Below are 57671 nucleotides of genomic sequence, written 5' to 3'. Positions count from 1 at the left end.
GAATGCCTAGCGGCCTTATTACCTGTTAGAGATGCTCTGGAAGTGTTAAGCGGCAGATGGAAACTGCCAATTTTGATTGCCTTATCGAATAGACCAAAAAGATTTAAGGAAATTTCTAAAGACATAAACGGAATTACCGATAAAATGCTTTCTAAAGAACTTAAAGATCTTGAAATCAATAAATTGATTACCAGAACAGTTTACGATACTTTCCCGCCAACTGTTGAATATGCCAGAACAAAACACAGCCACACTTTATATAATGTCATTAGTGCATTAAATGAATGGGGAACTTTACACCGAAAAGAAATTATAGGAAAATAGAGTATTGTTTTTTGTTTCTCGCAGATTTGTCAGATTAATAAGATTTTCATTCTCCCAAACTTTAATTTCTAACAAAAAAACCTTTGCACCTCTGTCCCTCTGTCTCTTTGTCCCTTAAAAAAAACTCCTCAATCGTTATCGTAAAGAAATTTTAGTAAACAAAATAATTATACAGAAAAAGTTTAAATTTGGTTGTCCCAATCACTTAAAATTCTGAATAATTATGAGAAAAAATCTACAATTTAACATTAAAAAGCGATTGTTTAATTACGTCTTACTGGCTTTTGCATTATTGATTTCATCACAATCCTATTCACAATACATAACGCAAAACCTCGCTCCTACAGCCGTTATTAAAGAAGGATTAGCTTTGGAACAATCTTCTGACGGAAGAATTTTTATTGCAGAAAGAGGCGGTATTGTAAAAGTATTTCAAAACAATACTGTTTCGACAGTTTTTACAGTAACAACTGTAACAGACAACGAACAAGGTTTATTAGGATTAACTCTTCATCCTGATTTTGCGACAAACGGTTATATTTATGTTTTTTATTCTATAAATGATGGTGTTATCAGACACAGAATCGAAAGAATAAAAATCGACAATAACAATCAGGTAGTCAGCAGACAGGAAATTCTGCTTTTAGAACCTATCGGCGGCGGATTTCATAACGGAGGAGATTTAAAATTTTTTAACGGCTATCTTTATGTAACCGTTGGAGACAGTCAGCAAAATACCAATTCTCAGGATTTAGATACTTACAAAGGAAAAATTCTTCGTTTAACAGAAGACGGACTTCCGGCACCGGGAAACCCATTTTATGGAAGCGGATCTGTACAAAGACAAAGTATCTGGGTATACGGATTTAGAAATCCGTGGCGATTAGTAGCCAATACAAAAGCCAATAAATTATTTGTTTTAGACGTTGGAACTTCCTGGGAAGAAGTAAACGAAATAAGTAATCCAGCTATTCGTAATTATGCCTGGGGACATCCACAGGGAGGTGACGGAAAACAAACTGAAACTAATTTATTTACCAATCCAATATTTACTTATGCAACCGGAAGTATCGGAAACGCTTTAACAAACGGTTTACTTTATAACCCGGATATACCTCGTTATCCTAATCTTGAAGGAAAATTTATTATTAAAGATTTTGTTCGAAATGCCATTCGCTGGTTTGATCCTAATATTGCAGATCCGGTTTCAACAGAATTTTATTCAGCACCACAACAGCAGGCTCTTGGTATGATGTTAGGAAATGACGGCTTCATTTACTATTGCGCTTACGGAAATAACGGTGCTTTAATTAAATTAGATTATATAGAAACGGCTGCGCCAACAATCGTCAACCATCCATTGTCACAAACCATAATGGAAACTACTCCGGTAACTTTTACAGTTTCGGCAAGTGGTACAGGTTTAACCTATCAATGGCAGTTTAATAATGCAGATATAAATGGCGCTACAGGAGCCAGTTATACCATTCCTAGTGTAACCAATGCAAATGCAGGATCATATAAAGTAATTGTAACCAATACAGCAGGAAGTGTAACCAGTAATGCGGCTACATTAACGGTAACTCCGTTTAACAATACACCAACCGTAACCATAGTTTCTCCTCTTCCATCATTAAAATGGAATGCTGAAGATGTGGTGCATTTTGAAGCCACAGCAACTGACGTAGAAGACGGAACTTTACCAGCAAGTGCTTTTTCATGGAGTATTGACCTTTTTCACGAAGATATTCCGGGAGCGGGACACTCACACCCCGGTGCAAGTCCGCAGGGCGTAAAATCAGGAGACTTTACAGCATCTAACCAAGGTGAAAAAACACCAAATGTATGGTACAGATTCACAGTAAAAGTAACCGACAGCAATGGTTTAGTTGGAACTACTTTTGTTGACATTAAACCAAATTTAGTAGATGTTACAGCGACAAGTTCTCCTGTTCCGCTTAATTTAGAATTCAATCAAAAACCAGTTACAGCACCTTCAACAAAACAAGTTGTAGCCAATGCTGCATTACAAACCTTAAATGCTCCAACACCGCAGTATATTGACAACAAACGTTATGATTTTGATCATTGGGGTCAGGGCGGAGCAGCAAATCAAACTTTTCAGGCTCCTGCCACAGGAACTATAACATACACAGCATTTTATACCGAAACAGTTCTACAAAACGCACCATATCAAGGAATTGTCGCTCAAATTCCAGGCATTATTGAAGCTGAAAATTATGACATTGGACCAGGTGCTTATCATGACATAAACGGCGGCGGTGATAATGCATACAGAGCCGGTGACGGTGTAGGAACTGAAGCTTGTAATGAAGGCGGATTTAATCTTGCTTATGTTGCAAAAGATGAATGGCTGAAATACTCTGCAAAAGTTAGCACGAGTGGAAATTATACCATCAATTTAAGAGTGGCGACACCTTATAATACCCGAAAATTACATCTTGAAGTAGATGGTATAAATGTAACCGGAATTCTTAATATCCCAAATACAGGAGGTTTTCAGGCATGGCAGACTGTTACAGTTCCAAATATTGCTTTAACACAAGGCGATCACGTTATTACTTTATATTTTGATGAAAACGACATTAACGTGAACAAAATGGAATTTATATTGTCTGGAATTACTGCTCCGGTTGCTGATTTTGAATTTACTCCACAAATGGGATGCGTAAATGAAACCGTTACTTTTACATCGGTATCTGTTGGAAGTATTGATACTTATTCATGGAATTTTGGTGAAGGTGCACAGCCCGCAACCGCAACCGGAATTGGTCCGCATTCAGTAACTTATTCTACAGAAGGAGACAAAGAAGTTTCACTTACCGTAAGTAATTCAGAAGGAAGCAATACAAAAGATGTGACATATATGGTTCACGATTGTCATCTTGGTGTTGAAAATCCGAATGCAGAATCAAATAAAATTACCGTTTATCCAAATCCATCAAAAGGAATCTTTCATTTATCGAAAGAACTTGAATGGTCTGTATATTCAGTTTCAGGAAGTAAAATTAAACAAGGTTCAGGAAATGTTATTTCAATTTCTGATCAGGCAGCGGGAATTTATTTCATAAAAACAAAATCTGCCAGTAAAGCAATCCAAATAATCAAACAATAATTTGTTTTATAATATTTAAAAATAAACCCGACAAGAATTTAAAAACTTGTCGGGTTTTGTTTTTTTGGGAAATAACAATTTTCTGTTTATTTCCTAAAAAAGAGTTTTCTCAGGAAGAATATTTTCCGTTTTTGCAAAGTATATTTGTGTACGGCTATCTAAATAAAATACCACACAAAAATGAACAAAAATCTAATCTTACTTTTGATGATACTCCCTTTCATCAGCAGTAAAATAATTTCCCAAAACAAAAAAGAAAATTCAAAACCCAATATCGTTATCATTAATATGGATGACATGGGTTACGGAGATACAGAACCTTTTGGAATGACCGGAATTCCGACTCCAAACTTCAATAAGGTAGCACAGGAAGGCATGAGATTAACCAACTTTAATGCCGGACAAGCTATATGCACAGCATCAAGAGCAGCTTTATTAACAGGCTGTTACCCAAACCGAATCGGAATGTCGGGTGTATTGCTTCCGGGCGCTAAACATGCTCTCAATCCCAAAGAAGCAACAATTGCCTCTCTTTTAAAAAAATCAGGATATAAAACTGCTAATTACGGCAAGTGGCATTTAGGAAATGAAATGCCGTACTGGCCTACTAATTATGGCTTTGATGAGTTTTTCGGAATTCCCTATTCGCATGATGTCTGGCCGATTGATTATGATGGATATTCTCTCGTAACCGATCCAAAAGACATGCGTTCGGGCTTCCCTCCGCTTCCATTAATCAGCAATACAACCGTAATTGATACGATCCGAAACATTAAAGAAGCTTCAAAACTCACCACAATGTTTACTGAAAAAGCAGTTTCTTTTATCAAAAAAAATAAAAAAGAACCGTTCTTTTTATACCTGACTCATCCTCTTCCGCATGCACCTTTGGCTGTTTCGGATAAATTTAAAGGCAAAAGTGAATTAGGTTTGTTTGGAGATGTTATTATGGAAATTGACTGGTCGATAGGTGAAATATTAAAAACACTCAAAAATGAAGGTTTGGAGAAAAATACGGTTTTAATTGTTACAAGCGACAATGGTCCGTGGCTCGTTTTTGGCGATAATGCAGGATCTTCAGGAGGTTTTAGAGAAGGCAAATCGACTAGTTGGGAGGGCGGCACCAGAGTTCCGTTTTTAATTCGCTGGCCAGGGAAAATTAACGGCGGTATGGTAAATGGATCTTTAATGACCAATATGGATCTTCTGCCTACTATTGCAGCCATAACGGGAGCTACTCTGCCGGAAAATAAAATCGACGGACTGAATTTTCTGCCTTTGCTGGAAGGTGAAACCAATAAAGGTCCGAGAGATACTTTTTATTATTATTTTGGCGTAGGAAGCAACAATCTTGAAGCGATTCGATACAAACACTGGAAACTGGTTTTTCCACATAAAGGCACAACTTACAATAAAAACCTGCCCGGAAAAGACGGTTATCGCGGAAAAGGTGCTGCAGCAGAAATTCCGATGGCGTTATACGATCTCGCACACGATCCGGGAGAAATTCGCGATGTACAGGAATTATATCCTGAAATTGTTCAGGAAATTCAAAAAATTGCCGAAACTGCACGTGAAGATCTTGGCGATGATTTGACCAACAGAGTTGGAAAAAATATGCGAAAACCTGCGATTGTGAATTGATGTTTGTTAGATGTGAAATGATTTTAAATATCAATTGCCTCCTGCTTTAGCTGGAGGTTTACTTTTTGAAATATAGAAAAGGGCTTTAGCCAAACTCGTTGTAGTTTGGCTAAAGCCCTTTTCTGAATCATCTTATTTTCCCCTAGCTGAAGCTAGGGGCTATTGAAAACCTTTGTATCTCTGCACCTTTGTACCTTTGAACCTCAAAAAACTCTACAAAGCAAAATAAGGCGATAAAATATCTTCAAAATTATACAATCCTTTTTTCTTGTCTTTTAAATTTTCGGCAACAAAAACAACTCCATTTCCAAAAGCTTCTCTTGAAATAGATTCGTGAATTAAACGAACCGTTTGATATGGAAACCCAAAGATAACTTCATGTTTACCTACGATTCCTCCTGCCCTTACTGAGTTAATATTTTCTTTTTCAATATCTAAGGCCTCAGCAATTTTAACTGCAGTTCCGGATGTTCCCTGTTTCTTTTTAAAATGCTCTTCATTTACTTCAATATCAACCCAGGGCGCTATTTTCTTTAAAAATTTGGCCGCAAATAATAAGTAATTCACTCCTAATGTGATATTTGGCGACCAGAATACAGTAGTTTTACTGGATAATTTTTCAAGTAGTTTTAATTCATTTTCTTCGTAATGTGAAATTGCTGAAATTATTTTAACGTTTTTCTGAGCTGCAAATTCGCCGTATGTATAAATACCTTCATTAGACGAAAAATCAATAATAGCGTCAACAGGATGTTTTTCTAATAATTCTTTAACAGTTGTGTTTGAACTTGAATAAATTAATCCGGGTTCTTCTGACTCAATTCCAAAAAATTCAGGAACTGATCTGTGTTCTAAAACTTTACTTTGTCTTAAAACCCACTCAAGCGAGAATTTTTTATTTTCCAGCAGTATAGATGCGACTGATTTTCCAGTCTTTCCGAATCCGATTAATCCTATTTTCATATTTTATTTTTTTAATTGAGTATGAGACTCGTTAACAGAAATTGGCATTTTTAAGACAAAATATAATCTGAGAAATTGCACAAAAAAATGTCTTACCAAATACCCTAATAGCATAAAAATAGAAAAAATGTAACAGGATAACTAAGAAAAATTTGAATATATAACAAAAAGGAGACTTGTTAACAGGAAATATTTTGCTAATTAATTTTTATTGAGCCAGAATTATAAAAATCCTTCAAAACCTTTTTCGGCTCTTTTGCAGCTAAATTTTTATGGTAATTTTTTCAACAATTTTTGTTCGTAATATTCACAAAAAATAGCAGTAAAAAAAAGATTTAGTAATGTACAACTAAACATATTTTCGTTAGTTTTATGACCTGATACCCCCAAATCAATACAGTAAAGAATGGCTTACAATAATAATGGATTACTTCGTTTTTTAGATGCACAAAACAAATTGTATCTAACTGCTCTTGAAGAGGTTAAAAAAGGTAAAAAAGAATCTCCGTGGATGTGGTTTATTTTTCCGCAGATAAAAGGAATGGGTTCGAGTGATACATCAAAATTCTACGAAATTAAAAATGCCGATGAAGCAATTGCTTTTTTAGAGCATCCCATTTTAGGAAAACATCTTATAGAAATTACGAAAGAACTGATTAAAAAGGAAGAATTAGAAGCAGCCGATATATTTGGAATGACCGATGTCGAAAAATTACAGTCCTGTATGACTTTATTTGCCAGCATTCAAAATACGCAGCCGGTTTTTCAGGAAGTCTTACATAAATATTTTGACGGATCGTCTGATTTTCATACGCTTCAATTGTTATACAGCAATTTATAAGAAGTAAAAATTCGCTTTTCGGATATAGAAATCTTTTAAAAATAAAGTAGATAATACGCCATTTTTAAATAAGATAGTTATATTTGCAACACTGTTGCGATTATTTAACTGATAAATAAACATTTAGATATCGGGACAGAAATACCACGAAATGAAAAAGAAGATTATAGTAGTGAATTTCTTCCTGTCTTTTGCAGTATTGCTTGCCATGCTGTTTCAGACGGTTCACTCCTATGAGCATATTTTAAGACAGGCTTCTGAGAAACATTGTCATCATAAATACACTGCGGGCCAAAAAGAAATAACTCACAGTCATACTGTCGATGCAAATTGTCATATTTGTCATTTTGCCTTTAGTACTTATATTCCAAACTCGTTTCAGGCCTTTACATTTCATAAAACAATAACTGAAACCTCTTATAAATTCTTTTATTTTGAGGGAATTTCAATCTTTTTCAAAGGGAGTCTTTTTGCACTGCGCGCGCCACCCGCAATCTTTTAATTACTACAATTTTACATTCTAAAATTAAAATAACTTTTTGCCTTTATTCAAATTGGCAAAGGGAATTTGTTTTGTTTTTTGTCTGACATTCTTAAATACTCTGATAAATAAGCATTTATAATTGTAGTAAATCTTCATTTTACAATTCATTTTCAAGCTTTTAAAACTCTTTAAAAGCCTGATGTTTCTATACTTATTTTAAATTTCTCAATACATAAACCTATGCTTACAGCAAAAAACCTAACCAAAAAATACGGTGATTATACAGCTTTAAATGCCTTAAACTTAACTATAAAAGAAGGTGAAATCTTTGCTCTTTTAGGACAAAACGGCGCCGGAAAAACCACAACCATTAATTTGTTTTTAGGCTTTATAGAGCCTACATCGGGAGAATTGGAAATTAATAACATCTCAGTTACCGAAAATAATCCGGAAACTAAAAAACAGGTTGCCTATATCCCTGAAACGGTAATGTTATATCCAAATCTTTCCGGAATTGAAAACCTGAAATTCTTTTCATCATTGGCCGGATTCAAATATTCTGCCGGAGAATTAACTTATTTTTTAAACAAAGCAGGATTGCAGTCAAAAGTTCACCATCAGGATTTAGGCGGATATTCTAAAGGAATGCGTCAAAAAGTAGGAATCGCCATTGCTATTGCCAAAAAAGCAAAAGTGCTTTTATTAGACGAGCCTACAAGCGGTTTAGACCCAAAAGCGTCTAACGAATTCTCGCAGATTTTAAAAGAACTTTCTGCTGACGGAACGGCAATTTTAATGGCCACTCACGATATTTTCAGAGCCAGAGAAGTCGCTTCGCACATAGGAATCATGAAACAGGGAAATTTAGTTACGGTAATCGAAGCTGATAAAATATCGGCTAATGAACTAGAAAACCTTTATTTACAAACCGTTTAAGGGAAAAATTAAATTTTCCGTCTCTTCATAAAATGAAATATTTATATACCATTCTATTTTTAATCATCAGCTTATATCAATTACAATCTCAAACAGTTAATTACAAAACAAAAGATAGTACTGCTCAGGATTCAGTAAAAATGATGAAAAAAAACGAATTACAAACTGTAGAAATTGTGGGACGATCTTCCAGAAAATACAACAGTGATTATTCGTTTGCTGCGACAAAAACAGCCGCTTTAAACAAAGATATTCCGCAGTCTATTTCGACTATAACCAAAGAATTAATTGCTGATAAAGGTGCTTTCTACTTAGGCGATGCTGTAAAAATGGCAAGCGGCGTAATTCCCGCAAGTTATTACAACCAATATACCATTCGCGGAATTAGCCAAAATGAAGAAGGACAGATCATTAACGGAATGCGTACACGTCAGTATTATTTTCTGCAGCCTTTAACGAGTAATATCGAACGTGTTGAAGTGATCAAAGGTCCGTCGAGTGCGACATTTTCTTCTGTTGATCCCGGCGGAAGCATCAATATGGTAACCAAAAAACCTCTGGCAATTGACCGAAAAGAAATCAGTATGAGCGTAGGCAGTTTTAGTACTTTGCGCGGAACTCTTGATTTTACAGGCCCGTTAAACGAATCTAAAACACTTTTATATCGTGTAAACGGTGCTTATCAGCAGGCAAAATCATTTCGGGATTTAGTTAACAATAAGTCGTTTTTGATCTCGCCGTCTTTCAGTTATATTCCAAATGAAAAAACGGCAATTAATACCGAATTAATTCTAAGCGACATGACCGGAAATTTAGATCGCGGACAGCCTATTTTTGGTGCCGTTGCCGGAAAAACAAGTCTTAGCAAAACACCGATAAGTTTAAATCTGGGTGCGCCAAGTGATTATTTTAAGTCAAAAGAAATGATTTTGATGACGAATTTTGCGCATAAATTCAATTCAAAAATAGGTTTTAATGCTTCGTACATGAAACAAACCTGGGCAGAAGATCTTCAGGAACACCGAACTACAAATGCTTTTGCCGTTGATATGAACAATCAGCCTGTTACCAGTCTAGCCATGATGCAGTTTGTACAGCGTCAGCAAAACTGGGATATCGACAATTTGAGTGCTTATTTTAATTTTGATTTTAAAACCGGAAAACTCAATCATAAATTGTTAACAGGTTATGATTTAAGCAGCTGGAACAAAAACAAAGGCGGCGGACAAAACGCTGCGAGAGGTTATCTTTTAAAAGATGGCACTGTTGCCAGTTCTTTTGTTTTGGCCAATGCCTCAAATTACCAAACTACTACTATTGACGGAGTTGTGCTTCCAAAACCTAATGTCAATTATTTTAATTTGAACAATCCGACTTACAGGTTAACAAGTCCTGAAGATTATATTTTGAATGTGCGCACTGCCCTTCCATCGGCATTAACAACTACCAATGCCATTTATATTCAGGATCAGGTTCAATGGGAAAAATTTACTTTTTTGTTGGGATTGCGAAATGAATGGTTTGAAGATATTACGAACTACGAAACCAATAACGAACTCAAAGTCAAAAAATCAGCTTTGCTGCCAAGAATCGGAATTACTTATGCGGTAAATAGCGCCATAAATGTATACACCACTTATCTAGAAGGGTATCAGCCGCAATCGAACACGGTCACTTTGATGCCTCAAACAGGTTCGTTACCTGCCGGAAGTTTATTTGACCCGCTTGAAAGTGATTTGAAAGAAGTGGGAATCAAAACTACTTTTTGGAACAATTCAATGAGTTTTAATGCAGCGATTTACGAAATCAACCAGCGCAATATTTTAATGAATGCCAATGATCCTGCAAATCCTGATTTGCTCGTAACAAGAGGTGCTGAACGAAGTCGTGGTTTTGAATGCGATTTGGCTGGTTACATTACTCCAGACTGGCAGATTAATGCATCGTATAGTTACATTGATGCCGAAATTACAAAAGACAGCAATCCGGCTTTAATTGGAGCCAGAAAACAAAATACGCCAAAAAACAGCGCCAATTTATGGACACGTTACAACTTTTCTTCAGATTCGGCTTTGAAAGATTTAGGAATTGGAGTTGGAATGCAGTATCAAAGCAGTAAAATTCCTTGGTTTACAAGAGATTTTACGATTCCTGATTTTACCATTTTTGATGCAGCATTGTTTTACAAACCTAGCAAAAGCAATGTACAGATTGCTGTAAATGCGGGCAATTTGTTAAACAAAACCTATTGGCTCGGCGCACAGAATTATTTGCGTTTATTTCCGGGAAGTCCAAGAAATGTAAGCCTTACCGTAACTTATAGATTCTAATTTATATGAAATTATTACATAAAGAAATCCTTATAGCCAGACATTTTAAAAATTCTGTTTTTAAAAATCCGGCGATTTATATTATTACGCTTTTTATTGGTACACTGCTTTTATTTGCTGCTTTTTCGGGTTGGGACAATTACAAAAGCCAAAACGAAACCAGCGAAAAATACCAGCATGAGTCCCGCGAAGACTGGTTGAAAAACCCAGATAAAAATCCGCATAGAATGGCACATTACGGCAATTTTGCTTTTAGGAAAAGTACTTCATTAAGTGTTTTTGAATTTGGAATGGAGCCGTTTTTCGGAAATGCCATTTTTCTTGAAGCGCACAAACAAAATACAGCTAATTTCTCTGAAGCCGGATTCTCAAACAGTATGCTTCGTTTTGGCGAAATCAGCATTGCTATGATTTTACAGGTTTTACTTCCTTTATTAATCTTTTTTGTCGGCTTCAATTCTGTGGCGTATGAAAGAGAAAACGGAACCTTAAAAATTCTTTTGAGTCAGGGAATCAACTGGAAACAGCTTTTGTTTGGCAAAGTTTTAGGTATTGCCAGCGTCGTTATGCTGCTTTTTGTTCCCACTATTATCGTTTTGATTTTAATTTGGTTACTGCTGCAAAATTTTTCAATTTCGGCAGATGAAACCATCAAAATGCTGTTGTTTGCTGGGTTTCATTTTATTTATCTGATGTTTTTCTGCGTTGTGGCTGTTTTGGTTTCAGCAGCCAGTAAAACTTCAAAAAAAGCATTGGTTTCCTTAATTGGAATCTGGTTGATTTTTACCATAATTCTGCCCAGAACTACTCAGGCAATTGGAGCTTATTTGTATGAAGCACCATCAAAAATTAAGTTTAACAGCGATATCGAAAAAGATATTCTAAAACAAGGTGATAGTCATAACCCAAATGATGTTCATTTTAAAGCCATAAAAGATTCTTTGTTACGAGTTTACAAAGTCGATTCGGTACAAAAACTGCCTTTTAATTATTCGGGATTTATCATGACCGAAGGCGAGAAAATCAGTTCTGATATTTATAATAAACATTTAGAAAATCTTCTGAAAATTTATGCCAGACAAAATAGTTTTTCCAAGGCTGTTTCGATCCTGAATCCGTACATCGCCATGAAGAATCTATCGATGGGATTATCGAATACAGATTATGATTCATACATCGATTTTCAAAAGCAAGCTGAAGAATACCGTTATCTAATGGCGCAGAAAATGAATGGTTTACAGATAAAATACATCAGCAATAAAAAACCAGGACCAAACGATAAACCTTTAACTGTCAGCAAAGAACACTGGGCAGATATCGAAGAATTTCATTATGAGCCTAAAGGAATCGCTGACGTTTTAAAAAGCGAAATTGTTTCTGTTATTTCTATTTTTTTATGGGTAATTCTGTTGTTTGTTTTAATGAGAATTGCTGCTAAAAACCTAAAAGCCATCTAATATGTTAGTACTCTTATTTAAAAATTTCATACGCTCAAAAGGTACCAAAATTGGCTTACTTTTTTTAGTATTTATTGGGTTAATAAGCCTTTTAATCGGTCGTCAGTTTCAGCAAAAACAACAGCAGAATATTGTCGAAGCGACCGTTTATCAAAAAGAACATATAGCGAGAAATGCTGCTTTTCATAAAGACGAAATTGGGCTTCTTCTCTATTATGTCAAGTTTTCATTGGTAAATACTACTTTGCCAATTAATAGTTTAGCGATTGGACAGCGCGATGTAAATCCGTCGATTCAAAGTGTTACAATCCGTGGTCTGGAGGCTCAGAAATACGATTCGGAACTTAATAATCCGAGTAATCTTTTATCCGGAAATATCGATTTTAGTTTTGTGCTTTTGTATTTGTTTCCGCTTTTGATTATTGCTTTTTCGTATAATATTATTTCCGAAGAAAAAGAATCCGGAACCTGGAAAATCGTAGCCTCTCAAAGTACCAATACTTTTTTCTACATTCTAAAACTGTTTTATGTTAGAATTTTAAGTTTAACAACGCTTTTAACTTTACTTCTTTTTGTAGCTGTTTTGTTTTTGCAGATTCCGCTCGACAAATCGTTTTTCGTGTTTTATATACTTTCTGTTTTGTATATTTTATTTTGGTTTGCGGTTTGCTTTTTTATTGTTTCATTACAGAAAAATTCCAACTTCAATGCTGTTATTTTATTGACAATCTGGCTGTTTTTGATTGTTATTCTTCCAGCCGGTATCAATACGTATATTATCAATAAATATAAAGTTCCCGAGGCTTTAGAATTAACGCTTACACAGCGAAATGCGTATCATGAAAAATGGGATATGGATAAACAAAAAACGCTGGACAAATTCTATAAACACTACCCTCAGTTTAAAAAGTATGCTCTCCCAGATAAAGAATTCAGCTGGCTTTGGTATTATGCCATGCAGCAAATGGGCGACGATGAATCGGCTTTGCAGTCTAAAGAATTAGAAGCAAAACTCCAGCAGCGAAACCACGCCAGCGAATGGATTGGACTATTTATTCCAACGCTTCACACGCAGATTCAGCTAAACGAAATTGCAAAATCTGATTTGCAAAACCAGCTTTTGTTTTTAAAAGAAACATCGAAATTTCATGAAAAACTTCGTCTGCATTTTTATCCAAAGATATTTGACAATGCACCCGTAAACAATCAAAAATGGGAAAGTTTTAAAGTCGAAACTTTTAAGGATAATTCCGAAACGAGTTTCATAAAAACTCTTTTGCCATTGCTGGTTTTTAATTTGCTGTTGATTGCTTTTGGATGGCGAAATTTTAATCGCAAAACGTTTTTTTTAACCGCAACACGCTAAGTTTTTCGTTTCACGCAGATTTTGCAGATTTAAGCAGATTATTTTTTTATGATTTAAAATTATTTAATTTTTTAAAATCTGCTTAAATCTGCAAAATCTGCGTGAAAAATCATTTTAATCTTTTAATCTGTGGCTATAACCTTGCGAGGTTAGCTTAAATCTTATCGTGCTTTGCAGTTAAATCAAACCTTTTCTTTTCTGAATAAAATTTCCCGAAACATTCTTTATTTGAATTTTATTTAGAATTAATATACAAATCCGTTTTATCTAACGTATGGAGAACATTGGTTTAACAAAAGCGGAACATGTGCACGGCAGACTTTTAATGCTTTTACTTTCCCGATTGTTTCAAAAGCCGACCCGAAATTAGATTTAAGCAAAGAAGAAATCAATGATTTGCTGGCTTTTATTGAGACTTTAAGCACCCTACAAGAAGAATTATAATTCCGGAAATGCCGAAATAATGTAAACTAAAATGATTTGTTTTTTTGCCCCAATAAAAACTTGCAAATCGCCAAAGCCCTTTTCAAAAAGAAAAGGGCTTTTTTATTTTATCAATGGCAATTCTTTAATTAAATTTTCCCAATAGACATTTTTAAAATATCGGGGAAGTAACCTAACTTCTTGCAATTTTTTTAATCCATATAAAACAGTCAAATTACTGCTTTCATCTTCAATTTTTATTGATAATCTTAAATATTTTAAATGTGTCAATGATTTTAATGGACTAATACTCTTAACTCCTTTTCCAGTACCACTCATTTTGCCGTAATCAATAACGAGTTCTTCTAAATTGATTAAAGTTGAAATTGGAGTCAGATCATAAAGACTGTTTATTCCATAAATATAAAGCGTCTTTAAATTCTTCATATTTTTTAAAAAATCGATGTTCTGAACTTTTGTAATATTAGCAAGTATCAAAACTTCAATCGATTCAATTGAAGATAAATCTGGAATTTCTTCTTGTTTATTAATACTAATTTGCAGATATTTTAAATTTGGAAGTGCTGAAAAAATTGAAATACGTTCTTTGTCAAGATAGTCAAGAGTAATAGCTTCTATTTTGTCATTTCCAATTAAAGCAGAAAAATTAGTGTAATTAATTTTGAATTTTTTAAGCGGTGTTGATAAACCTAAAATAGTCGTATCATTAGGTATTTTTGATAAATCATAAATACCAGAAACTGATCCTTTTAAAACACCTAAATGTGCATAATCACCATACGGTGCTTTACTTTCTAGCATGTAATTATTCCAATTCATTTGTTTTATTTTTTAATTAACTACAAATATCTTCCAATTTAATAATTATAATATTGTTTATACGCCATAAGTATATCAAAAAAAGATAGTTTATAAACTTTTATGTTAATAATTTGTTTTACAAAAAACTATATCGTAATATTGCTATATTAAAATTAAAAATAAAATGGGAGCTTCTAAAACAGAACATTTTACAGACAAACAAAATCAAATAGCAACTATTGCCAAAGCTTTAGGGCATCCTGCCAGAATTGCAATTATTGAATATCTATTGAAAGTAAATGAATGTATCTGCGGTGATATTGTTAATGAACTTCCTTTAGCACAGCCTACAGTTTCACAGCATCTTAAAGAATTAAAAAATGCCGGACTTATAAAAGGAAATATCGAAGGGAATGCTATTTGTTATTGTATTGATGAAACTACTTTTGACGTTTTAAAAACTTATTTCTCTAATATTATAGCTGTTACAAAAGAACAAAAGTGCTGTTAAGGCATTTTTTTAAATATCTATATCGCAATATTGCATTATAACTATAAAACAAAATACAATGAAACTATCAGACATTAAAAACATTCTTCCAGATTTGGAAAATGTTATCTTTCAATTAGAAAACGGAAATTTTGTTCCTGAACATTTTCACGTAACAGAAGTGGGAATTACCAGTAAAGATTTTATTGACTGCGGCGGGGTTATTCGCCATGAAAAAGCGGTTAATTTTCAGTTGTGGAATGCCAATGATTTTGAACACAGACTGAAACCGGGTAAACTTTTACATATTATTAATTTATCAGAAGAAAAATTAGGTATTGGCGATTTTGAAATTGAAGTTGAATATCAAAATGAAACAATTGGCAGATATGGTTTAGAATTTAACGGAACTCATTTTATCTTAAAAAATAAAACGACTGCCTGTCTGGCTCAAGATGCATGTAAAGTTCCTTCTGCAAAAGAAAAAATAGCTTTAACGGAACTTTATAAAAATGAAGCCAATAGTTGTTCTCCAAACTCCGGATGCTGTTAATGAAACACCAAATAATTAAATACAAGAAACCTATTATCATAACAACATCTGTTATTGTATTGCAGCTTATTTTTGGCTTTGAACCGAAATTCTGCATTATCAATCTCATTTGGTTATTAGTCTAAATTTATGACAAAGAAAATTTTAGTGCTTTGCACGGGAAACAGCTGCAGAAGCCAGATTGCCGAAGGTTATTTACGTTATTTTTTAGGAAACAAAGCCGAAGTTTACAGCGCCGGTGTTGAAACCCACGGAGTTAATCCCAGGGCAATCGCAACTATGAAAGAAGATGGGATTGACATTTCAAATCATACTTCAAATCATATCGATGAATATCAGGATATAGAATTTGATTTTGTAATTACGGTTTGTGATAACGCAAAAGAACGCTGCCCATTTTTTCCATCAAAAGCTCAAAAAATACATCAAAACTTTAATGATCCCGCTAAAGCAACAGGAACTGAAGAAGAAATTTTACAGGAGTTTAGAACTGTGAGACAAACGATTAAAGCGTTTTGTGAACAGTTCTCTAAAAATGATTGTTAATTATTAATGGTTAATGGTTAATTGGTAATTCATAATTCATAATTCATAATTCATAATTCATAATTCATAATTCATAATTCATAATTAACAATTAACCATTATTCTAAAATTTCATTCTCTGAATTCTGACTGCATTTAAAATTGCTAATAAAGCAACGCCAACATCGGCAAAAACGGCTTCCCACATTGTGGCAAGTCCGCCGGCGCCAAGAATCAATACAAAAGCTTTTACGACAAATGCCAAAGTAATATTTTGCCAAACGATTTTTTTGGTTTGTTTTCCAATATTAATAGCCATTGCAATTTTACTCGGTTTATCATCCTGAATCACAACATCGGCAGTTTCAATTGCGGCGTCGCTGCCTAAACCTCCCATTGCAATTCCTACGGTACTTAAAGCAATTACAGGCGCATCGTTTACGCCATCACCCACAAAAGCTACGGTTTCGTTTTTGGCTTTAATTTCGTTTACTTTATTGACTTTATCTTCCGGAAGCAAATCTCCAAAAGCATTTTTTATTCCGAGTTTATCAGCAACAAACCGAACAACATTTGTTTTATCTCCACTCAGCATTGTTACTTTTACGCCTAATGATTTTAGTTTTGAAACGGTTTCTTGAGCATCTGCTTTAATTTCATCTGCAATGGTTAAATAACCGGCAAACTTATTATCATAAGCAATTGCAATCGTGGTATAAACTACTGAACTTGGATCAATATCGTAAGAAATATTAAACTTATCCAGCAATTTAAAATTCCCAACATGAAGTTCTTTTCCGGAAATTTCAGCTTTTAAACCGTGACCTGAGATTTCTTCAACATTTTGTAATTCAATAGAAGAATCAATTACTCCAACATAATTATGAATGGCCGTTGCAACGGGATGCGTGCTCTTTCCTTCTAAAACATTAACCAGTTTCAGGATTTCTTCTTTATCAAAATCAGGTTTAATGATCACTTCCTGAACTTTAAAAACACCTTCGGTCATTGTTCCGGTTTTGTCCATAACGACATTCTGAATCTTCGAAATGCTGTCCAGATAATTGCTTCCTTTAAACAGAATTCCGTTTTTACTTGCAGCACCAATTCCGCCAAAATAACCCAGAGGAATACTGATAACCAAAGCACATGGACAAGAAATAACCAGAAAAACCAAAGCTCTGTATAACCAGTCGCTAAAAACATAATTATCGACAAAAAGCATTGGCAGTAAACAAATTGCAATTGCAAGATACACTACAATTGGCGTGTAGATTTTGGCAAATTTTCGAATGAATAATTCTGCAGGCGCTTTTTTAGTCGTTGCATTTTGTACTAATTCGAGTATTTTCGAAAGCTTACTGTCATTGTAAGCCGTTGTCACTTTTACCTCAGCAATTGTATTTCCGTTTATCATTCCGGCCAAAACGGTTTCGCCTTTCTTTTTCGTATCAGGTTTGCTTTCTCCGGTTAAAGCTGCCGTATTAAACGAAGCTGAATCTGATAATAATTCGCCGTCTAATCCAAGTTTTTCTCCCGCTTTTAGCTGAATAATGTCGCCTATTTTAGCATCTTTTGCTTTTATTTTTACAGCAGTATTGTTCTCCAAAACCGTAACCTCATCAGGACGCTGATCCAATAAACTTTTAATATTAGATTTTGCTTTTGTAACTGCCATTCCCTGAAATGTTTCTCCAATGGTATAAAATAGCATAACTGCAACACCTTCAGGATATTCTCCAATGGCAAATGCTCCAATTGTGGCAATACACATCAGGAAAAACTCTGAAAAAACATCGCCTTTTACAATGCTTTCATAAGCTTCTTTTAAAACCGGAAGTCCAACCGGAAGATATGCAATAACATACCAGGCAATTCTAACATATCCCGAAAACCAGCTTTGCGGAAAATAGTTATCAAAACCAATCCCTATAAGCAATAAAATAAAGGATATTATAGACGGGAGAAACATTTTAAACAAGCTTCCTTCAACTTCATGTTCATGATCGTGACCGTGATCATGCCCGTCATTTTCTGTATGCACAGGTTCGTCGTGAGAACAGCAGCAGGAAGGTTTGGACTTATTTTTTGTGGTTTTTATTTCTTTATCTTGATGTATCATTTTTGGAGTTTCAAGTTTAAAGTTTCAGGTTTTTGGTTCCGTAAACTTTGTTTAAAATAATGCTCTAAATTTAATCATTTTGCGGCAATTTATTCTAAGTTAAATTTGTTTTTAATCTCGCAAAGTCGCAGAGTCGCAAAGTTTTTTTGGAGAATTAAGCGTAAAATTTGTCATTTCGACGAAGGAGAAATCTGCGCAAGAAGCTCGACAAAGATTAGACTTTCGTTGCGGAGTTACTTGTGCAGATTTCTCCTTCGTCGAAATGACATAAAATGAGAAAAAAACCTCAGTCCCTTAGAACCTTAGCATCTCAGAACCTTAAAAAAATCAATGCTCGTGCTCTCCTCCGCCCTTCATTGCAGAAAGCAGATAAAAAGCACCTTCAGTAACGATTTTGGCATTCGAATTAATCTTCTCAACAAACTTCACTTCTGTAAAACCTAAATCTGTTGTGCCGGGAATAACTTCAATTGCTTTAAAGTGAATTTCTTTTTCTTTTGTTTTCTCATTTTTATGTTCTTCTTCCTCAGCAAAAACAAAATATTTATCGGCATTTCGAACAACAGCGTCTTTTGGCAAAGCCGGAACAGTTGCATTCGTAATATTGATATTTGCCGAAACATACATTCCCGGAATTAAATCTTTTGCATCCGCCGGTTCAATTTTAGCGTGAACGGCAACTGTTTTACTTTCGTTAGAAAAAGATTTATTGATTCCGAAAATCTTTCCTTTTATTGATTTATTCGATTGATTTGTCAACACAAAATCGATCACCTGACCAATCGAAATTGAACCTAAATCTTTTTCATAAACATTCAAATCCAAATGCATCTGACTATTGTCTACAACCTCAAATAAAGAAACTCCCGTTTGAGCAAAAGCGCCTTTGGCAATATTAATTTTACCTACATAACCGTTTATAGGCGAAACAATTGGCACTACAGAAGAACTTCCTTTTGTAGAAACATGCAACGCTTCTAATTTATTTTTTGCTGCCTGTGCGCGGGCTCTTTCGGCAGCCAATTTAGCTTTTACTTCCTGAAATGTTTTTCTCGGATTCACATTTTCGTCGCTTAATGTTTTCTGGCGATTATATTCTAACTGTAAATATTCAACATTGGCTGTTGCCGAATGGTATTCTTCTTGCATTTCGATAACTTCCAAATTTTGAATCGTTGCCAAAACTTTTCCTTTATTGACATAAGTTCCTTCCAAAACAAAAATGTCTTTTACCGTTCCGCCAATTAAAGTCGAAACTTCAGCAGAATTTTGCGGTGGAACAGTTGTGTAACCATTTGCTTTAATGATTTTATTAAGATTTCTGTTTTCTACAAAACCTGTTTCGATACCTACGGTTTTGTATTGTGATTCCGTTAAAGCTACTTCTGTGCTTGTTTTTTCTTCTTCGTGGGTTTCTTCTACTTTCTTTTCATTGCAGGAAATTAATATTCCGCTATAAGCTATAAGCAGTAAGCTATAAGCTAATTTTCTTTGTGAACTTTGCGCTAAAATCTTTGTGAACTTTGCGGTTAAACTTATTTTCATTTTTAATTATTTTTGATGGTTGGAAATTGAAGTTCGATAGCACTTTGATTAAAATTGTGCGTGGCTTCTGCGAGTTGTTTTTTAATATCAATTGCCTGATTTAAAAAACTGATGTACGACCAATAACTCATATCGCCGTTGGCATAACTTTTCTGCGCCGTTTCAATAATTTGATTCGCATATTGCAAACCTTCATTCTGATAATAATCTAAGTTTTTCTGCTGTTTTTGAAAATTGTTTTGCAATTCTTCTTTTTGCAGATTCATAATAATTTTGTTTTTATCTAATGCCAATTGCGACTGCAAAACACTGATTTCTGCAGCTTTGGCTTTCGCCGAATTTACGCCACCAAAAAGTGGAATCTGTAATCCTGCGGTAACCCCCTGAAACAAAGATTCGGTGTTAATCGTCTGCGCAAAATAACCCAAACCTAGTTTTGGAGTTCGGTTGGCTTTAAACGTTCCGGCTTCTTTTTGGTAAACCGAAATTTGCTGCTGATAAAAGTCTGTCATTAAACTCTCAGCTTTTGAATCCTTATTTTCAATAAATGGATATTTAAGCGAAGTCGTTTCATCCGGAATGATATTTTCATTTGTCTGCACAAAAAACTGAAGCTGTTTTTGGTAAATCGCCAAATCGTACATTAATTGTTCCTTTTGGGTTTCGATTTCTTTTACTTTGGCTTTCGCGCTTATTACTTCAATATTGCCGCTTTCTCCGGTTTTAAAACGGAGTTCGGCGTTCTTTAGGAATTTGGTGTAAATCTCATTCAATTCTGAGTTTAATCTTTGAATCGAAATTCCGTATAAATATTGATAATAAGCCAAAGTCACCGCTTTTTCAAGTTCATAAGATGATAACGCTTTTCGTTTTTCGGCCAGTTTTGCCAATTCTTCCTGCAATTGTCTATTGGCTTTTGTGACATTTCCTAACGGAAAAAACTGCTGAACCGAAACATTATGGTCAAAATCGACACTGTTAAACTGTCCGCCCTGATATTGAACCTGCAAAGGATCTGGCTGAAAAGCTGTTTTCTTTAAAACGGTTTGTCGTTCTATTTCTTTATCGGCAATTTTTAAGTCGATGTTGTTTGATTTGGCAAGTTCTATTGCTTTTTCTAAGGATATTTTGGCTTGCGCCGATGTTAATGTGCTTGCCAATAGGAATGTAATTAACATCAATCCCGGTAGAAATGGGCAGTAAAGTATTTTTGATTGATTTTTATATATTGAGTTTCTCATTTCGTTTATTTTTTTAACTCTCGCAGATTTTGGAGATTTAGCAGATTATCATTTATTATAATCAGAAATTAAATCTGCCTAATCCGCTAAATCTGCGAGAGAAATTATTTTATTTGCGGTTAAATCTCTCCAGCATTAAATACAAAATCGGTAAAACGATTAAGGTTAATAAGGTTGCCGAGACTAAACCGCCGATAACTACGGTTGCTAAAGGTTTCTGTACTTCTGCCCCGCCGCTTGTCGACAATGCCATTGGTAAAAATCCTAATGAAGCTACGGCTGCAGTCATCAAAACGGGACGTAATCTGGTTTTGGTTCCGATTATAACTCTTTGAAGGGGATCTAAAATTCCTTCTGTTTTTAATTGATTGAAATACGAAATCAAGACGATTCCGTTTAAAACCGCGATTCCGAATAAGGCTATAAATCCAATTCCGGCCGAAATACTAAACGGCATTCCTCTCAGCGAAAGCGCAAATACGCCTCCTATGGCAGATAAAGGAATGGCTGTAAAAATCAAAAGTGCTTGTTTATAGCTTTTAAATGTAAAATACAGTAAGATCAAAATCAAACCTAAAGCAATTGGTAATGCAATCGAAAGTCGTTTTGTAGCTTCTATCAAATTCTCAAATTGTCCGCCGTATGTAATATAATATCCCGCAGGAAGTTTAAAATCTTTATCCAGTTTCCGCTGAATTTCTTCTACAACAGTTTTAATATCTCTGCCGCGAACATTTAAACCAACAGTTATTCTTCGTTTTCCATCTTCACGAACAATTTGTACCGGACCTTGTTCGTAATCTACAGCCGCCACTTGCGAAAGCGGAACCTGTTGTCCGTTTGGCAATGGAATAAACAAATTACTCACATCGGTAATATCACCGCGATTGTCTTCATTCATTCTTACCACAACATCAAATCGTTTACTTTCATCGTAGATTTTTCCCGCACTTTCTCCGGCAAATGACGAACGAATAATTTGATTAATATCTGAGATATTCAATCCGTATAAAGCAATTTTATTGTAATCGTATTTAATTGTGATTTGAGGCAATCCGGTTACTTTATCGGCTTTTAGATCTCCAATTCCTTCAATGTTTTTTATTTTCGAAATCAGTTCTGATGCTTTTGAATCCAGAATTTCCAAATCATCACCAAAAATTTTGATTGCAATATCGCTTCGGCTTCCGGTCATTAATTCGTTAAAACGCATTTGAATAGGTTGCGAAATCTCAATATTTGCGCCTGGAATTACTTCCATTTCTTCTTTCATGGCGTTTGCGATTTCTTCCCAATTATGATATTTGCCTTTCCATTCTTTTTTATCTTTTAAAACGATTATCAAATCACCGCTTTCAATCGGCATTGGATCGGTTGGGATTTCTCCGCTTCCTATTTTGGTTACGATGGTTTTTATTTCGGGAAATTTGGCTTTTAAAATCTGTTCGTATTTAGTCGCCGTTTCCACCATCTGCGAAAGCGAACTTCCGGTCATAATACTGGCGTTAATGGCTAAATCGCCTTCTTCTATTGTTGGGATAAATTCGCCGCCCATATTATTGAAAATGATTAATCCCAAAGCAAATAAACCTAATGCAATTCCTAACACTATTTTTTTAAATTCTAATGCTTTATTCAAAAATGGTGTATAAAGGTTTTCAAACCAAAGCATCATTCTGTCGCTGAAGTTTTCTTTGTGTTCGGTTTTTTTCGAAAGAAATAAAGCACTCATCATTGGCACATACGTTAACGAAAGTACAAATGCACCAATTACGGCAAAACCAACCGTCATTGCCATTGGTTTAAACATTTTTCCTTCTGTACCTATTAAAGCCAGAATTGGTAAGTACACAATTAAAATAATGATTTCTCCAAAAGCCGCGCTGTTTCTTATTTTGGAAGCCGAATTGTAAATTTCAGCATCCATTTCTTCCTGCGAAAGTTCTTTGTTTCGTTTGAGTTTTTGCAAATGATGCATCGAAGCTTCAACAATAATAACGGCGCCATCGACAATGATTCCGAAATCTATGGCGCCCAAACTCATTAAGTTTCCGCTTACGCCAAAGGCATTCATCAAAATAATAGCAAACAGCATCGCCAGCGGAATTACCGATGCAACGATTAATCCGGCACGAAGATTTCCTAAAAAAAGAATCAGAACAAAAATGACAATTAATGCTCCTTCGAGTAAGTTTTTGGTAACGGTTCCTACAGCATTATCAACTAATTTTCCTCTATCGATAAAAGCTTCGGCAACTACGCCTTCGGGCAGACTTTTATTGATCTGCTCCATTCTCTCTTTTACACGATTAACAACTGCACTCGAATTTTCGCCTTTGAGCATCAAAACCATACCCGAAACAATTTCTCCTTTTCCATCTTTTGTTGAAGCTCCGTAACGCAATGCAACGCCTTCACGAACTTGTGCAACATCGCGCACGAGAACTGGAGATCCGTTTCTGTTTTTAACTACAACATTGCCAAGATCTTTTACGCCTTTTGCCATTCCGACACCGCGAATGAAATACGCATATTGATCTTTTTCAATATAAGCACCTCCGGTATTTTGGTTGTTTTTTTCTAAGGCGTCAAAGATTTCTGTAATCGTTACGCCCAAACTATTTAGTGTGTTTGGATTAACGGCAATTTCATATTGTTTTAGTTTTCCGCCCCAGGCGCTTACTTCGGCAACGCCTTTTACGCCTTGCAGTTGCGGAATAATAATCCAGTCCTGAATGGTTCTTAGCTGTATTGCATCGTATTTTTTTTCGTAACCCTTTTTGGCGTAAACATCATATTGGTAAATTTCGCCTAAACCTGTTGAAATTGGAGCTAATTCCGGCGATCCGGCATAAGGCGGAATGTTTTCTTCGGCTTGTTTTAAGCGTTGAAATATTTGTTCTCGCGCCCAGTAAATATCGACATTATCTTCAAAAACAACTGTTACGACAGATAATCCGAAACGGGAAATACTGCGGAGCTCAATAATATCCGGAACTGTTTTTACGGCCTGCTCCAGCGGATAAGTTATTAATTGCTCCACTTCCTGACTTGCCAATGTTGGCGCAGTTGTAATAATCTGAACCTGATTATTGGTTACGTCCGGCAGGGCATCAAGCGGTAATTGTTTAAGAGAATAGCTTCCCCACGCTATTAAAACGAGGGTAAATAATAGTATGACGAACTTGTTTCGTATACTAAACTGAATGATTTTATCTAGCATTTGAAATATATAATGACATGAGAAATTAGACAATTAAACTGCCTGTAAATGTGTGGAAAGTCCACAACTCTCTGGCCTGTTTTCGATTTTTATCGAACAGGCATTATCATTATGCTATTTGAGGGGGCTGCCAAATTTTTCCGTAGAAGTTCGAAATAAATACGGAATTATAACTTGGTAAAGGAATTGAAATTTTAGTATAAGCAGCAGGAAATTCGTAAGTTACAGAAGTCTGGTAACTTAAAACCTGTGCACCGCAGCAATTACAGGCACAAAATGGGGAACATAAATCATTGTCTTTGTCGTGCGAATGACTGTCTTCTGATGAAAACTGAGCCGTTTTATGCATAGCACTGTTTACTTCCATATCTGCACAGGGCATATTTGAAAGTGCCATTAGGTAGATTGACATTAATACAGCGATCCATTTCATGACTGTAAAAATAATACTTTATTCTTTTCAGTTAAAAAAAATATTGCAATGCTCTGATTTTAAACACTTTTCTTTAAAAATAATTCTAAAGAAAAGAAATTTTAGTTAACTTTAACACTAATTAACGCATAATATACCCTCTTAAATTATTTATTTCTATACACCGATAAATAAAAATCAAGCCGAAATTCCTTCAGAATACATTAGTACATATTTATTTAAGCAGTTTTATTTTAATCAATTAATACTCTAATCAATGAAATGTAAAAAACTAATATCAGCCCTTTTTTTATTATTTAGTGTTCCTTTTTTTGCTCAGGTTTATACGGATAAAATCGTAGGACAAAAAAATCAGGAATTAAAAGACAGTCTTAAAACAGAAGAATACCCATACGCTCTGCCAATTTGGGGCGAAAAAGTAGCCCAAAAAGGATATAATCTTCCTTATTCTGCCGGATTATCGATCAATTATTTTTGGCAGGATTCAGAAATTGTTATTAATGATTTAGAAGTAGGTTTTAACAATGGTCCACAGTTTAATTTGGATGAAATTGTTCGTTTTGATAAATCTTCTGTTGAAGCCGGAGCCTTAACCATTAGACCCGATATTTGGCTTTTGCCATTTTTAAATATTTACGGAATTTTTGGAAAAGCTAATTCAGCTACAAAAATTAATGCCGGAATCTGGGTTCCCGATGCTGATAATAACTGGTCGCAGGTTGCTTCATTTAGTACGAAAGCCAATTTTAACGCCACCACTTTTGGTTTTGGAATGACGCCTACTATTGGTATTGGCGGCGGCTGGTTTGCACTAGATATGAATATGGCCTGGACCGATATTAGCTCTTTAGATAAACCTGCTTTCTCTTATATTTTTGGTCCAAGATTAGGTAAGACTTTTAAATTTAACAAACCAGACCAAAATATTGCCGTTTGGGTGGGCGGTTTCAGAGTTCATATTTCTGGTGATACCAATGGAAATATTGCACTTTCGGATATTTTTGATTTAAGTACAGCGCAAGGTAAAGTAGATGACGGATTGGCAAAAGTATCTGAAAATCAGCAAAAAGTTGATACCTGGTGGAACGGATTAACTCCGGCACAGCAGGCTAATCCGATAAATATTGCGAAACATGATACTGCTAACCGTGCTTTAGAAAGAGCCGGAACTTTTTTAACTCATTTAGATGGTGCTTTGAGTACTGCAGATCAATCAACCGTACAATATTCACTTCAGAAAGCTCCAAAAGATATGTGGAATTTCATCATTGGATCTCAATATCAATATAATAAACATATTATGCTGAGAGTTGAAGCTGGCTTTTTAGGAAGCCGTACACAGGTTTTAGGCGGTCTTCAATATCGATTTGGATTATAAATCCTGATTATGAAAAAAGTATTATTATTACTCGTCACTTTTTTTTGTATCAATCAGGCAAAATCTCAAGTACTGATTTCTTTGATTTTTGGTGATAAACTGAATTCTCCTTTTTTAGAATTTGGTTTAGAGGGCGGTATTAATCTTTCGGATATTTCTAATCTTGAAAGTTCGGGAATGAATCCCGGTTTTAATCTTGGTTTTTATTTTGACATTAGATCCAAACAAAATCCTGCCTGGATGATTAATACCGGAGTTATTGTAAAATCGCCAATGGGTGCGCGCCATATTCCGGTTTATTCTTTAGAAGATGAAAATCTGGACAATACGTTTGCAGGCGGAACTGTGAATCGTGAGATTCGGTATTTTAATGTTCCTATTTTAATTAAGTATCAGTTTAAAAATAGAATTTATCTTAAAACCGGACCGCAGTTTGGACTTTTGGCTTCTGCTTTTGATGAATTTAAAAATGAAATCAATAAAAATGATGTTGTTTACAAAAACAAAATCAGAGATCAAATTCGGGTTATTGATGCCGGAATTGCTTTTGGAACAGGTTATCACATGAATGTGGGTAACGGTTTGAATATTACGATTCAATATTACTACGGATTGGTACCTGTAATGAAAGGCGACGGGCCAAATGTTTATAACCGGTCTTTGTATTTAACTGCCGGAATACCTATTGGAAAAGGAAAAGCGGCGCAAAAAAGAGCTGAAAAAGAGGCTGAATTAAATAAAATTATTCTTCCGGAAGACGAAGCTCCAAAACCAAACAAATAAATCAGGTATTGATTGAATTTAGAAATTCAAGTATCTCTTTATTATTTAAAATATAATCGGGTTTTGTAAACAAAATGGCATTATTGGGCATAAAAGGCATATCTGCCGAAAGCGGATTTTGAACTACAATTGTTCCGCCGGCAGCGTGAATCGCCTTTAAACCTTCAGTTCCATCCGTATTTGAGCCGGAAAAAAGAATTCCTATTAATGAATTTCCATAAACTTCTGCAGCCGATTCAAATGAAACGTCTATACTTGGACGACTGTAATTGATTTTTTCTGAAGTATCAAGTGCAAATGTATCGTCATTTTCAAATAATAAATGATAATTTGAAGGCGCAACATACACAAAACCAGACTTTAGGGCGGTTTTATCTTCGATTGCTTTTACCGCAACACTGGATTTTAGAGTTAAAAGTTCTTCTAATGTCTGGTCGTCGGTGCTTTTTCGATGCAGAACGATTACGATTGCAAAATTATTTAGTTTTTGTAATCCCGGTAATATCTGCATTAAGGCATTTAAACTCCCCGCAGAACCTCCTATTATTACTAATTTGCAGTCTGATACTATTATTTTATTTTCCTCCATATTTTCTCTTTTTCATACTGTTTGTATTTGCCCGGAGAAATAGAATATTTTATAGTTTCTTTTGTGCCTAAGGCCAGAAACCCTAAAACAGCTAAACTTTCATCAAATAGATTAATGACTCTTTTTTGAAGTTCGTTATCAAAATATATTAAAACATTGCGGCACAAAATCATGTCAAATTCATTGAACGATGTATCTGAAACTAAATTGTGCTGCGAATACACCATTTTTTGAGAAAGCTCTTCGTTGAATTTGGCTATTCCGTAATTGGCGGTGTAATAACTCGAAAAGTCTTCCTGTCCGCCTGCATCACGATAATTTTGTGAATACTCTTTCATCATTCGAAGCGGAAAAATACCTTTTTTGGCCGTTTCTAAAACCGTTGCATTAATGTCTGTTGCATAAATGAGAGATTTATGAAGCAATCCGGCTTCTTTCAGCATTATCGCCATCGAATATACCTCTTCTCCGGTAGAGCAGCCGGCATGCCATAATCTGATAAAAGGTTTTGTACCTAACTGAGGTAAGATTTCGTTTCTGAGCACAGTATAAAAAGCCGGGTCGCGAAACATCTCGGTTACATTTACCGTGATTTCGTCAACCATTCTTTTATAATATTCCGGGTCTGTACGAACTCTGGAAAGAAAATCATGAAAATGTTTAAAACCGTCGAGTTGATATACTCTGTAAACGCGTCTTTTTAAGGAAGCTCTTGAATAACTTCCAAAATCAAAACCATAATATTCGTAGACCTCATTAATAAGTGTTTCCAGCTCAATATCCTCAATCATAATTTCATTTATATTTGGCTTAAAACATGCAGTAATTTATCAACATCAACAGGTTTTGAAATATAATCATCAGCTCCGGCTTCCAGACATTTTTCTTTATCACCTGTCATGGCCTGAGCTGTGAGAGCAATAACAAATGTGGATGCGTGCGACGGAATCGCTTTTATTAACGGAATCGCTTCATAACCATCCATTTCCGGCATCATCATATCCAATAAAACAGCGTCAATCTGCTCATCTGATTTTAATAATTTCAGTGCATCTTCAGCACTTGTACAAGACAAACAATCGTATGACTTGACACGAAGAGTGTGTTCTAAGGCGAATATATTTCTCGAATCGTCGTCTACAATTAAAACTCGCTTTTTACTCATTTAGTAATACTATTATCAGACCTGTCAGGTCTTTGTTGAAATGTTATTTTTTAAACTTTATCGTATAACCATACTCTCAATAACGAAAGTAGCTGGTCTACGTCTACTGGTTTTGTAATATAATCTGATGCTCCGGCTTTGATACATTTTTCCCTGTCTCCTGTCATTGCTTTTGCTGTAACGGCAATTAACGGTAAGTTTAAAAACTTAGGATTAGCGCGAATTTTTTCGGCAGTTTCATAACCATCCATGTTTGGCATCATCATATCCAGTAAAACAATATCTGTATCCGGGTTTTCGCTTAAAACTTTTATCGCTTCGTTTCCGTCAAAAGCGGTAATAATAGTCATTTTAAAAGCTTCTAAAGCCTTTGTAAGCGAATAAATATTACGAACATCGTCGTCTACAATAAGTACTTTTTTATCGTACAGAATATTGTTTAGTAAATTTAGCTTTTTATGTCCGTCTTTTTTTTCTTTTCCTTCTTTTTTATCTTCAACCAAATGCAGGAAAAGCGAAACCTCATCTAACATTCTTTGGTACGAATGTGCTGTTTTTACAATAATCGAATCAGCATATTTCTTGATTTTTACTTCTTCTTTTAATGAAAGACTTTTTCCTGTAAACACAATTACCGGAAGTTTTTCTAAGCCCGGATTTTTCTTTACTCCGTCAAGAATTTGATACGCTTGTTTGTCCGGAATTCCCATATCGAGAATTACGCAGTCTACTTCTGATTTGTTTAAAGCCTGAATTCCTTCAGAAACTTCGCTTTTTATTTCCGAATTAATATTATACGTTTCTAAGAAATAAGCCAAGGCTTTGGCATGTTTTGGGTTGTCTTCGATAATTAAAACTTTTTGTGCTTCTTTATTAATGATGTGTTCAATTCGTAAAAACACATCCGGAATTTTATCGAATGCTACTGGCTTGTCTAAGAAATCAACGGCACCTTTTAATAAACTTTCTTGTTTTAGTTTATGAGATGACATTATATGTACCGGAATATGTTTTGTTTCGGCATGGTTTTTCAATTCTTCCAGAACTTCCCAACCGCTCATAACCGGAAGTTCGATATCCAGTAAAACACCTACGGGTTTATACAGTAAAGTATAGTTTAATGCATAATCTCCACGCACGGCAACGATTCCTTTGTATCCTTTTTGATGTGTAAATGACAATAAAGATTTGGCAAAATTAATATCGTCTTCGATAATTAAAATTACTTTATCGCCTTCTTTTACAACATCCCTGTCATCTTCAATTTCATCAGGAATTACTGGGCTTATGTATTTTTTTGGCACAACCGGCTCAGTTTCTGAATCAATTTCTACAAAATCTGTGGGTGGAATTTTATCTACATTTACTTTATTCAGTGCCGAACCAAATATTGGAAGACATAATGTAAATGTACTTCCCTCATTTACTTTACTATGCAGTATAATTTCTCCTTTTAAGAGTTTTGCTAATTCCCTGCTGATGGATAATCCTAAACCGGTTCCTCCGTATTTGCGTTTTGTAGAACCATCGGCCTGCTGGAAAGCTTCGAAAACTAAAGGCTGTTTTTCTAACGGAATTCCGATTCCGGTATCTTTTACAATAAAACAAATAATCTTATCGTTGTCTGTATCTATTTTTATTTCTAAACTTACTTTTCCTTTTTCTGTAAATTTAATCGCATTCGAGATAAGGTTTTTCAAAATTTGTTCTAAACGCATTTTGTCTGTTTTAATAACAAGCGGCGCATCTTTAGAAATAATTTCAAATTGAATTCCTTTTTCTTTGGCTAAGAAATTAAATAAATTCCAGAGCGTATCTGTAATTTCTTTGGTAGAAACTTCGATAAACTCCAGTTCCATTTTTCCGGCTTCTATTTTAGATAAATCCAGAATTTCATCAATTAAACCTAGCAAACTGTTTCCAGAACTCTGAATTACTTTGGCAAATTCAACCTCTTCACTGTTCATGCTTTGGTTATTATTTTCAGATAATAATCGGCTTAAAAGCAAGATTGAGTTAAGTGGCGTTCTTAATTCGTGCGACATATTGGCCAAAAACTCTGATTTATAACGTGTTGTTAGTTCCAGGGCTTCTGATTTTTTCTGGATTTCGTTGTTTTTTTCTTCTAGTAAAACACTTCTTTCAGAAAGTTCTTCGTTGGTTTGTTCCAATTCTTCCTGCTGCACTCTCAATTCTTCTTCAGAAGCCTGCAATTTTTCAGTCTGCGCTTCTAATTCGGCATTAATCGCTTCCAGTTCGCTGTGCTGCTGCTGAAGTTCTTCAGACTGTGATTGGGTTTCTTCCAGCAGTTCCATTACTCGTTTACGGTTTTGAGTAGATTTAACCGCAATTCCGATATTGTTTCCAACTGTTTTTAGAAATTCAAGATGCAGCTCAGAAAAACCATAAATACTTGCCAATTCAATTGCCCCTTCAATTCGGTTATCAATTAATGGAAAAGCTACGATATGAGTAGGTTTTACCTGTCCTAAAGCATAATTAATCTGAATATCGTCTGGTGATAACGTTTTAAGTTCGAGTAATTTCCCTGAAGAAATTGCCTGACCGATTAAACCTTCGCCTTTCTGGATTCTTTCACGGTTTTTATTCGGTATGTAACTATATCCTCCCGAAGAAATCAGTTCATTTCCTTCAACAATATAAAAAACTCCGGCGCTGCTGTTTGTATATTGGCACAAGAATTCGATAACATCTTTTGATAATTTCTGCAAAGCTTTATCGCCAAGCATTACATTATTTAACTCAGCAATTCCGGTTTGAAGCCATTCTTTCTGCGAAAGCAGCTCAAAAGAATTTTTGAGGGAAACTCCCATTATATTTAACGATTCTCCTACGCTTCCAAGTGCATCAGCTTTTGTATCATCTACACGAATGTCATAGTTTCCTTTTGAAATATTATTTGCAATCGTACTGATAGCTTCGATTCTCTGTGCAGTTTCTATATCTTTTTTCTCCAGCTCTCTCTGCAGTGCAGAACGCTCGTTATAATCTTTTAAAATACGGATTAGGAAAACTATCGAAATAATAAAAGCAATAATAAAAGCGACAATAATTAAAATCAAACTATACGTTCCGTAGCGTTCAGAATTTTCGTTGCGTTCCTGCAAAAGTTTTTGTTCTGTATTTTCTATCCTTTTAATAAGTGCACGCATGTCGTTCATCATTAATCTTCCTTCATTTAGGTCGAAGATTAAAGTTTCCTTGTTTAAACGCTTTTTTACGATTTGATTATTAAGGTATTTAAAGAAAGCGGAACGCTTGGTCGCTAACTCGGCTAAAAGCTTTTGCTGCGGCGGGTTATCAATTGTAAGCTCTTCAAGCTTTTCAAAATAGGTATTTGATCTTGCTTCAGACTCATTAAATCGGTCTGCAAATTGTTCATCTCCGGTTAAAAGATAACCCCGCATACTGGTTTGTGCTTCGGTAATAATAGCCGATCCTTCGTTCAGGTTGTAAATTACATCCTGAGTATGATTGACCCAAAAATTACTGTTTAATAAACTTTTAATACTGATAAACGAAGCTACAGAACTAATAGTTAACACAAATAGTGAAACTAATGAACTTATTAGCAGATTCCTTTTAAAGTTACCATTCATATTTTTCAATTATATTTATTCGTATTTTAGGGGAAGAACAATAATAAAACTAGCGCCTTTACCTACTTCACTTTTGGCGGTGATTAATCCGTTGTGTTTTTCGATTATTTTTTTGGCGATTGCCAGACCAATTCCGGTTCCTTCGTAAGTCTGCCTGTCATTTAAACTCTGGAAAATGATAAAAATTCGATCCAGATAAATTTCATCAAAACCAATTCCGTTGTCTTTTACAATGATCCTGCAGTATTTCCCTTCCGGAGAAGTTGGGCTGTCAAACGATTTGTCGACAATTATTTCAGAAGTAATTTCAATTAGCGGAGGTTCATTTCCACCTGAAAACTTAAGTGCGTTTCCTATCAAATTTTGAAATACCTGTCTAAGCTGGCTCGGAATGCTGTCTATTGTGGGCAGTTCTGTCGTTTTTACGGTTGCATTTTTTCTGTCAATTAAATAATCAAAATCAGAAAGTACTTCCTGTAAAACAATATTCAAGTCTGTAACTTCGGGTTTAACCTGTGCAGATAAGCGGGAATAAGCCAGAAGATCAGTAATAAGAGTCTGCATTCTTTCGGCAGATTTTATGGTTCTGTCGACATAATCAATTCCTTTTTCATCTTCTTTGAGATAAAGTTCTTTGATTATTTTAATGAAAATCTGAATTTTACGAATAGGTTCGTTCAAATCGTGCGAAACCACCCAGGCAAACTGCTGCAATTCGTGGTTTTTCATCTCAAGTTCTTCATTTTTCAAAACCAGCTCTTTGGTTCTTTCAGCAATCTTGATTTCGAGATTATCCTGCGCCTCTTTTCTAATTTTTATTTCCTTAGAAAGAAGTTCTTTGGTAATTTTTAGTTCATTTTGCTGTTCGTAGATTTTCAGAAAGGTTTTGACTTTCAGCATTAGCAAATCACTGTCAACAGGTTTTGTGATGTATTCAACCGCACCGGTTTCATATCCTTTAAAAATATACTTTTTTTCGATGTTTAAAGCCGAAAGAAAAATAACCGGAATGTCTTTTGTGCGTTTGTTTCCCGAAAGAATTTTGACAACTTCAAAGCCGTCGAGTCCGGGCATCTGAACATCCATAATGATAAGGCAATAGGTTGTCTTTAAGATTTTCTTAAGTGCCTCTTCACCAGATTCAGCAGTATCGACTTCAATATCGTGCAGTTCTAATGTTTTCTTTAAGGCAATAATGTTTGCCTTAATGTCGTCGACAATTAATACCATGCTGTTATGGGGAATAAAGCGTTATTAATTAAGATGGTTTGGTTCATTGGTCTGTAAGATAGTTATGTTTAAAACATCTGATTCTGTTTTAAACAAGGGTTGGTCAAACTCCCAAATTTAGATAATTCAGCTGCAATGGTAATTGTATTCAAAATTAAAATCGTTACATAATTCCCATGTACGGCTATCTGCTTTTATTGAATTTATGAAACTCAGCCAGTTGGAAAAATTAAATTTTAGCTGTTTTTTAAAAAACGTATAGCTTTTTTCTTTCTTTTCTGTTTTATTGAGGCAAACTAAAATTTATTACAGTCTCTTTTTCCAGGTTTGAAAATGTAATTTTAAAATCAAAACCTTACTTAAAACGATATGTTATGAGAAAGCCTAAAACTTTTCCGGAACAGAAACAAGAACTTCCGGGAAACGAACATAAAATGAATCCTGAACCGGAAATTATAAGAGAAAATTATACCGGAAGCGGTAAACTTTTGGGTAAAACAGCTTTTATAACCGGCGGCGACAGCGGAATTGGAAGAAGCGCTGCCGTGCATTTTGCGCGTGAAGGCGCCAATATTGCCATTGTATATTTAAAAGAAGATAAAGATGCCAGGTTAACTAAGGAAATGATCGAAAAAGAAGGACAGCAGTGTCTGCTTATAAGCGGCGATCTTAAAGACGAGAAATTCTGTAAAGAAGCGGTCAAAAAATGTATTACAACTTTTAAAACTTTAAATGTTCTGGTAAATAACGCGGCGATTCAATTTCCGCAAAGTGAACTGGAGAAAATTACGGCATCACAACTGCAGAAGACTTTCGAAACTAATATTTATCCATATTTCTATATTACAAAAGCGGCTCTTCCGCATTTAAATGAGGGCGACAGTATTATCAATACAACTTCTGTAACGGCTTTCCGCGGAAGCGAACATCTTGCAGATTATGCCAGTACAAAAGGCGCTATTGTTAGTTTTACAAGATCATTATCGACTATGCTTGCCAAAAGAAAAATCAGAGTAAACGGCGTTGCGCCCGGACCTATATGGACACCTTTGATCGTTGCCAGCTTTGATAAACTTTCAGATTTTGGAAAGGATAACCCGATGGAAAGAGCCGGACAACCATCTGAAGTTGGTCCAGCTTATGTATTTCTGGCCTGCGAAGACAGCAGTTATATTACCGGACAGTTTATTCACATAAATGGCGGCGAATTAGTTGGTTTTTAGAGGGACTAAGGTTCTGAGATGCTAAGACTCTAAGTTTTTTTTGGAATTAGAGGAAGTATAGTAAAAAAATCTTAGCATCTTAGAGCCTTAGCATCTCAGCAACTTAGAACCTTAAAAAAAATGAACTTCATCGACATCATAGGATTATTTGCCGGAGGATGTATCACTATATCCACCATTCCGCAGATTGTGAAGGTCTGGAAAACGAAGAAAGTAAAGGACATTTCACTTAAAACTTTCGGAATCCTTACCTTCGGAATCATTGTGTGGATTATTTATGGCATTCTAAAAGAGGATCTTCCCATTATAATTACCAACAGCGTTTCTTTATGCCTCAATGCAATAATGATTTATTTTATTATTATTTATGAGAAAGAGTAATTTTTTTAAGATGCTAAGGTTTTGAGTTTCTAAGATGCTAAGTTTTCTTTGCTGTGGTTTTTTATTAAGGTTGTAAGATTCTGAGTTTTTTCTGTATATATTTCGTTTTTATTTAATTGCGTCCAGCTTTAGCTGGATGAAAAAATATAATACAAATACAAAAGGCTTTAGCCAAACTTTACTATTTTGGCTAAAGCCTTTGATAACTTTCATTCTTAAACCTCCAGCTAAAGCTGGAGGCAATTTATTAATCTTTTTAATCTTTTAATCTGTGGCTAAAAAACTTAGAATCTCAGCATCTCAGAACCTTAGTATCTTAAATAAAAGATCCACAGTAAATTCAAAATCATTTTAATCTTTCGAATCTGTGGCAAAAAAAACTTAGAATCTCAGAACCTTAGAATCTTAGAACCTCATTATCTCAAAATAAAAAAACAGCTTCTCAAAGTAAAAGCTGTTTTTTTCGTAATAGTAGTTAATATATAATGCTTGTCAGCTAGCTAATTTTTGGTTGTAAGGTTTCAACGAAAAATGATATTTAGTTCTAAAATGTCTTGCAGCGGCAAGTAATTCAGAAAAATTCATGTGCGAAATTCGTTTAATCTCGTCGATCTGTTTTTTGGCAATATTTACAACAGGATCAAATGTTTTGAGATAATTAAAAGAGTGCTGCTCTACCTCCATTTCTACAATATTCTTCAAGATGCTCTTTTTAAGAAGCGTTCCTACAAGCCCTTTTTGAGGCATTGTTTTGAATTCGTGTATTTTTTCTGAGATTTTTGAATTCTCTTTTCCCACATAAATATAATTTCCGGAATCGTTTGTAAAGTGATTTTTTACCTGCGAAACCAACTCTGTGTTTTTATTATCTAGTGTAGGCATTCCTAAAAGTGTAAACTGAATACGTTTATGACTCTCAAAATACAAAACACTATTTATAACCGAAGAATTGCTTAAAACAGCCGATTGTTTTTTGCTTAATACTTTCTTCTCTCCATTGGCACCAAAACTGTGCATCACGTTTCCGTTTTCGCAGTAAACAAAAAAGACAGGCGCGGTTTTAAAAGATTCAATACTCAGGCTTACTTCCTGATGAAATTCAAGATCAAAATGCATAAACAGAACTTTATCATCAAATCGGGTTCCTTTAATAGAACCTTTTGTCCATTTTGATTGTATTTCTAAATTATATTCATTATTGTTAGCAGTAAGTTCTCCATTGAAACTTTCTTTTAAATCATTAAAAACGGCATCAAATCCTCCGGTATTTAGGTAAAGTTTTTTCATTTTGGCTGAGTTTTTAAAAAACGGTTATTTAATATACGTATTTACGTACAAAAACCGCTTTTGGTTTTCTTCATTTTCTATATTCCAAATTTCGTACTTATTGCAAATCAAATTCTTATACAATTTCAATCAGAAATTTCATAATTTTTATGCTAAGGTTCTAAGATGCTTAGATACTAAGGTTCTAAGGTTCTAAGGTGTATGCATACAGATTAAAAAAACTTAGCATCTTAGCACCTCAGAACCTTGGCACCTTAAAAAGAAAAAACAGCTGCTCCGGATAAATCCGGAACAACTGCTCCTCAGCAAAATAAAAATACTTATCTATTTTATTTTAGGTAAGTTCGTTTATGTCAGCGTTTTTTGAATAATTCTTTTTAGGAATATCTTTAAAAAATTCAGCTTCGTCAAGATCTGCTGTTGGACCGTATCCAAGCAAATGTGTTCCTTTTTGCTGATCTGTGGTTTCTATTACATACAATATGGACATATCATCCGGATCGCTCATTCCTTCATAACGATGATGGGCTACAATAAATATTTCATCGGGTTTGTACTTATATTTGGTCTCAGCATCAATAAGACAGCCATCCTCAAATAAGTAATTTTTTGTATAGCCTTCATCCTGATATTTTTTTATATAGTCGGTTTCGTGTTTTTGTTCCTTTTTCATGATTTTCATTCTTTTAAGATTCTCTGGTAATCTTTGTTAATTCAAATTTCACCATTAAAATCAATGAAAATTAACTCTAATGATTTTAATATTAGCTCATTCAAAAAATGAAAAAACAAATCAAAATTTATTTTTATAATTTTAATTCTGAATCTGAAATAGCTATAAAAAACAATATTCTTTAAATAGAATTTCTTGTTTTAAATTAGAAAAAATCAAATTTTAATGAACAATACACATTATGATTTCCTGGCTAATGGCGGTGAAATGGGACTGCTGACGCGCACCAAAGATTGGAGCAAAACTCCTGTAGGTGCTGTCGAAACATGGCCGCAGAGTCTTCGTACTACGCTTGGAATTCTTTTAAACTCAAAATTCCCAATGTTTTTATTTTGGGGACCTGAACATATTTGTTTTTACAACGATGCTTATCGTCCGAGTTTAGGAAACGACGGAAAACATCCTGATATACTAGGACAAAAAGGTGCTGAATACTGGTCGGAAATCTGGGGATTTATAAGTCCGCTTATCGATCAGGTTTTAACAAAAGGCGAATCTACCTGGCATGAAGATTTACTGCTGCCGATTTACAGAAACGGAAAAATGGAAGATGTTTACTGGACTTTCAGCTATAGTCCCGTAATAAATGATGACGGACACATTGCCGGAGTTCTCGTAATTTGCAACGAAACGACCGATAAAGTAAATATTCGAAAAAATCTGGAAGAAAGTAACAAACGCTACCGGGATAATATTTTGCAGGCACCCGTCGCCATGAGCATTTTTAGAGGAAAAGATTTTGTGGTTGAAATTGCCAATGAACCCATGTGTGAACTTTGGGAACGTAAAGAACTGGATGTGTTGAATATTCCTATTTTTACCTCAATTCCTGAAGCGGCCGGACAAGGTTTAGAAGATATTCTTTTAAATGTTTATACGACTGGACAGCGATTTACAGCAAATGAACTTCCGGTAAAACTTACCAGAAATGGTAAAATCGTGGATACTTTTATTAATGTCGTTTATGAAGCTCTAAAAGAACCTGATGGAACGATATCCGGAATTTTGGCCATTGCAAACGATGTTACGCTTCAGGTTACGGCAAGAAACATACTGCATGAAAGCGAAAAAAGTTTTAAAAATATTATACGGCAGGTACCCCTTGGCATTGCAGTTTTAAAAGGCGCTGATCTGGTCGTTGAAATGGTTAATGAAACTTACTTGCAAATTATAGACAAAACCGAAGAAGAAACCCTTAACAAATCGGTTTTTGAATCTATACCCGAAAGTAAAGAAACCGTTCAGCCGTTGCTTTCTCAGGTTTATGAAAATGGAATTCCTTTTTCTTCAAATGAGCTTCGGGTGACATTAAACCGTTATGGCAGAAAAGAAGACTGCTATTTTAATTTGGTTTTTCATCCTTTAAGAGAAGAAAACAATGAGGTTTCAGGTGTAATTGTTGTGGGGTATGAAGTGACAGAATCTGTAAAAGCAAAACATTATTTGTCTGAAAGTGAAAATGCATTCAGAAGTCTCGTTATGCAGTCGCCAATTGCCATGACTATTTTTAAGGGCAAAGATTATATTATCGAATTGGCCAATACAGCCATGCTTAATGAAATTTGGCAGAAAAATCCAAACGAAACAATTGGCAAACCAGCTTTTGAGGTATTTCCGGAGCTTTTAAATCAAAAATATCCTGAGTTATTAGGTAAAGTGCTGATCGAAGGCAAAATAATACGGGAAAACGAATCTATTGCCTTTATCAACATAAAAGGAAAACTGCAGAAGTTTTATCTTGATTATCAATATACGCCTCTGCATGAAAAAACAGGTGAAATTTCATCTGTAATGATTACCGTTAACGATGTTACAGAAAAGGTTGAAGCCCGGAAAAAAGTAGAGGAAGCTGAAGAAAGAGCTCGTTTAGCCTCTGAAATTGCAGAAATTGTAACCTGGGATTTGAATGTTCAGACTCAGGAATTAATCTATTCTGATAATCTACCGAAGCTTTTTGGACTTCCTGAAAATGTAAAAATTTCACGTCCGCAAGTTTTAGAACGAATTTATACCGAAGATCTTCCTGCTATCGATAAAGCTTATCAAACGGCTTTAAAAACCAATATTTACAAATACGAAGCCCGTGTTCTTAAACCTGATAATACAACATCCTGGATACGGGTACATGGCAAAATATTTTTTGATGAATTAAAAAATCCGATAAAAATGCTGGGAACTGTAATGGATGTTACGGATGAAAAAAGCAATCAGGAAGTTTTAATGAAAAGCGAACAGAAATTCAGGCTCCTTGCCGATTCTATGCCGCAATTTGTCTGGACAAGTGATGCGATTGGTAATTTGAATTACTTTAATCAGTCATTGTATGATTTTACCGGACTTACCAAAGATGATGTAGAAACAAACGGATGGCTTCAGGTTATTCATCCTGATGATCGCGAAGAAAATATTAATCGCTGGATGGAAGCCATAAAAACCGGAAATGAGTTTTTATTTGAACACCGTTTCAGGCATCATGACGGAAAATACCGCTGGCAATTCAGCCGTGCGACTCCTCAAAAAGATATTGAAGGAAAAATTCAAATGTGGGTAGGTACAAGCTCTGATATTCAGAACCAAAGAGATTTTACAGACTTACTCGAAAAACAAGTTCATGACCGAACTGAGGAACTGGAATTAAAGAATCGGGATCTGATCAACATGAACATAGAACTTCAGTCTTTTGCCTATATTTCGAGTCATGATTTACAAGAACCGCTTCGTAAAATTCAGACTTTTTCAAGTCGTTTGGGCGAGTTAGATGATGAAAGTATTTCGGCAAAAGCCAAAACTTATTTAGAGCGAATTGAGTTCTCAGCCAAAAGAATGCAAACGCTTATACAAGATCTTCTCACCTATTCGAGAACAAATTCTGCCGAAAGAATTTTTGTTAAAACGAATTTAGATGAAATTGTAGAAGAGGTAATCATGGATTTTTCTGACCGAATTGAAGAAAAAAATGCCGTGATTGACCTTCATCCCTTAGGAGAAGGAACTGTAATGCCGTTTCAGTTCAGACAGTTACTGCATAATTTGATTGGAAATGCCTTAAAATTTTCCCGCAAAGATGTGCCGCCGCAAATACAAATCAAAGCCCACAGAATTATTGGAAATAAACTGAATTTTAAAGTTGATTTTCCTGATAAGATTTATTTCTGCCTGAGAATTTCAGACAACGGAATTGGTTTTGATGATGATTATAAAGAACGCATTTTTGAGGTATTTCAGAGATTAAATACTGAAAGTGAATACTCCGGAACCGGAATTGGACTGGCAATCGTAAAAAAGATTGTCGAAAACCACAAAGGAATTATAAAAGCACACAGCGAAAAAGGCCAGGGAGCTACTTTTAAAGTTTTCGTGCCTGAATTATAAAAGAAAACCAGACTTATTTTGAATAAATCTGGTTTTCTTTTTTTTTGTCGAAATGATGTGTTATAATTTATAAACAAAAGTCTTTCTGTCTGGCACAAACTCTTTCCAGTTTATAGTAAGAGAATGTTCTATTGATTTGATAATGTCCTTCATCAATACAGGCTTAGTAATAAAATAATTAGCCCCTAAAGCAAGACATTTTTCAATAATACTGGGTTCGTTTGAAGTTGAAAAAATAATCACAGGAATATCACTGTTTCCCTTTGAACCTTTGAGTTCGGTTAAAACATCAAACCCGTTTTTACCCGGCATATTCAAATCCAAAAAGATTACATTAGGTGTAGGAGGCGGATTGTAAATAGCATTTAAAAGCTTTTCTCCCCCCGAATAGGTCTGCAGTGTAATATCTTTTGACAATGAATCTACAGCATCTGTAAATATGCTCAAATCGTCTTCGTCATCATCTGTGTAGAAGATCGTCCATTTTTTCATATAAAATTAAGTGAGTCTTGTTTCTCCAAAGATAGTATATTTTAAGTAATTAATAATAAATTACTTAAAAAATACATACAAAACTCCTTAATTGAAATATAATAATTTAAAAATATAATTCTGTAAGTCATTCTATTACAAAAATCTCAATTTTGCTATATAGCGATTCTTATCTTAATCGCTTTAAATCAAAACATTAACATTAAAAATATAGCACCATGGGAGATCATAAAGACCTTACAGAGAATTTAGCTGCCGATAAAATCAAAGAATTAGCAGAAAATATAAAAACATGCATGTTTTGCACTTACAACAGCGACAGACTGCAATCAAGACCAATGTCGGTTCAAAAAGTAGACGATTTAGGACGCCTTTGGTTTTTGTCTGACCGCAACAGTAGTCAGAATGCGGAAATTACTCTAAATCCGCAAGTTGAATTATTCTTTTCTGAACCTCACGATAAATTCCTTACCCTTCACGGAACGGCCACTATTTCGTACGACAGAGAAACAATCAAAGAACTTTACGACCCGATTGTAAAAGTTTGGATGCCGGGCGGCGAAGATGACCCGAACCTCAGCGTTATTACTGTAACTCCTGAAGATGGATATTACTGGAACAATAAACACGGTAAAATGGTAGCAATTGCAAAAATGACTGCAGCCTTTGTAACCGGAAAAGTTATGGATGATGGTATTGAAGGCAATTTGAAATTGTAATTTTGTTTAAACCGCAAAGTTCGCAAAGGTTTACGCCAGGTTCGCAAAGTAAAATTACTTTTGCGTGCTTTGCGATTTTCTCTTTGCGAACTTTGCGGTTAAAAATATAGTAGTTAAAATTAAACTAACCTCTTCAACTCCAAGGCATTCAAAATTCCGGCTTCACTAGCGGTATTATTAAAATATATAAATCCTGATTTTGAATGAGTTTCATCTCTTATATTAAGTAATTCTTGAAGTGAATAACTTGAATAAAACAACTTCGGAACTCCGTGCAGACGAATGTAAATCAGAGGAAATTCTTTAAAAATAGTCTGTGGTAAATCAGGATGACTTACACTGCAAAACGTGATATCGTTTTCCAGAAATGCATCCCAAACTTCTTGATTCCACCAGCTTACGTGGCGAAACTCAATTACATTCTTGAATTTTAAGTCTAAATTCCTGATTATTTGCTCTAATCTTTCTGAAGTAAAATTATAGCTTGGCGGAAACTGAAATAATACACACGCCAGTTTTTCTTTTAAACCATTTTTACATACATCATAAAATTCTGCAAGCCGATTTTCACAATCAAAAAATTGCTTGATATGCGTAATTTCTTTTGGCGCTTTTACTGAAAAAAGAAAATCTTCAGGCACTTTATCATACCAGTTTGTTAAGGTTTTAAGTGTCGGAAACCTATAAAAGCTTCCGTTGAACTCATACGTTCTAAAATGCTGGTAATAAAACTCAAACCACTTCGAGTATGCCAGATTGTCAGGGTAAAAAATTCCCTTCCAATAGCGATTATTGTAACTTGAACAGCCTATTAAAATTTCATTTTTCATATATAAAGCTTCTGGCAGTTAGTACAGAAAAAACTTCGACGGTTTTTCTTCCCTGTCGGTTTTTTAATTAGTGGTAAATTGCATCTTTTGCATTCTTTTTGAGAATAAGCAAGCCAGTGTTTTTTGAGTTCAAATTTCTTTTTCCAATACAAAAATTCAAAACTGTAAATCGAACATTCGGCTATAATTTCGTCTATTTTTTCAGGCGGAATTTTTCCAACTAAAGATTCCGGATGAACAAAACATCGGTACAAAACTTCATTTTTTATAATATTCCCTACTCCTGCAAATATATTTTGCTCTAAAACCGCATCACAAATCATGTCATTCGGAATTTTATCTAAACTTTGTTTTGCTTTTTTCGGATTCCAGTTTTCATTTAAAACATCTTCACTCCAGTTGTAATATTGATTTATCGGTCCTTCTAAAACCTTTACAGAACAAGTATAAAAATTAATTTCACCATTTGAAAATCCTAAATGCAACCTTGGTGCACTTTCCTTTTTTTCATTTATTCTGTAAGTTCCAAACATCATCATGTGAATTTTAATCGTGAAATCTTCAAAACAAATTAAAAAGTGTTTTCCCCAGGTTTTAAAGGATAAAATCTTTTTATTTCTCAAACGTTCTTTATCGATAGCAGTATTTCCTGAAACTTCGATTACTTCTTTTCCGGTAAACTGATCTGCTTCTTCTTTCAAAATCAATATAGATGGACCTTCGGGCATAATTTTGGTTTTAAATTTTTAATGAAAAAAGTGCAGTTTTTGAGGCTGCACTTTTGATAGTGTGAGAATATTTGTTATTCTTCCATTTCTATTTCTGCAGCTTCAAGATTTACAGCACTTACAGCAACTTCTGTAAGTAACTTATCTGCTCCTTTTTCTTCATCAAGCGTTTGTTCTAAAAGAGTTACCGCTTCATCGTAGCCCAAAGTTTCTGCAAATTGTCTTAAAGTACCGTAAGTTGCAATTTCATAATGTTCGATTTTTTGGCTTGCTGCAATAATTCCAGCATCACGAACTACACCAATTTCAGTTTCTTCAAGAATTCCTTTTCCTTCTTCAATTAAACCCTCCATTGCATCGCATTTTTTAGCTGTTGCTTTTTTCCCTATTAGTTCGAAAACTTTTTCTAAACGTGTTACATGCTCTTCTGTTTCGACCAAATGGCTATTTATCGCTTTGATTAGTTCATCTGAAGTTGCGTTTTTAGCCATTGTAGGAAGTGCTTTTGTTAAAGCTTTCTCTGCCCAGTATAAATCTTTCAGGCTTTCTTCAAATAATTCTGTTAATCCTGCAGCTGCATTAGATTTTGGTTTTGTAACTCCTCTTTTTACCGTTTGTTTCGGTGTGGTTTCTTTCTTACTATCAGTAGTTTTCATGGTAATAATTTTTAATGATTAATATTTCATAAAATTACCCTGTTGATAATGTGTTAGCTTATAAAATTCTACAATTAAATTTCATTATAAACACCTGTTAATTATAGAATTACATAAAAAAATTCTATAAGAAAACCTTTCATTTTCAAGACTAGCTTTGTAGATATAAAATTTTTAAAAATAAAACGTCATGAATACTACAGATAAAAAAAACAGCACTTTTCCTAAAGATCCGGCAAGCCCGAATGCTTCAGAAAGAAACACGGTTATGAACGAGGAACTTTATGATTTAAATACGAGAGAGACTCAAAACACCAGCGCAGAAGACGCAGAACGCGGTTATACGGTTCGAAATGGCCATAACCCTAACAAACCTAATCCGGATGAGAGATCGGGCGTTTACGACGACGATTTGGATGATTTAGATGACGATTTCCACAAAGACAGAGATCTCGAAGATAACAACGATGATATTTATGAAGTTGTTTTAGAAGAAGATGATGCGCTTGACAGCGACGAAGAAGAGGAAGATGAAGACTTAGACGAAGATGAATACATCGAAGAAGACTTAGACGAGGATTTGGAAAATGATGAATTTGACAACCCGTCTGATACTTTTGAAAATGATTTTAGTGAAACAGAAGAAGATCTGGAAGAAATCGATGATGAAGAAGACGAAGAGGATGAAAACAATGATTATGTTGAAGACGATGTCCAGGAAGATGATGATTATACTGAAGAAGACAAAAGAAGATTGTAAATCTTTGTTTTTGAAGAAAAAAAAATACCGTTAAGAAAATATACTTAACGGTATTTTTTTTGTGTTTTAGTCTCCTATTTTTTCTAACACCGGAATGTCATCCATTTTTTGTAAACGTTCTGCTAAGCCTTTTTTTGCTTCGTCTAATTCCTCTTTGGCTTTACTTAATTCTTTGTACCACTCCTCTTTTCCATCGGTTAGATTTTCTATTTTTCTCATAATTTCAAAAATTTCACCTTCCGCTTCCATCACCTTCAGGCGTTTATAGTACGTCAGGGTTTCGGTCATGTGCGCCAATGCAATCATTGCTGTTAAAAAAGGATGATTGTTCGTCACGTTTACATCTCTTATTTTCCCGTGTTCGAGTTCTACTTTTAAAGCAAAAGCAAATTCTTCCATATTAAAATCGGCATGTTTGCTCTCAGGATTCAAATAGGCTTTAATAGCTTCAACATTGTTCATTGTAGACAAATCTACTTCTGTATGTTTTTCGTCGAGCAAATCTTTATAAACAACATCTGCTATGGCTCTGGCTTCGGCAATAGTTGGGTCGTTTTCAGGATTTTCAAAATCACGTGTCGACCAGTCCCAGTCTTTTGGATATACAGGTTTGATGTATTTTTCGCAAAAATCTGTTACATCGTTTTTTAAACTTACCATTTCGTCTCGTCGTTTGATATAAACATCCTGATAAGCTCCACTTTTAGTTCCCATAATATTCTGTTTTTAAAAATAAACGACACATATACCGTAATAAATGTGTCGTTTGGTTTTGTAATTATTTTACTGAATTCCAGCGTTAAACACTTCTTCTTCCGCTTATAAGCGAAATAATAAATAACACTAAGAATATGAAAAATAAAATTTTTGCTATACTAGCGGCTCCAGCGGCAATTCCACCAAAACCAAATATTCCTGCAATAATTGCCAGAATAATAAATATGACTGTCCAACGTAACATAATAATTGATTTTTAGTTAATACTGATTTGTTTATTTAAACTTCATGCTTTTAAAGAGATGCATTAACTCGTTTTCTTTATAATAAACTTACTTGATAGTTTTCTATTAATTCTGCGAAGGCACTTTCAGTTCGTGAAAAATACTTTTTATTGCTTCGGCTTTTTTTTACTTTATCAAAATACTGCCCGATCGATCCGTCTTCATAAGTCGAAACCAAAAGCGGATGAACGTAATAATTTTTGCAGACATTTCTGGTGTTTCCGAGTGCTTCGGCCGTGGCATCATAAGCCAGAACAATATTTTTTTTGATTTCTTTTTCGTCTGATGTTACACCAAGTTCCATCAGATTTTCAAAGAATATAATTGAGGCGGCCCAGGTTCTGAAATCTTTGGCACTGAAATATTCGCCCGAAATGTTGTGCAGATATTCATTAACCATATGACTATCTAAAACCTTTCTTTCGCCGTTTTTATCGTAATATTTAAATACTTCCCAACCCGGAATTTCCTCGCAGCGGCTTACCAGTTTTATCAATTGTTTGTTTCTGGTTGTAATCGTGTGCTGTTTTCCTTTTTTTCCGATGAATTCAAAACGAAGTGAATTTTTATTGATATTGATGTGTCTTTTTCGCAAAGTCGACAAACCGTATGATTTATTGTCTTTGGCGTATTTTTCATTTCCAATTCGGATATGAGTTTCTTCCATTAGCCTGATCACAAGCGCAGTGACTTTTTCTTTCGACCATTCTTTTTGTTCCAAATCAATATCAACCTGTTTTCGTATAGAGGGAAGCTTTTGTCCGAATTCTGCAATTTTATAAAACTTGGTTTGATTGCGGATTAAATTCCATTTTGGATGATATCTATATTGTTTTCTGTTTTTGACATCTAAACCAACTGCCTGCAAATGCCCGTTTGATAAATCGCTGATTTTTACATTTACCCACGCCGGCGGTAAAACCAAACTGTTGAAACGTTTTATTTCACTTTTTTGCTTTATACAGCGTCCGTTTTTTTTATAAATAAAACCATCTTCTCCCTGGCATCTTTCAATTGGTAAATTCTGATTGTTGACATAAACCAATTCCAGTTTTTCTAACACCAAATGAGGCGTTTTAATCAACTGTGTCATTAGTTTTTGAGTTCTGGCGGTATTCATGGTCGTTCATTAATTTTATACAGCAGATTGCACAGATCCAAAAAGATTTCTCTCTAACATTTTTATTCATCAAACTAAACTAGATGAATCTGTGCAGCCTGCGGCTTTAATTAGTTCTTAAAGATTTTATCAAACTCTTTTTATTCATATAAGAGCGTCCCGGAACACCCACTTTTTTAGCTTGTTCGTAGAGTTCTCCTTTTGTCCATTCTTCATAAGGCTTTGATTTTCCGCCTTTTTCTCCTGCATCAGGTGTATTGGCAATACGAGCAGATTTTTCTTTACTGTATCCCTTTTTAACTAAAGCCTGATATTGTTCTTCGTTTTTAATTCGTGGATTTGGCATGATTGATTTTTTAAGTTTTACATTCCGAAATCTTATACTTCAAAATTCATCAAAAAGAAAGATTTTTCTGTTATAGAATTTTTGTTAGAAATTTCATAGTTATGGGTTTTGTTAATTGTTTAATGGTTGATGTTGATGGTTGATGGTTGATGGTAAGTTGCATTCAACAAAAAATCCCATTCGCACAGCGAATGGGATTTTATATTTTATCAAATATCTAAAGTGCCGCTAGGCACATAATATCGGTAGCCTTAATAGGTATGAATTACGGAGGCGTGCCGTAGGTACGCAACAAACATACTATTGTGTACCTACGGCACACTGGATCTATATCTAATTTATTTTTTCTACCGATATTTTGTGCCTCACGGCACGTATTTTTAAATCTTCAATCAAAACTCATAACTCATAACTCAAAACTCATCATTTGAATCATTTATACCTTTCTAATTTTCTCTCTGCAGATGTGCAGACGATACGGAAGATAAAAGGTTCCGCTAATCACACTTTACCTTTTTATAATCATTTGTTTTCTCATCATATTGCAAACAAGTCTGTTTTATCAAAATCATTTTATTGTTTACTACCTTATACTCACCTGTCATGATACTTGTGCCGGCACAACACTGATTATGCTCGTAAATTCGTTTGGTTTTGCTGTCAAACTCTAAAGAAGTACCGGTAAAATCGCTTTCAAAATATTTTCCAGTTTTAGGATTGTAAAGAAAATAGATTCGTGATGTATTTGGGCCTGCATAACTTGATTCAAAAACAGAGAATTCTTCGATTCCGTCAAAATTGTAGTCGCCAACATTTATATTATATAAACCCCAAAGCTGGCATTGGATATCAATTTTCTGAATTAGCCGATCTGTTTTCTTTTCAATAATTTTAATACCCGATACATGCGCTTCAATACTTTCTTTGTTTTTAGTTATAATAAGTTTGAAGTATTTATCTTTTAAAGAAACGGGCTGCAGAATTTCTTTGTCAGTCCATTCAGAAATGTCTGCATTATCAATTTCAAATGCTTTAAACAAACTGATTTTAAGTTCTTTTCCTGAGTTTAAGTCTTTCCAAATTCCGTTTAACTCGTTCGATTTTGCATCATAATTCTGAAAAGTCAAACTTGCGTTTTCTTTTTCATTTTTGTCTTTTTCAATAAAAACCAAAGTATTCCCTTTTTGTTCAGCGCTTAAAACAATAGGAGTATCAAAATTGGTGTAAGAATAAATTGCGGTGCCAGTTCCGTCTGAATAAAGATTGGTTACCAATTCTATAGGATATTTATCTATAAAACCTGTATAGGTGATTTGTGCTGATAAAAAACTAGTTATCAATAGAAATAGTAAGATGATTTTTTGTTTCATTATGTTAATTGGTTCGGGAAAGTTTTTTATGAATTAGAAATAGTCAAATTTCCAAATTTAACTCCAGCTCATATTGATATATACTTTATTTCCTTTTATTTTTACCCGGCCTCCATAAGATTCGAGATCCTTTGGATGAATTTCATATGTCTTAGTTCCGTCTTTTATTTCTATTTCAGCCTCTTTAAATCCTTTACTTTTTAAAACCCAATTTTTAATTTCAGCTTCAGAACTCGTAAACTCAATAATGAATTGTCTGGTAAAAATACTTCCTCGTTTTTCGATATGAGTAATATCGGCATCTTTAGGAAGCTTATCTAATTTTCCCCAGCTCAAGGCAGCCTCAATCGCCTCTTCTCTATCCCAAGGCATAACAAATGATGAAAAATAATTTAGGTAAATAAACGAAACTCCTAAAAAGAATAAGACCAAAAATATCTTGAGTATTCTCATATAAATAAAGATTTTATTATTTAGACAAACCAATATCTTCAATAGTATCTTGCGGCAAAGGTTTTGTTTTTAATAACTTAAATGCAATTTTGAAAATAAAGTAAATTATAATACCAAATATTATAGTCATAATTAAAATTCCAAAAAGAAACCCAATTCCTTCATAAGTCGATTTTGCTAATTCTTGAACACTCTGTAACAATGCTTTTAGTATAGCTGCAATCATACTAAGCGATAATAATGCTCCTGTTATAATTAGGAAAATGCCAAGGATTTTTTTTAATGTTGTCATAAATGTAATTTGCTATTTCTTATCCGGCTAAAATACAATAGTTGGAATCAAACTTAATGCAAAAACTTACTTTTTATTCTGTTTCAATCTTTGTAAAAGCAATTATCATTACAAGTTTACCATTAAATTCAAATCAAATAATAAGTATTTATACTCGTTTTTATCCATGCATCCAAATCATATAACAATCTCCAAAAATCCTGTAAGACATTCTTACAACTTACTGAATAATTTTACACTATAACATTCAAACTATAAAATCATGAAAAAGATACTATTAGCCAGTAAAGCAATTTTAGGAGCCGCTATCATTATTATTTTCTTGAATTCATGTAAAAATGAAGTCAAACAAGAAGATCCTAAAGAAGCTGCGGAAGATGCCAATGAAGCAAAATTTGATTCTATCGACAGTAAAGAAGATGACTCTGAATTTTTAGTCGATCAGGCTGAAATTAACCTGGCTGAAATCGAAATTGGTAAACTGGCTCAGCAAAAAGGAACAACTGATGATGTGAAAAAATTTGGTAAAATGCTTGTTGATGAGCATACTAAATCGGCATCTGAAGTAAGTGCCTTAGCAAAAGCGAAAAACTTTACACTGCCAACTTCTCTAACCGAAGATGGTCAGGAAGAATATAATGAACTGAACAAAAAAACAGGTCTTGATTTTGATAAAAAATTCGCAGATATGATGATCGATGGTCACGAAAAAGCAATTGACAAACTTCAAAAAGCATCAAAAGATGCTCATGACGAAGATGTTAAACTTTGGGCATCAAATAATATTGCAGGTTTAACAGCACATTTAGAACACGCTAAAATGCTGAAACAAAATCTGGACAAAAAGTAAAATAAATTTAATTGGTTATTATTTATTTTTAAGACGCTAAGATCCTGAGATTCTAAGGCTCTAAGTAAATTCTTTGAATGACTTACGTCTAAGAACCTCAAATCTTTGCTAAAAAAACCCCTCAAGAGTTGAATTGCTTGAGGGGTTTTACTTTTAAGGGACAAAGGGGCTGAGTACAAAGGGACAAAGGTTTTTCTTATTGGAACAGAATATTGTGCGTGGAGACGCACTGCGTTGCGTCTTTACATTTTCAATCATAAAATCTTTTTCCCCTTTAATTAGAAACCTTTGTCCCTTTGTCTCTTTGCAACTTTGAACCTATTTTAAAGACGCCATATCAATCACAAAACGATATTTGATATCTCCTTTTAATAATCTTTCATAAGCGTTGTTTACATCATTTACTCCGATTAATTCGATATCGGCAGTAATGTTGTGTTCTGCGCAAAAGTCAAGCATTTCCTGAGTTTCTGCAATTCCGCCAATAGCTGAACCTGCGAAACTTCTTCTGCCTAAAATAAGACTAAATGAAGTTACAGGAAGTGGATCCATTGGCGCACCAACTAAAGTTAGCGTTCCGTCTACTTTTAATAAATTTAAGTACGAATCTATGCTGTGCTCTGCAGAAACGCAATCGAGAATAAAATTCAGACTTTTTGCATGTTTTGCCATTTGCTCCGCATCTGTAGATAAAACTACTTCATCTGCTCCTAAACGTTTTGCATCTTCTGTTTTGGATAAATTAGTTGTAAATACCACAACATGAGCTCCCATAGCTTTTGCCAATTTGATTCCCATGTGGCCTAAACCTCCAATACCAACAATTCCAACTTTTTGACCAGGACCAACTTTCCAGTGTTTTAATGGAGAATAGGTTGTAATTCCGGCGCAAAGCAGCGGTGCAACTCCGGCAAGATCTAATTTATCTGAAATATGCAGTACGTACTTTTCATCGACTACAATACTTTGAGAATATCCGCCAAAAGTTTGTATGCCGCCTAAATGTTTGTCAGGAGAGTTGAAAGTTAAAATACTTCCTTCGTCGCAATATTGTTCTAAATCATTTTTACAATTTTCGCACTCTCTGCAAGAATCAACCATACAGCCTACTCCAGCCAGTTCTCCAACTTTGAAATTTTTAACATGATCGCCAACTTTTACTATTCGTCCCACAATTTCGTGTCCCGGAACAATTGGATAAATAGTTCCGTGCCATTCATTTCTGGCAGAATGTAAATCAGAGTGACAGATACCGCAGTATAAAATTTCAATTTCTACGTCATGAGCCAGTACGGCGCGGCGTTGAATGTCTAATGTTTTTAAAGGGGCATCGGCAGCCTCGGTTCCAAAGGCTTTTATGTTTTTTGTTTCCATAAATTATAGTTTTTTGTTTATTTTATTTTCAAGGTACAAAGGTGCAGAGTTACAAAGTTGCAAAGGTTTCTTTGTCTTGATTTTTATGGAATCTAAATCGTAGAGTTTACACTTCGGTAGTATTCTTCATCACTTACGCTGTCAAGCCAGATGCCGTGGCCTTTGTCTATTTCGGTAATAATAGTGATGTACGAAAATTTACTAAACGGAGCGGCTCCATACCAATGCTCAATTCCGGGTAAAATCGTAACTACTTCATCTTTATGAAGCATGCGAACAGCACTTCCTTTTTCCTGATAATAACCAATTCCATCTTTTGCAATCAGCATTTGCAGACTTGCATTGATGTGCCAGTTGCTTCTTGCACAAGGCTCAAAAGTAACTTCCTTGGTTACAGTATTTTCAGGGTGAATACTGCTGGTTTGTTTTTTGTAGGAAACGTCACCCGTCATAAATGTATTCGGGACTTTTCCTTCTTCGATAACGGCTGAATAATTTGTCGACATAAATTTAGTTATTTTTTTGAGATTGTTCTTACCTGAAACCACACAAATACAATGTAACAATATCAGTATCAGAAAACTAAATCAGAAAAGCTAGAATCCGCTTTATGAAGTAATTTATTTAGCTCCTTAAAAACTGAAAAGACATATACTGTAATTTCAAAGGCAAAATTAGGCTAACAACGCTTTCAAAAAATAACAATATTCAAACAAAAAATTATGAAAATGAAACAATTTTACATTCGTAACGATTTCGGAACCGTTCCTGTAAGTCTTTTAAAATAATTATTAAAATAACTCGGATACTCAAATCCCAGCGAATATCCAATATCCGAAATACTCCAATCTGTATGATGCAGCAATGCTTTTGCTTCATTAATAATCCTTTCCGTAATATGCGCCGTTGTTGGCTTTCCTGTAACTTCTTTTACCGAACGATTTAAATGATTGACGTGCACGGCAAGACTTTGCGCATAATCCTGAGGTGTTTTTAATGCCAAAGGCTCATTTTTGGTTTCTATAGGGAATTGTCTTTCTAATAATTCTAAAAATAAAGAGGTAATTCTGGCAGAAGCATTTTTATGTTTAAAGAAATTTTCAGACGGCTGCATTTTCATCGATTCATGAATAATAAGATTGACGTAACTGCGCATCAAATCATCTTTAAAAACATAATCGGTTTCATATTCTTTGATCATTTTTTGAAATAATGAATCTATAAAAACCTTTTGTTCAGCATTTAAAGAAAATATTGGTGTTCCTCCTATTTTAAACAAAGGCGATTCGTGAAGTGTTTCTGAACGGTCTTTTGCTTTCAGAAATTCTTCTGTAAAAACACAAGCATAACCTTCATATCCTTCAGAAATAGTTTCCCATGAATAAGGAATAATCGGATTACCGAAAAATAAAATCGTGCCGTCGGTTTCTATACCGCGGTCAGCATATTGTATGATACTTTTACTTGTATTGATACAGATTTTGTAAAAATCCCTGCGACTGTAAACTGGAATTTTACTTAAATCCCCATTTATTTGATACACTTTAAAACCTTTCAGCTTTAAATCTGAAGTAAAATCGCAATTCTGAGTTTCTGTTTGATTATTCATTTTGCAAAGTTATGAAAATCAAATATTATTTTAGTTTTTTTGTTTCAGGTTTCAGGTTTTTATGAGGTTAATCTTTATCAAAGTTTAAAACTTTGACGAAGATGTTGAAACTTTAAACCTGAAACCTGAAACAAATAAATCAAACAAAAAACTTTTTATCTTTGTTTACATGAAGGATTTACTGCCCGTTATAGATTATATTTCAAGATATGTTGATTTGACAGATGATGAAAAAAAGCATCTGGCTTCTTTTTTCAAAATTACCAAAGTAAAGAAAAGACAATTTATTGTACAGCCCGGCTTTGTTTGCAAACATAAAAGTTATGTTGTAAAAGGCGCTTTCAGAGGTTATTTGGTTGATAATGAAGGAAAAGAACATACTTTATCATTTGCGATTGAAGATTGGTGGATTTCTGACTATAGCAGTTTAATTTATCAGGAACCTGCTACTCTATTTGTTGAAGCGCTGGAACATTCGGTTTTGATTCAAATTGAATATGAAGATGAACAGAGATTTCTGCAGGAGATTCCTAAACTTGAAAAATTCGAACGCATTATAACGCAGCGCGCACTTGCATTTCAACAAAAAAGACTTTTATCCAATTTCACCAAAACTGCCGAAGAACGTTATGATGAATTTATAAGCAAATATGACGCAATCGCAAAACGCGTTCCTCAATATGCTTTGGCTTCTTATCTTGGTTTTAGTACGGAATATTTAAGTAAAATCCGCAACCGAAAAACCTCAAAAAGTTAAACCAGTTCAACCAAATTTCCTAAACCAGTTCATTTTTATTTTTCTTGTTCTGTCCCAGATTTGCATTGTCAATAAGGACAAATAATTTCAATTTAATAAAAATGAAAAACACAATTTTAATTACCGCTTTTTCTATTCTTTTTGCTGCATGCGACAGCGAAAAAAAATCGGCAGCAAATCCGGTTTCTCTTCAAAGTAAATATACCATAACAGATATTGGACTTTATCCTGAAGGAATTGATTACGATTCTAAAAACGAAAAGTTTTTATTTAGTTCCTTGCGCAAAGGAGCAATTTATGAGATGAATCCAAAAGGCGAAACAACCGTTTTTGCCACAAGCAGTAAACTGGTTTTACCAACAGGAGTTTATACAGATGAAACCAGAAACCGATTAATTGTTGCGAATGCCGATTTGGGAATTTCGCAAAAAAGCACCAACGGAAGCGCCGGAACGATTGCAACAATCAGTATTTTTAATCTTACTTCGGGCGCATTGATTAAAGAAATTGATTTGAAACATTTTACGCCAAATTCCGGATCGTGCCTAAATGATATTGCGGTTGATAATGACGGAAATATTTATGTAACCGATTCGTTTTCTCCAAATATTTATAAAATTGACACGAGTTTTAATGCTTCATTATTTGTTACGAATACTTTATTTCAGCCTGCGCCAAATTTGTTTGGCTTAAACGGAATTGTTTTTCATCCTGATGGTTATCTATTAGCCGTAAAAACGGATAATTCTAAATTGTTTAAAATTTCGATTGCCAATCCTTCTATAATTACTGAAGTTACCGGAACAACTTTCAGCGCACCTGACGGAATAGAATTGGACAAAAACAATAATCTGGTTGTGGTTGAAAACGGATTGGCTTTAGGAAAAACCTATACTTTTTCGAGTAATAATAATTGGAAAAGTGCTTCACAAATTAGCGAAACTAATATTGGAAAAGATGATTTCCCTACAACGGCAGCTTTAGCTTCTGATGGAAATGTTTATGTAATCAGTTCTAAATTGGGGAAATTATTGGGTGGAGATAAAACGCAGTCTTCTTATGATATTCAGAGAATAAAATAATTTTGATGATGCTGAATAAACCCGACAGGTTTTAAAAACCTGTCGGGTTTGAAATATGTGAAATAAACTATTTTAAACTTAAATTTCCAGTTCGTAATCCTTTCGCGGAAGCGGATAAAATAACTTCTTTGGTATTATCTTCTTTTTGGATAATGATTTGAGCGTAACCATTAAAAAGCTTTCTTTTGTAAGGTTCAGCAGGTGTTACAACCTGAATAATTCCGGGATCGGTATTCATAACGTCCCAGTCTTTTATTTTTTGAAGTGGTTTTGCTGCGATATGAATTGTGTTTTTACCTTCTTTTAAAATTGCCGAATCTAAAATATACTTTTGAGAATCATCAGCACTTGGATTTACTTTATTTCCGTTAACGAAAACTACGGTTTCAACCCCAATTTTCTTGTAAAAGAAACTCACAATATTTGAAACAGCATTATTCTTCAAATCAAATTCTCCTTTATAAATATAAGACGGTGCCTGATTTTTATAATCACGATCTTTAAAAGCTGTTTTCCAGTCGTTTTCGGGATAATTTGGTAATTCCTGAGGCAAATTAGCTTCTGAACTTTTTTGTTCCTGAAAATTCGTTATTTGAACCAATGAAAGTACATCATGAAACTGATCTTTTTCTAATGAAGTTGGATCGCCATTTCCTACCCCTAAAATTTTTCCGCCTTTTATAGAAAAAGTAATTTCATTGTTTGAAGTTGGAACATGAAGTCCGTTTTTATCCGTAACCTCAACCGTAACGACCGTCGTTTTTGAATTTGGAATATTTTCTTTATCTGCAGAAAGCTTAATATTTTCTGCTTTTTCTGTAGTCTTTTGAATTACTGTTAATACTTTTTTCCCGTTTTTATATCCAATCGCTTCCAAAGTTCCCGGCGTGTATTTTACTTTCCATTCCAAATGACTGTTTTGTTGCATTTTCTTTTTTCCGAGACTCTTTTTATTTAGAAAAAGCTCTACTTCATCACAATTGGAATGTACCCAAACGTCGATTTCTTTGCCTTCCATTCCGTTCCAGTTCCAGTGTGGCATAATATGCAAAACAGGTTTGTTCCCCCACCAAGATTTTAGATAAAAAACATTGTCTTTCGGGAAACCGCAAACATCCATCATTCCGAAATAAGACGTAACCGAAGGCCAGCCGTAAGGCGTTGGTTCGCCGCGATAATCAAAACCTGTCCAAATGAACATTCCGGCCAGATATTTTCTTTCGGCATAAAACTTCCAGCCTTCTTCAATACTGTAAAAACTCGGGCGGGGCTTTTTATCGTAAGCACTTTGATAATGTTTGGCATCATCTGTAAAATAAATTCCGCGTGTTGCAAAAGTCGAACCTTCTTCTGTTCCCATGCCGGGTTGGTTTTTAAACTGACTGCGATGTGCATCAATATCGCCGTTTCCGAGATAATTATAACCCATAATTTCAACAACAGATGAAATTCCGCTTCTAAACCCGCTGCTGATTCCTACCGTTACAGGTCTTGTCGGATCGATGCTTTTGGCATAATTCTGCATGACATTTGTAATACGTTCGCCCACAATATTGCCTTCAATATTCCATTCTTCATTTCCAACCGACCAGCAAAAAATACTCGGATGATTTCGGTCGCGCTCCATCATTCGCTTTAAATCATTCAAATGATAATCGTTAATTCCCATTAAACGTGTTTCATCAATAACGAGCATTCCCAATTCATCACAGGCTTTTAAAAGTTCAGGCGTAGGCGGATGATGTGAACAACGGTACGCGTTTGAGCCCATTTCTTTCAGCTTTTTAATTCGGTAATACTGAATTTCATCTGGCAGAGCTGTTCCAATTCCCGCGTGATCCTGATGATTATTTGTTCCTTTTAATTTCAAAGATTTTCCGTTTAGAAAAAAACCGTTTTCAGGATCAAATTTAATTGTTCTGATTCCGAAAGGCGTTTCATAACTGTCAATTATTTTTCCATCTTGTTTAATCTGCGTAACTAAACGATATAAATTCGGAGATTCAATACTCCATAAAAGCGGATTTTCTACATATAATTTTGAACTATGCGTAATTGTTTGATAAAATTCCGGAGCTAATACATTTTCAGAGAAATTGGCTGCTCTTTTATTTGCTTTGTCAAAAACAGTCTGAATAATTTCAATCGATCCTTTGTAATTTCCTTTATTTTCAATCGTCACATCTGCAATAACATCAGCTCCGTTGTTTTTAAGTTCAGAAGTTACATAAGTTCCATTTGCTACAACATGAATTGGATTTGTTTTCTGCAGATAAACATGTCTGTAAATTCCGGCGCCTTCGTAAAACCAGCCTTCTTCCATCGAAGCATCGGCACGAACTACAATTGTGTTTTCGCCGCCATAATTAACATAAGCCGTTACATCGTATTCAAAACCATTGTATCCACTTTGTTCTGTTCCTAGATAATAGCCGTTAAAAAATACTTTTGAATTTCTAAAAACACCGTCAAATTTTAAAGAGATAATTTTTCCATTATCTGTTTCGGGAATATTAATTTTCTTTCGGTACCAGCCAATGCTTTTTTCCGGAAAACCTTTTCCGGCGGTTTTAAATCCGTGACTGAAACTTCCTTTTTCACTAAAATCCTGTT

The 57671-nt window shown here is 34.5% G+C and carries 51 protein-coding genes (2 of these 51 running past the window's edge); 22 read left to right on the top strand and 29 right to left on the bottom strand.

The genetic code is table 11. From position 1 onward, the window contains the following. The 3 genes from ABDW27_RS21670 to ABDW27_RS21660 all read left to right on the top strand — a co-directional run. On the top strand, positions 1-324 hold the 3' portion of the coding sequence (locus ABDW27_RS21670) for a helix-turn-helix domain-containing protein (protein WP_343697806.1). It extends 48 nt beyond the left edge of the window; 324 of the gene's 372 nt are visible here — the last part of the coding sequence; the start codon falls outside the window, past its left edge; the stop codon is at positions 322-324. A 223-nt stretch (positions 325-547) separates the two neighbouring features. After that, positions 548-3460 (top strand): PQQ-dependent sugar dehydrogenase, encoded by a 2913-nt coding sequence (locus ABDW27_RS21665; RefSeq protein ID WP_343697805.1) that lies wholly within the window; start codon positions 548-550, stop codon positions 3458-3460. 180 nt (positions 3461-3640) lie between these two features. Continuing rightward, positions 3641-5104: a sulfatase gene (locus tag ABDW27_RS21660; protein WP_343697804.1), complete on the top strand. Its 1464-nt coding sequence runs from the start codon at positions 3641-3643 to the stop codon at positions 5102-5104. Between the two features lie 213 nt (positions 5105-5317). On the opposite strand, the gene ABDW27_RS21655 is transcribed toward ABDW27_RS21660, so the two are convergent. Then, a complete protein-coding gene (locus ABDW27_RS21655) occupies positions 5318-6067 on the bottom strand; it encodes a dihydrodipicolinate reductase C-terminal domain-containing protein (RefSeq protein ID WP_343697803.1) in 750 nt (249 codons plus the stop codon). Positions 6068-6473: 406 nt separating this feature from the next. Between ABDW27_RS21655 and ABDW27_RS21650 the strand changes: the two genes are divergently transcribed. The 6 genes from ABDW27_RS21650 (at position 6474) to ABDW27_RS21625 (ending at position 13481) form a co-directional block, all read left to right on the top strand. After that, the gene (locus tag ABDW27_RS21650) at positions 6474-6908 is read left to right on the top strand and encodes a DUF1810 domain-containing protein (protein WP_343697802.1); all 435 of its coding nucleotides are present in this window, start codon (positions 6474-6476) and stop codon (positions 6906-6908) included. A gap of 151 nt (positions 6909-7059) precedes the next feature. Continuing rightward, on the top strand, positions 7060-7410 hold the full coding sequence (locus ABDW27_RS21645) for a hypothetical protein (protein WP_343697801.1): 351 nt from the start codon (positions 7060-7062) through the stop codon (positions 7408-7410). A 222-nt stretch (positions 7411-7632) separates the two neighbouring features. Continuing rightward, entirely contained in the window at positions 7633-8328 is a 696-nt protein-coding gene (locus tag ABDW27_RS21640; protein ID WP_343697800.1) for an ATP-binding cassette domain-containing protein, read from the top strand. Positions 8329-8360: 32 nt separating this feature from the next. Continuing rightward, the gene (locus tag ABDW27_RS21635; RefSeq protein ID WP_343697799.1) at positions 8361-10658 is read left to right on the top strand and encodes a TonB-dependent siderophore receptor; all 2298 of its coding nucleotides are present in this window, start codon (positions 8361-8363) and stop codon (positions 10656-10658) included. A 5-nt stretch (positions 10659-10663) separates the two neighbouring features. Then, positions 10664-12115: a DUF3526 domain-containing protein gene (locus tag ABDW27_RS21630; protein WP_343697798.1), complete on the top strand. Its 1452-nt coding sequence runs from the start codon at positions 10664-10666 to the stop codon at positions 12113-12115. Between the two features lies 1 nt (position 12116). Next, complete coding sequence (locus tag ABDW27_RS21625; protein WP_343697797.1) at positions 12117-13481, top strand: DUF3526 domain-containing protein; 1365 nt, start codon at positions 12117-12119, stop codon at positions 13479-13481. Between the two features lie 546 nt (positions 13482-14027). Here the strand turns inward: ABDW27_RS21625 and ABDW27_RS21620 are convergent. Next, complete coding sequence (locus tag ABDW27_RS21620) at positions 14028-14744, bottom strand: leucine-rich repeat domain-containing protein (protein WP_343697796.1); 717 nt, start codon at positions 14742-14744, stop codon at positions 14028-14030. 166 nt (positions 14745-14910) lie between these two features. Here ABDW27_RS21620 and ABDW27_RS21615 point away from each other — a divergent pair, with 166 nt between their 5' ends. From ABDW27_RS21615 to ABDW27_RS21605, 3 genes are all read left to right on the top strand, one after another. Next, a complete protein-coding gene (locus tag ABDW27_RS21615; protein ID WP_343697795.1) occupies positions 14911-15237 on the top strand; it encodes a metalloregulator ArsR/SmtB family transcription factor in 327 nt (108 codons plus the stop codon). Between the two features lie 58 nt (positions 15238-15295). Then, positions 15296-15769 (top strand): DUF6428 family protein, encoded by a 474-nt coding sequence (locus ABDW27_RS21610; protein ID WP_343697794.1) that lies wholly within the window; start codon positions 15296-15298, stop codon positions 15767-15769. Between the two features lie 129 nt (positions 15770-15898). Beyond that, positions 15899-16315: an arsenate reductase ArsC gene (locus ABDW27_RS21605; RefSeq protein ID WP_343697793.1), complete on the top strand. Its 417-nt coding sequence runs from the start codon at positions 15899-15901 to the stop codon at positions 16313-16315. 103 nt (positions 16316-16418) lie between these two features. On the opposite strand, the gene ABDW27_RS21600 is transcribed toward ABDW27_RS21605, so the two are convergent. From ABDW27_RS21600 to ABDW27_RS21580, 5 genes are all read right to left on the bottom strand, one after another. Next, a complete protein-coding gene (locus ABDW27_RS21600) occupies positions 16419-18416 on the bottom strand; it encodes a heavy metal translocating P-type ATPase (RefSeq protein WP_343697792.1) in 1998 nt (665 codons plus the stop codon). 327 nt (positions 18417-18743) lie between these two features. Continuing rightward, entirely contained in the window at positions 18744-19961 is a 1218-nt protein-coding gene (locus tag ABDW27_RS21595; RefSeq protein WP_343697791.1) for an efflux RND transporter periplasmic adaptor subunit, read from the bottom strand. Positions 19962-19963: 2 nt separating this feature from the next. Then, complete coding sequence (locus tag ABDW27_RS21590; protein ID WP_343697790.1) at positions 19964-21202, bottom strand: TolC family protein; 1239 nt, start codon at positions 21200-21202, stop codon at positions 19964-19966. 109 nt (positions 21203-21311) lie between these two features. Beyond that, entirely contained in the window at positions 21312-24425 is a 3114-nt protein-coding gene (locus tag ABDW27_RS21585; RefSeq protein ID WP_343697789.1) for a CusA/CzcA family heavy metal efflux RND transporter, read from the bottom strand. A gap of 109 nt (positions 24426-24534) precedes the next feature. Further along, positions 24535-24858, bottom strand: a complete 324-nt coding sequence (locus tag ABDW27_RS21580; RefSeq protein ID WP_343697788.1) for a DUF6660 family protein — start codon at positions 24856-24858, stop codon at positions 24535-24537. A gap of 256 nt (positions 24859-25114) precedes the next feature. Between ABDW27_RS21580 and ABDW27_RS21575 the strand changes: the two genes are divergently transcribed. Next, a complete protein-coding gene (locus tag ABDW27_RS21575) occupies positions 25115-26236 on the top strand; it encodes a hypothetical protein (protein ID WP_343697787.1) in 1122 nt (373 codons plus the stop codon). Between the two features lie 9 nt (positions 26237-26245). Continuing rightward, complete coding sequence (locus ABDW27_RS21570) at positions 26246-27019, top strand: porin family protein (RefSeq protein ID WP_343697786.1); 774 nt, start codon at positions 26246-26248, stop codon at positions 27017-27019. A 1-nt stretch (position 27020) separates the two neighbouring features. Here ABDW27_RS21570 and ABDW27_RS21565 read toward each other — a convergent pair whose 3' ends face one another. Genes ABDW27_RS21565 through ABDW27_RS21545 form a run of 5 tightly spaced genes read right to left on the bottom strand, consistent with a single transcriptional unit; the run spans position 27021 to position 33623 of the window. Continuing rightward, positions 27021-27608 carry a chemotaxis protein CheB gene (locus tag ABDW27_RS21565; protein WP_343697785.1) on the bottom strand — a complete coding sequence of 196 codons (588 nt, stop codon included), beginning with the start codon at positions 27606-27608 and terminating at the stop codon, positions 27021-27023. Then, a complete protein-coding gene (locus ABDW27_RS21560; protein WP_343697784.1) occupies positions 27590-28399 on the bottom strand; it encodes a protein-glutamate O-methyltransferase CheR in 810 nt (269 codons plus the stop codon). Before ABDW27_RS21560 ends, ABDW27_RS21565 begins: the two co-directional genes overlap by 19 nt. An 8-nt stretch (positions 28400-28407) precedes the next feature. Continuing rightward, positions 28408-28773 (bottom strand): response regulator, encoded by a 366-nt coding sequence (locus ABDW27_RS21555; RefSeq protein ID WP_343697783.1) that lies wholly within the window; start codon positions 28771-28773, stop codon positions 28408-28410. Between the two features lie 50 nt (positions 28774-28823). After that, complete coding sequence (locus tag ABDW27_RS21550) at positions 28824-32393, bottom strand: response regulator (RefSeq protein WP_343697782.1); 3570 nt, start codon at positions 32391-32393, stop codon at positions 28824-28826. A 15-nt stretch (positions 32394-32408) separates the two neighbouring features. Then, positions 32409-33623 carry a response regulator gene (locus tag ABDW27_RS21545; RefSeq protein ID WP_343697781.1) on the bottom strand — a complete coding sequence of 405 codons (1215 nt, stop codon included), beginning with the start codon at positions 33621-33623 and terminating at the stop codon, positions 32409-32411. Between the two features lie 374 nt (positions 33624-33997). On the opposite strand from ABDW27_RS21545, the gene ABDW27_RS21540 reads away from it, so the two are divergent. Together ABDW27_RS21540 and ABDW27_RS21535 are read left to right on the top strand one after the other, a co-directional pair. Continuing rightward, on the top strand, positions 33998-34846 hold the full coding sequence (locus ABDW27_RS21540; protein ID WP_343697780.1) for an SDR family oxidoreductase: 849 nt from the start codon (positions 33998-34000) through the stop codon (positions 34844-34846). Between the two features lie 120 nt (positions 34847-34966). After that, on the top strand, positions 34967-35227 hold the full coding sequence (locus ABDW27_RS21535) for a SemiSWEET transporter (protein ID WP_343697779.1): 261 nt from the start codon (positions 34967-34969) through the stop codon (positions 35225-35227). Between the two features lie 492 nt (positions 35228-35719). Here the strand turns inward: ABDW27_RS21535 and ABDW27_RS21530 are convergent, their stop codons facing one another. Both ABDW27_RS21530 and ABDW27_RS21525 read right to left on the bottom strand, forming a co-directional pair. Next, complete coding sequence (locus ABDW27_RS21530) at positions 35720-36514, bottom strand: hypothetical protein (RefSeq protein WP_343697778.1); 795 nt, start codon at positions 36512-36514, stop codon at positions 35720-35722. A 334-nt stretch (positions 36515-36848) separates the two neighbouring features. Next, positions 36849-37187 carry a hypothetical protein gene (locus ABDW27_RS21525; RefSeq protein ID WP_343697777.1) on the bottom strand — a complete coding sequence of 113 codons (339 nt, stop codon included), beginning with the start codon at positions 37185-37187 and terminating at the stop codon, positions 36849-36851. A 225-nt stretch (positions 37188-37412) separates the two neighbouring features. Here ABDW27_RS21525 and ABDW27_RS21520 point away from each other — a divergent pair, with 225 nt between their 5' ends. After that, a complete protein-coding gene (locus ABDW27_RS21520) occupies positions 37413-40619 on the top strand; it encodes a PAS domain-containing protein (RefSeq protein WP_343697776.1) in 3207 nt (1068 codons plus the stop codon). 60 nt (positions 40620-40679) lie between these two features. On the opposite strand, the gene ABDW27_RS21515 is transcribed toward ABDW27_RS21520, so the two are convergent. Further along, positions 40680-41111: a response regulator gene (locus ABDW27_RS21515; protein WP_343697775.1), complete on the bottom strand. Its 432-nt coding sequence runs from the start codon at positions 41109-41111 to the stop codon at positions 40680-40682. A 218-nt stretch (positions 41112-41329) separates the two neighbouring features. Between ABDW27_RS21515 and ABDW27_RS21510 the strand changes: the two genes are divergently transcribed. Further along, positions 41330-41830 carry a pyridoxamine 5'-phosphate oxidase family protein gene (locus ABDW27_RS21510; protein ID WP_343697774.1) on the top strand — a complete coding sequence of 167 codons (501 nt, stop codon included), beginning with the start codon at positions 41330-41332 and terminating at the stop codon, positions 41828-41830. Positions 41831-41949: 119 nt separating this feature from the next. Here the strand turns inward: ABDW27_RS21510 and ABDW27_RS21505 are convergent, their stop codons facing one another. From ABDW27_RS21505 to ABDW27_RS21495, 3 genes are all read right to left on the bottom strand, one after another. Beyond that, entirely contained in the window at positions 41950-42660 is a 711-nt protein-coding gene (locus tag ABDW27_RS21505; RefSeq protein WP_343697773.1) for a DUF72 domain-containing protein, read from the bottom strand. Beyond that, a complete protein-coding gene (locus ABDW27_RS21500) occupies positions 42657-43388 on the bottom strand; it encodes a DNA-formamidopyrimidine glycosylase family protein (protein WP_343697772.1) in 732 nt (243 codons plus the stop codon). The genes ABDW27_RS21505 and ABDW27_RS21500 overlap by 4 nt, the downstream gene beginning before the upstream one ends. Positions 43389-43462: 74 nt before the next feature. Next, entirely contained in the window at positions 43463-44044 is a 582-nt protein-coding gene (locus ABDW27_RS21495) for a ferritin-like domain-containing protein (protein WP_343697771.1), read from the bottom strand. Between the two features lie 190 nt (positions 44045-44234). On the opposite strand from ABDW27_RS21495, the gene ABDW27_RS21490 reads away from it, so the two are divergent. Then, a complete protein-coding gene (locus tag ABDW27_RS21490; protein ID WP_343697770.1) occupies positions 44235-44804 on the top strand; it encodes a hypothetical protein in 570 nt (189 codons plus the stop codon). Positions 44805-44870: 66 nt separating this feature from the next. Here the strand turns inward: ABDW27_RS21490 and ABDW27_RS21485 are convergent, their stop codons facing one another. The 7 genes from ABDW27_RS21485 to ABDW27_RS21455 all read right to left on the bottom strand — a co-directional run bounded on the left by ABDW27_RS21485 (position 44871) and on the right by ABDW27_RS21455 (position 49386). After that, positions 44871-45518 carry a DUF5661 family protein gene (locus tag ABDW27_RS21485; RefSeq protein ID WP_343697769.1) on the bottom strand — a complete coding sequence of 216 codons (648 nt, stop codon included), beginning with the start codon at positions 45516-45518 and terminating at the stop codon, positions 44871-44873. 85 nt (positions 45519-45603) lie between these two features. Beyond that, the gene (locus tag ABDW27_RS21480) at positions 45604-45765 is read right to left on the bottom strand and encodes a DUF1328 family protein (RefSeq protein ID WP_035644678.1); all 162 of its coding nucleotides are present in this window, start codon (positions 45763-45765) and stop codon (positions 45604-45606) included. A 77-nt stretch (positions 45766-45842) separates the two neighbouring features. Then, complete coding sequence (locus ABDW27_RS21475) at positions 45843-46925, bottom strand: DNA topoisomerase IB (protein WP_343697768.1); 1083 nt, start codon at positions 46923-46925, stop codon at positions 45843-45845. A gap of 106 nt (positions 46926-47031) precedes the next feature. After that, on the bottom strand, positions 47032-47271 hold the full coding sequence (locus tag ABDW27_RS21470) for a Rho termination factor (RefSeq protein ID WP_343697767.1): 240 nt from the start codon (positions 47269-47271) through the stop codon (positions 47032-47034). A 497-nt stretch (positions 47272-47768) separates the two neighbouring features. Continuing rightward, a complete protein-coding gene (locus ABDW27_RS21465) occupies positions 47769-48641 on the bottom strand; it encodes a hypothetical protein (protein WP_343697766.1) in 873 nt (290 codons plus the stop codon). 57 nt (positions 48642-48698) lie between these two features. Next, a complete protein-coding gene (locus ABDW27_RS21460) occupies positions 48699-49094 on the bottom strand; it encodes a hypothetical protein (RefSeq protein WP_343697765.1) in 396 nt (131 codons plus the stop codon). 16 nt (positions 49095-49110) lie between these two features. After that, a complete protein-coding gene (locus ABDW27_RS21455; protein WP_343697764.1) occupies positions 49111-49386 on the bottom strand; it encodes a hypothetical protein in 276 nt (91 codons plus the stop codon). A gap of 262 nt (positions 49387-49648) precedes the next feature. On the opposite strand from ABDW27_RS21455, the gene ABDW27_RS21450 reads away from it, so the two are divergent. Continuing rightward, positions 49649-50236 carry a DUF4142 domain-containing protein gene (locus ABDW27_RS21450; protein WP_343697763.1) on the top strand — a complete coding sequence of 196 codons (588 nt, stop codon included), beginning with the start codon at positions 49649-49651 and terminating at the stop codon, positions 50234-50236. A gap of 318 nt (positions 50237-50554) precedes the next feature. On the opposite strand, the gene ABDW27_RS21445 is transcribed toward ABDW27_RS21450, so the two are convergent. The 3 genes from ABDW27_RS21445 to ABDW27_RS21435 form a co-directional block, all read right to left on the bottom strand. After that, positions 50555-51610 carry an NAD(P)-dependent alcohol dehydrogenase gene (locus tag ABDW27_RS21445; RefSeq protein WP_343697762.1) on the bottom strand — a complete coding sequence of 352 codons (1056 nt, stop codon included), beginning with the start codon at positions 51608-51610 and terminating at the stop codon, positions 50555-50557. A 92-nt stretch (positions 51611-51702) separates the two neighbouring features. Beyond that, positions 51703-52116 carry a cupin domain-containing protein gene (locus tag ABDW27_RS21440; RefSeq protein WP_343697761.1) on the bottom strand — a complete coding sequence of 138 codons (414 nt, stop codon included), beginning with the start codon at positions 52114-52116 and terminating at the stop codon, positions 51703-51705. 233 nt (positions 52117-52349) lie between these two features. Next, positions 52350-53219: a helix-turn-helix domain-containing protein gene (locus tag ABDW27_RS21435; protein WP_343697760.1), complete on the bottom strand. Its 870-nt coding sequence runs from the start codon at positions 53217-53219 to the stop codon at positions 52350-52352. A 169-nt stretch (positions 53220-53388) separates the two neighbouring features. Here ABDW27_RS21435 and ABDW27_RS21430 point away from each other — a divergent pair, with 169 nt between their 5' ends. Both ABDW27_RS21430 and ABDW27_RS21425 read left to right on the top strand, forming a co-directional pair. After that, complete coding sequence (locus ABDW27_RS21430; RefSeq protein ID WP_343697759.1) at positions 53389-53976, top strand: Crp/Fnr family transcriptional regulator; 588 nt, start codon at positions 53389-53391, stop codon at positions 53974-53976. A 101-nt stretch (positions 53977-54077) separates the two neighbouring features. Further along, positions 54078-55058 (top strand): L-dopachrome tautomerase-related protein, encoded by a 981-nt coding sequence (locus ABDW27_RS21425; protein ID WP_343697758.1) that lies wholly within the window; start codon positions 54078-54080, stop codon positions 55056-55058. A 67-nt stretch (positions 55059-55125) separates the two neighbouring features. Here the strand turns inward: ABDW27_RS21425 and galA are convergent, their stop codons facing one another. Continuing rightward, positions 55126-57671: the 3' portion of a beta-galactosidase GalA gene (galA, locus tag ABDW27_RS21420; protein WP_343697757.1), read on the bottom strand. 277 nt of this gene lie beyond the right edge of the window; 2546 of the gene's 2823 nt are visible here — the last part of the coding sequence; its start codon lies beyond the right edge, outside the window; it ends in the stop codon at positions 55126-55128.

Source organism: Flavobacterium sp. (assembly GCF_039595935.1).
In the GTDB taxonomy this organism is placed as follows: Bacteria; Bacteroidota; Bacteroidia; order Flavobacteriales; family Flavobacteriaceae; genus Flavobacterium.
This window is presented reverse-complemented; position numbering and strand designations above follow the sequence as displayed.

Bases quoted from the DNA above. Each gene is read 5' to 3' on its own strand.
- ABDW27_RS21665 (WP_343697805.1), top strand. From the start codon at position 548: ATGAGAAAAAATCTACAATTTAACATTAAAAAGCGATTGTTTAATTAC.
- ABDW27_RS21660 (WP_343697804.1), top strand. From the start codon at position 3,641: ATGAACAAAAATCTAATCTTACTTTTGATGATACTCCCTTTCATCAGC.
- ABDW27_RS21655 (WP_343697803.1), bottom strand. From the start codon at position 6,067: ATGAAAATAGGATTAATCGGATTCGGAAAGACTGGAAAATCAGTCGCA.
- ABDW27_RS21650 (WP_343697802.1), top strand. From the start codon at position 6,474: ATGGCTTACAATAATAATGGATTACTTCGTTTTTTAGATGCACAAAAC.
- ABDW27_RS21645 (WP_343697801.1), top strand. From the start codon at position 7,060: ATGAAAAAGAAGATTATAGTAGTGAATTTCTTCCTGTCTTTTGCAGTA.
- ABDW27_RS21640 (WP_343697800.1), top strand. From the start codon at position 7,633: ATGCTTACAGCAAAAAACCTAACCAAAAAATACGGTGATTATACAGCT.
- ABDW27_RS21635 (WP_343697799.1), top strand. From the start codon at position 8,361: ATGAAATATTTATATACCATTCTATTTTTAATCATCAGCTTATATCAA.
- ABDW27_RS21630 (WP_343697798.1), top strand. From the start codon at position 10,664: ATGAAATTATTACATAAAGAAATCCTTATAGCCAGACATTTTAAAAAT.
- ABDW27_RS21625 (WP_343697797.1), top strand. From the start codon at position 12,117: ATGTTAGTACTCTTATTTAAAAATTTCATACGCTCAAAAGGTACCAAA.
- ABDW27_RS21620 (WP_343697796.1), bottom strand. From the start codon at position 14,744: ATGAATTGGAATAATTACATGCTAGAAAGTAAAGCACCGTATGGTGAT.
- ABDW27_RS21615 (WP_343697795.1), top strand. From the start codon at position 14,911: ATGGGAGCTTCTAAAACAGAACATTTTACAGACAAACAAAATCAAATA.
- ABDW27_RS21610 (WP_343697794.1), top strand. From the start codon at position 15,296: ATGAAACTATCAGACATTAAAAACATTCTTCCAGATTTGGAAAATGTT.
- ABDW27_RS21605 (WP_343697793.1), top strand. From the start codon at position 15,899: ATGACAAAGAAAATTTTAGTGCTTTGCACGGGAAACAGCTGCAGAAGC.
- ABDW27_RS21600 (WP_343697792.1), bottom strand. From the start codon at position 18,416: ATGATACATCAAGATAAAGAAATAAAAACCACAAAAAATAAGTCCAAA.
- ABDW27_RS21595 (WP_343697791.1), bottom strand. From the start codon at position 19,961: ATGAAAATAAGTTTAACCGCAAAGTTCACAAAGATTTTAGCGCAAAGT.
- ABDW27_RS21590 (WP_343697790.1), bottom strand. From the start codon at position 21,202: ATGAGAAACTCAATATATAAAAATCAATCAAAAATACTTTACTGCCCA.
- ABDW27_RS21585 (WP_343697789.1), bottom strand. From the start codon at position 24,425: ATGCTAGATAAAATCATTCAGTTTAGTATACGAAACAAGTTCGTCATA.
- ABDW27_RS21580 (WP_343697788.1), bottom strand. From the start codon at position 24,858: ATGAAATGGATCGCTGTATTAATGTCAATCTACCTAATGGCACTTTCA.
- ABDW27_RS21575 (WP_343697787.1), top strand. From the start codon at position 25,115: ATGAAATGTAAAAAACTAATATCAGCCCTTTTTTTATTATTTAGTGTT.
- ABDW27_RS21570 (WP_343697786.1), top strand. From the start codon at position 26,246: ATGAAAAAAGTATTATTATTACTCGTCACTTTTTTTTGTATCAATCAG.
- ABDW27_RS21565 (WP_343697785.1), bottom strand. From the start codon at position 27,608: ATGGAGGAAAATAAAATAATAGTATCAGACTGCAAATTAGTAATAATA.
- ABDW27_RS21560 (WP_343697784.1), bottom strand. From the start codon at position 28,399: ATGATTGAGGATATTGAGCTGGAAACACTTATTAATGAGGTCTACGAA.
- ABDW27_RS21555 (WP_343697783.1), bottom strand. From the start codon at position 28,773: ATGAGTAAAAAGCGAGTTTTAATTGTAGACGACGATTCGAGAAATATA.
- ABDW27_RS21550 (WP_343697782.1), bottom strand. From the start codon at position 32,393: ATGAATGGTAACTTTAAAAGGAATCTGCTAATAAGTTCATTAGTTTCA.
- ABDW27_RS21545 (WP_343697781.1), bottom strand. From the start codon at position 33,623: ATGGTATTAATTGTCGACGACATTAAGGCAAACATTATTGCCTTAAAG.
- ABDW27_RS21540 (WP_343697780.1), top strand. From the start codon at position 33,998: ATGAGAAAGCCTAAAACTTTTCCGGAACAGAAACAAGAACTTCCGGGA.
- ABDW27_RS21535 (WP_343697779.1), top strand. From the start codon at position 34,967: ATGAACTTCATCGACATCATAGGATTATTTGCCGGAGGATGTATCACT.
- ABDW27_RS21530 (WP_343697778.1), bottom strand. From the start codon at position 36,514: ATGAAAAAACTTTACCTAAATACCGGAGGATTTGATGCCGTTTTTAAT.
- ABDW27_RS21525 (WP_343697777.1), bottom strand. From the start codon at position 37,187: ATGAAAAAGGAACAAAAACACGAAACCGACTATATAAAAAAATATCAG.
- ABDW27_RS21520 (WP_343697776.1), top strand. From the start codon at position 37,413: ATGAACAATACACATTATGATTTCCTGGCTAATGGCGGTGAAATGGGA.
- ABDW27_RS21515 (WP_343697775.1), bottom strand. From the start codon at position 41,111: ATGAAAAAATGGACGATCTTCTACACAGATGATGACGAAGACGATTTG.
- ABDW27_RS21510 (WP_343697774.1), top strand. From the start codon at position 41,330: ATGGGAGATCATAAAGACCTTACAGAGAATTTAGCTGCCGATAAAATC.
- ABDW27_RS21505 (WP_343697773.1), bottom strand. From the start codon at position 42,660: ATGAAAAATGAAATTTTAATAGGCTGTTCAAGTTACAATAATCGCTAT.
- ABDW27_RS21500 (WP_343697772.1), bottom strand. From the start codon at position 43,388: ATGCCCGAAGGTCCATCTATATTGATTTTGAAAGAAGAAGCAGATCAG.
- ABDW27_RS21495 (WP_343697771.1), bottom strand. From the start codon at position 44,044: ATGAAAACTACTGATAGTAAGAAAGAAACCACACCGAAACAAACGGTA.
- ABDW27_RS21490 (WP_343697770.1), top strand. From the start codon at position 44,235: ATGAATACTACAGATAAAAAAAACAGCACTTTTCCTAAAGATCCGGCA.
- ABDW27_RS21485 (WP_343697769.1), bottom strand. From the start codon at position 45,518: ATGGGAACTAAAAGTGGAGCTTATCAGGATGTTTATATCAAACGACGA.
- ABDW27_RS21480 (WP_035644678.1), bottom strand. From the start codon at position 45,765: ATGTTACGTTGGACAGTCATATTTATTATTCTGGCAATTATTGCAGGA.
- ABDW27_RS21475 (WP_343697768.1), bottom strand. From the start codon at position 46,925: ATGAATACCGCCAGAACTCAAAAACTAATGACACAGTTGATTAAAACG.
- ABDW27_RS21470 (WP_343697767.1), bottom strand. From the start codon at position 47,271: ATGCCAAATCCACGAATTAAAAACGAAGAACAATATCAGGCTTTAGTT.
- ABDW27_RS21465 (WP_343697766.1), bottom strand. From the start codon at position 48,641: ATGAAACAAAAAATCATCTTACTATTTCTATTGATAACTAGTTTTTTA.
- ABDW27_RS21460 (WP_343697765.1), bottom strand. From the start codon at position 49,094: ATGAGAATACTCAAGATATTTTTGGTCTTATTCTTTTTAGGAGTTTCG.
- ABDW27_RS21455 (WP_343697764.1), bottom strand. From the start codon at position 49,386: ATGACAACATTAAAAAAAATCCTTGGCATTTTCCTAATTATAACAGGA.
- ABDW27_RS21450 (WP_343697763.1), top strand. From the start codon at position 49,649: ATGAAAAAGATACTATTAGCCAGTAAAGCAATTTTAGGAGCCGCTATC.
- ABDW27_RS21445 (WP_343697762.1), bottom strand. From the start codon at position 51,610: ATGGAAACAAAAAACATAAAAGCCTTTGGAACCGAGGCTGCCGATGCC.
- ABDW27_RS21440 (WP_343697761.1), bottom strand. From the start codon at position 52,116: ATGTCGACAAATTATTCAGCCGTTATCGAAGAAGGAAAAGTCCCGAAT.
- ABDW27_RS21435 (WP_343697760.1), bottom strand. From the start codon at position 53,219: ATGAATAATCAAACAGAAACTCAGAATTGCGATTTTACTTCAGATTTA.
- ABDW27_RS21430 (WP_343697759.1), top strand. From the start codon at position 53,389: ATGAAGGATTTACTGCCCGTTATAGATTATATTTCAAGATATGTTGAT.
- ABDW27_RS21425 (WP_343697758.1), top strand. From the start codon at position 54,078: ATGAAAAACACAATTTTAATTACCGCTTTTTCTATTCTTTTTGCTGCA.